General features: G+C 39.5%; 53 protein-coding genes (2 of these 53 running past the window's edge). 19 read left to right on the top strand and 34 right to left on the bottom strand.

Going from position 1 to position 57,671, the window contains the following annotated elements:
- Positions 1-699, top strand: partial view of an ABC1 kinase family protein gene (locus AB3G38_RS05815; protein WP_367867555.1) — the end only. 930 nt of this gene lie to the left of the window's left edge; the window shows 699 of its 1,629 coding nt (coding positions 931-1,629); its start codon lies off the left edge, out of view; the stop codon is at positions 697-699.
- Positions 700-896: 197 nt separating this feature from the next.
- The gene (locus AB3G38_RS05810; protein WP_367867554.1) at positions 897-2,966 is read left to right on the top strand and encodes an ATP-binding protein; all 2,070 of its coding nucleotides are present in this window, start codon (positions 897-899) and stop codon (positions 2,964-2,966) included.
- 15 nt (positions 2,967-2,981) lie between these two features.
- Here AB3G38_RS05810 and AB3G38_RS05805 read toward each other — a convergent pair whose 3' ends face one another.
- The 5 genes from AB3G38_RS05805 to AB3G38_RS05785 form a co-directional block, all read right to left on the bottom strand.
- Positions 2,982-4,337, bottom strand: a complete 1,356-nt coding sequence (locus AB3G38_RS05805) for a DUF6138 family protein (RefSeq protein WP_367867553.1) — start codon at positions 4,335-4,337, stop codon at positions 2,982-2,984.
- A 69-nt stretch (positions 4,338-4,406) separates the two neighbouring features.
- Positions 4,407-5,162 (bottom strand): LytR/AlgR family response regulator transcription factor, encoded by a 756-nt coding sequence (locus AB3G38_RS05800; RefSeq protein ID WP_367867552.1) that lies wholly within the window; start codon positions 5,160-5,162, stop codon positions 4,407-4,409.
- Positions 5,155-6,249, bottom strand: coding sequence for a sensor histidine kinase (locus tag AB3G38_RS05795; protein ID WP_367867551.1), 1,095 nt, complete (start codon positions 6,247-6,249; stop codon positions 5,155-5,157). The genes AB3G38_RS05800 and AB3G38_RS05795 overlap by 8 nt, the downstream gene beginning before the upstream one ends.
- 7 nt (positions 6,250-6,256) lie before the next feature.
- Complete coding sequence (locus AB3G38_RS05790; RefSeq protein ID WP_367867550.1) at positions 6,257-6,904, bottom strand: hypothetical protein; 648 nt, start codon at positions 6,902-6,904, stop codon at positions 6,257-6,259.
- Between the two features lie 37 nt (positions 6,905-6,941).
- Positions 6,942-9,050 (bottom strand): TonB-dependent receptor plug domain-containing protein, encoded by a 2,109-nt coding sequence (locus AB3G38_RS05785; RefSeq protein ID WP_367867549.1) that lies wholly within the window; start codon positions 9,048-9,050, stop codon positions 6,942-6,944.
- 148 nt (positions 9,051-9,198) lie between these two features.
- On the opposite strand from AB3G38_RS05785, the gene AB3G38_RS05780 reads away from it, so the two are divergent.
- A complete protein-coding gene (locus tag AB3G38_RS05780; protein ID WP_367867548.1) occupies positions 9,199-9,621 on the top strand; it encodes an acyl-CoA thioesterase in 423 nt (140 codons plus the stop codon).
- On the opposite strand, the gene arsB is transcribed toward AB3G38_RS05780, so the two are convergent.
- From arsB to AB3G38_RS05755, 5 genes are read right to left on the bottom strand one after another with little or no spacing between them, the layout of a single operon-like run.
- Positions 9,622-10,713: an ACR3 family arsenite efflux transporter gene (gene arsB, locus AB3G38_RS05775; protein WP_367867547.1), complete on the bottom strand. Its 1,092-nt coding sequence runs from the start codon at positions 10,711-10,713 to the stop codon at positions 9,622-9,624.
- 11 nt (positions 10,714-10,724) lie between these two features.
- A complete protein-coding gene (locus AB3G38_RS05770) occupies positions 10,725-11,144 on the bottom strand; it encodes an arsenate reductase ArsC (protein WP_367867546.1) in 420 nt (139 codons plus the stop codon).
- Between the two features lie 12 nt (positions 11,145-11,156).
- The gene (locus AB3G38_RS05765) at positions 11,157-11,693 is read right to left on the bottom strand and encodes a DUF6428 family protein (RefSeq protein WP_367867545.1); all 537 of its coding nucleotides are present in this window, start codon (positions 11,691-11,693) and stop codon (positions 11,157-11,159) included.
- A gap of 37 nt (positions 11,694-11,730) precedes the next feature.
- The gene (locus AB3G38_RS05760) at positions 11,731-12,060 is read right to left on the bottom strand and encodes an ArsR/SmtB family transcription factor (protein ID WP_367867544.1); all 330 of its coding nucleotides are present in this window, start codon (positions 12,058-12,060) and stop codon (positions 11,731-11,733) included.
- Positions 12,061-12,108: 48 nt separating this feature from the next.
- On the bottom strand, positions 12,109-12,579 hold the full coding sequence (locus AB3G38_RS05755; protein WP_367867543.1) for an Lrp/AsnC family transcriptional regulator: 471 nt from the start codon (positions 12,577-12,579) through the stop codon (positions 12,109-12,111).
- A gap of 164 nt (positions 12,580-12,743) precedes the next feature.
- Between AB3G38_RS05755 and AB3G38_RS05750 the strand changes: the two genes are divergently transcribed.
- Both AB3G38_RS05750 and AB3G38_RS05745 read left to right on the top strand, forming a co-directional pair.
- Complete coding sequence (locus AB3G38_RS05750) at positions 12,744-13,886, top strand: histidine decarboxylase (protein ID WP_367867542.1); 1,143 nt, start codon at positions 12,744-12,746, stop codon at positions 13,884-13,886.
- Between the two features lie 225 nt (positions 13,887-14,111).
- The gene (locus tag AB3G38_RS05745; RefSeq protein WP_367867541.1) at positions 14,112-14,693 is read left to right on the top strand and encodes a phosphatase PAP2 family protein; all 582 of its coding nucleotides are present in this window, start codon (positions 14,112-14,114) and stop codon (positions 14,691-14,693) included.
- Here the strand turns inward: AB3G38_RS05745 and AB3G38_RS05740 are convergent, their stop codons facing one another.
- The gene (locus AB3G38_RS05740) at positions 14,694-15,698 is read right to left on the bottom strand and encodes a GNAT family N-acetyltransferase (protein WP_367867540.1); all 1,005 of its coding nucleotides are present in this window, start codon (positions 15,696-15,698) and stop codon (positions 14,694-14,696) included. It abuts the gene before it with no gap.
- 162 nt (positions 15,699-15,860) lie between these two features.
- Positions 15,861-16,757 (bottom strand): DUF4249 domain-containing protein, encoded by an 897-nt coding sequence (locus AB3G38_RS05735; RefSeq protein WP_367867539.1) that lies wholly within the window; start codon positions 16,755-16,757, stop codon positions 15,861-15,863.
- Between the two features lie 348 nt (positions 16,758-17,105).
- Between AB3G38_RS05735 and AB3G38_RS05730 the strand changes: the two genes are divergently transcribed.
- Together AB3G38_RS05730 and AB3G38_RS05725 are read left to right on the top strand one after the other, a co-directional pair.
- On the top strand, positions 17,106-17,642 hold the full coding sequence (locus tag AB3G38_RS05730; protein WP_367867538.1) for a DUF3347 domain-containing protein: 537 nt from the start codon (positions 17,106-17,108) through the stop codon (positions 17,640-17,642).
- A 118-nt stretch (positions 17,643-17,760) separates the two neighbouring features.
- Positions 17,761-19,047: a citrate synthase gene (locus AB3G38_RS05725; RefSeq protein WP_367867537.1), complete on the top strand. Its 1,287-nt coding sequence runs from the start codon at positions 17,761-17,763 to the stop codon at positions 19,045-19,047.
- Positions 19,048-19,158: 111 nt separating this feature from the next.
- On the opposite strand, the gene AB3G38_RS05720 is transcribed toward AB3G38_RS05725, so the two are convergent.
- Both AB3G38_RS05720 and AB3G38_RS05715 read right to left on the bottom strand, forming a co-directional pair.
- On the bottom strand, positions 19,159-20,334 hold the full coding sequence (locus AB3G38_RS05720) for a retropepsin-like aspartic protease (protein ID WP_367867536.1): 1,176 nt from the start codon (positions 20,332-20,334) through the stop codon (positions 19,159-19,161).
- A 32-nt stretch (positions 20,335-20,366) separates the two neighbouring features.
- Entirely contained in the window at positions 20,367-20,885 is a 519-nt protein-coding gene (locus tag AB3G38_RS05715; RefSeq protein ID WP_367867535.1) for a 2OG-Fe(II) oxygenase, read from the bottom strand.
- A gap of 186 nt (positions 20,886-21,071) precedes the next feature.
- Here AB3G38_RS05715 and AB3G38_RS05710 point away from each other — a divergent pair, with 186 nt between their 5' ends.
- Together AB3G38_RS05710 and AB3G38_RS05705 are read left to right on the top strand one after the other, a co-directional pair.
- Positions 21,072-21,470, top strand: a complete 399-nt coding sequence (locus tag AB3G38_RS05710; RefSeq protein WP_367867534.1) for a hypothetical protein — start codon at positions 21,072-21,074, stop codon at positions 21,468-21,470.
- 95 nt (positions 21,471-21,565) lie between these two features.
- Positions 21,566-21,742: a hypothetical protein gene (locus AB3G38_RS05705; RefSeq protein WP_367867533.1), complete on the top strand. Its 177-nt coding sequence runs from the start codon at positions 21,566-21,568 to the stop codon at positions 21,740-21,742.
- Here AB3G38_RS05705 and AB3G38_RS05700 read toward each other — a convergent pair.
- From AB3G38_RS05700 to AB3G38_RS05680, 5 genes are all read right to left on the bottom strand, one after another.
- Positions 21,739-22,683 (bottom strand): ketopantoate reductase family protein, encoded by a 945-nt coding sequence (locus tag AB3G38_RS05700; RefSeq protein ID WP_367867532.1) that lies wholly within the window; start codon positions 22,681-22,683, stop codon positions 21,739-21,741. The genes AB3G38_RS05705 and AB3G38_RS05700 overlap by 4 nt on opposite strands.
- Positions 22,684-22,703: 20 nt before the next feature.
- Entirely contained in the window at positions 22,704-23,969 is a 1,266-nt protein-coding gene (locus tag AB3G38_RS05695) for a NupC/NupG family nucleoside CNT transporter (RefSeq protein WP_367867531.1), read from the bottom strand.
- Positions 23,970-24,036: 67 nt separating this feature from the next.
- The gene (locus tag AB3G38_RS05690) at positions 24,037-24,654 is read right to left on the bottom strand and encodes a bifunctional nuclease domain-containing protein (protein WP_367867530.1); all 618 of its coding nucleotides are present in this window, start codon (positions 24,652-24,654) and stop codon (positions 24,037-24,039) included.
- Positions 24,655-24,701: 47 nt separating this feature from the next.
- Positions 24,702-25,673: an electron transfer flavoprotein subunit alpha/FixB family protein gene (locus AB3G38_RS05685; protein WP_367867529.1), complete on the bottom strand. Its 972-nt coding sequence runs from the start codon at positions 25,671-25,673 to the stop codon at positions 24,702-24,704.
- 44 nt (positions 25,674-25,717) lie between these two features.
- Positions 25,718-26,455, bottom strand: coding sequence for an electron transfer flavoprotein beta subunit/FixA family protein (locus tag AB3G38_RS05680; RefSeq protein ID WP_367867528.1), 738 nt, complete (start codon positions 26,453-26,455; stop codon positions 25,718-25,720).
- Between the two features lie 164 nt (positions 26,456-26,619).
- Here AB3G38_RS05680 and AB3G38_RS05675 point away from each other — a divergent pair, with 164 nt between their 5' ends.
- Positions 26,620-26,919: a tetratricopeptide repeat protein gene (locus AB3G38_RS05675; protein ID WP_367867527.1), complete on the top strand. Its 300-nt coding sequence runs from the start codon at positions 26,620-26,622 to the stop codon at positions 26,917-26,919.
- An 8-nt stretch (positions 26,920-26,927) separates the two neighbouring features.
- Positions 26,928-28,127, top strand: coding sequence for a chromate efflux transporter (chrA, locus tag AB3G38_RS05670; RefSeq protein ID WP_367867526.1), 1,200 nt, complete (start codon positions 26,928-26,930; stop codon positions 28,125-28,127).
- Between the two features lie 41 nt (positions 28,128-28,168).
- On the opposite strand, the gene dnaB is transcribed toward chrA, so the two are convergent.
- The gene (gene dnaB / locus AB3G38_RS05665) at positions 28,169-29,746 is read right to left on the bottom strand and encodes a replicative DNA helicase (protein WP_367867525.1); all 1,578 of its coding nucleotides are present in this window, start codon (positions 29,744-29,746) and stop codon (positions 28,169-28,171) included.
- 265 nt (positions 29,747-30,011) lie between these two features.
- Between dnaB and rlmB the strand changes: the two genes are divergently transcribed.
- The gene (rlmB, locus tag AB3G38_RS05660; RefSeq protein ID WP_367867524.1) at positions 30,012-30,782 is read left to right on the top strand and encodes a 23S rRNA (guanosine(2251)-2'-O)-methyltransferase RlmB; all 771 of its coding nucleotides are present in this window, start codon (positions 30,012-30,014) and stop codon (positions 30,780-30,782) included.
- Between the two features lie 20 nt (positions 30,783-30,802).
- On the opposite strand, the gene AB3G38_RS05655 is transcribed toward rlmB, so the two are convergent.
- Together AB3G38_RS05655 and AB3G38_RS05650 are read right to left on the bottom strand one after the other, a co-directional pair.
- Complete coding sequence (locus AB3G38_RS05655; RefSeq protein WP_367867523.1) at positions 30,803-31,894, bottom strand: mannose-1-phosphate guanylyltransferase; 1,092 nt, start codon at positions 31,892-31,894, stop codon at positions 30,803-30,805.
- Between the two features lie 12 nt (positions 31,895-31,906).
- On the bottom strand, positions 31,907-32,872 hold the full coding sequence (locus tag AB3G38_RS05650) for an SIS domain-containing protein (RefSeq protein WP_367867522.1): 966 nt from the start codon (positions 32,870-32,872) through the stop codon (positions 31,907-31,909).
- A gap of 88 nt (positions 32,873-32,960) precedes the next feature.
- On the opposite strand from AB3G38_RS05650, the gene recQ reads away from it, so the two are divergent.
- Together recQ and kdsA are read left to right on the top strand one after the other, a co-directional pair.
- Positions 32,961-35,150: a DNA helicase RecQ gene (gene recQ / locus AB3G38_RS05645; protein WP_367867521.1), complete on the top strand. Its 2,190-nt coding sequence runs from the start codon at positions 32,961-32,963 to the stop codon at positions 35,148-35,150.
- An 8-nt stretch (positions 35,151-35,158) separates the two neighbouring features.
- Complete coding sequence (kdsA, locus tag AB3G38_RS05640; RefSeq protein WP_367867520.1) at positions 35,159-35,974, top strand: 3-deoxy-8-phosphooctulonate synthase; 816 nt, start codon at positions 35,159-35,161, stop codon at positions 35,972-35,974.
- 58 nt (positions 35,975-36,032) lie between these two features.
- On the opposite strand, the gene AB3G38_RS05635 is transcribed toward kdsA, so the two are convergent.
- On the bottom strand, positions 36,033-37,934 hold the full coding sequence (locus tag AB3G38_RS05635; protein ID WP_367867519.1) for an OmpA family protein: 1,902 nt from the start codon (positions 37,932-37,934) through the stop codon (positions 36,033-36,035).
- Between the two features lie 64 nt (positions 37,935-37,998).
- Positions 37,999-38,622 (bottom strand): 7-carboxy-7-deazaguanine synthase QueE, encoded by a 624-nt coding sequence (locus AB3G38_RS05630; RefSeq protein ID WP_367867518.1) that lies wholly within the window; start codon positions 38,620-38,622, stop codon positions 37,999-38,001.
- Between the two features lie 98 nt (positions 38,623-38,720).
- Between AB3G38_RS05630 and AB3G38_RS05625 the strand changes: the two genes are divergently transcribed.
- Complete coding sequence (locus AB3G38_RS05625) at positions 38,721-39,065, top strand: Rieske (2Fe-2S) protein (protein WP_367867517.1); 345 nt, start codon at positions 38,721-38,723, stop codon at positions 39,063-39,065.
- A 66-nt stretch (positions 39,066-39,131) separates the two neighbouring features.
- Here AB3G38_RS05625 and AB3G38_RS05620 read toward each other — a convergent pair whose 3' ends face one another.
- From AB3G38_RS05620 to AB3G38_RS05595, 6 genes are all read right to left on the bottom strand, one after another.
- Positions 39,132-40,013, bottom strand: a complete 882-nt coding sequence (locus AB3G38_RS05620; protein ID WP_367867516.1) for a bifunctional 5,10-methylenetetrahydrofolate dehydrogenase/5,10-methenyltetrahydrofolate cyclohydrolase — start codon at positions 40,011-40,013, stop codon at positions 39,132-39,134.
- Positions 40,014-40,043: 30 nt separating this feature from the next.
- Positions 40,044-41,831 carry a translation elongation factor 4 gene (lepA, locus tag AB3G38_RS05615; protein WP_111635660.1) on the bottom strand — a complete coding sequence of 596 codons (1,788 nt, stop codon included), beginning with the start codon at positions 41,829-41,831 and terminating at the stop codon, positions 40,044-40,046.
- Positions 41,832-41,861: 30 nt separating this feature from the next.
- Positions 41,862-42,602, bottom strand: coding sequence for a copper homeostasis protein CutC (locus AB3G38_RS05610; protein WP_367867515.1), 741 nt, complete (start codon positions 42,600-42,602; stop codon positions 41,862-41,864).
- 11 nt (positions 42,603-42,613) lie between these two features.
- Positions 42,614-43,645 (bottom strand): N(4)-(beta-N-acetylglucosaminyl)-L-asparaginase, encoded by a 1,032-nt coding sequence (locus AB3G38_RS05605; RefSeq protein ID WP_367867514.1) that lies wholly within the window; start codon positions 43,643-43,645, stop codon positions 42,614-42,616.
- A gap of 123 nt (positions 43,646-43,768) precedes the next feature.
- Positions 43,769-44,575 (bottom strand): nitrilase family protein, encoded by an 807-nt coding sequence (locus tag AB3G38_RS05600; RefSeq protein ID WP_367867513.1) that lies wholly within the window; start codon positions 44,573-44,575, stop codon positions 43,769-43,771.
- Between the two features lie 28 nt (positions 44,576-44,603).
- Complete coding sequence (locus AB3G38_RS05595) at positions 44,604-45,749, bottom strand: methionine aminotransferase (RefSeq protein WP_367867512.1); 1,146 nt, start codon at positions 45,747-45,749, stop codon at positions 44,604-44,606.
- 69 nt (positions 45,750-45,818) lie between these two features.
- On the opposite strand from AB3G38_RS05595, the gene AB3G38_RS05590 reads away from it, so the two are divergent.
- The 4 genes from AB3G38_RS05590 (at position 45,819) to AB3G38_RS05575 (ending at position 48,158) form a co-directional block, all read left to right on the top strand.
- Positions 45,819-46,586: a queuosine precursor transporter gene (locus AB3G38_RS05590; RefSeq protein ID WP_367867511.1), complete on the top strand. Its 768-nt coding sequence runs from the start codon at positions 45,819-45,821 to the stop codon at positions 46,584-46,586.
- A 97-nt stretch (positions 46,587-46,683) separates the two neighbouring features.
- Positions 46,684-46,923 carry a hypothetical protein gene (locus tag AB3G38_RS05585; protein ID WP_367867510.1) on the top strand — a complete coding sequence of 80 codons (240 nt, stop codon included), beginning with the start codon at positions 46,684-46,686 and terminating at the stop codon, positions 46,921-46,923.
- Positions 46,924-47,033: 110 nt separating this feature from the next.
- A complete protein-coding gene (locus AB3G38_RS05580) occupies positions 47,034-47,345 on the top strand; it encodes an RNA-binding protein (protein ID WP_041885026.1) in 312 nt (103 codons plus the stop codon).
- A gap of 108 nt (positions 47,346-47,453) precedes the next feature.
- On the top strand, positions 47,454-48,158 hold the full coding sequence (locus AB3G38_RS05575; protein ID WP_367867509.1) for a lysoplasmalogenase: 705 nt from the start codon (positions 47,454-47,456) through the stop codon (positions 48,156-48,158).
- Here the strand turns inward: AB3G38_RS05575 and pbpC are convergent.
- The 4 genes in view from pbpC to topA are tightly spaced (at most 56 nt apart) and all read right to left on the bottom strand, a layout consistent with a single transcriptional unit that may run on beyond the window.
- Positions 48,155-50,545 carry a penicillin-binding protein 1C gene (gene pbpC / locus AB3G38_RS05570; RefSeq protein WP_367867508.1) on the bottom strand — a complete coding sequence of 797 codons (2,391 nt, stop codon included), beginning with the start codon at positions 50,543-50,545 and terminating at the stop codon, positions 48,155-48,157. The genes AB3G38_RS05575 and pbpC overlap by 4 nt on opposite strands.
- Positions 50,546-50,547: 2 nt before the next feature.
- Positions 50,548-56,127 (bottom strand): MG2 domain-containing protein, encoded by a 5,580-nt coding sequence (locus AB3G38_RS05565; protein ID WP_367867507.1) that lies wholly within the window; start codon positions 56,125-56,127, stop codon positions 50,548-50,550.
- Between the two features lie 56 nt (positions 56,128-56,183).
- Positions 56,184-56,588: a hypothetical protein gene (locus AB3G38_RS05560; protein WP_367867506.1), complete on the bottom strand. Its 405-nt coding sequence runs from the start codon at positions 56,586-56,588 to the stop codon at positions 56,184-56,186.
- 4 nt (positions 56,589-56,592) lie between these two features.
- A protein-coding gene (gene topA, locus AB3G38_RS05555; RefSeq protein WP_367867505.1) for a type I DNA topoisomerase crosses the window boundary here: on the bottom strand, positions 56,593-57,671 show its 3' portion. The gene runs 1,519 nt beyond the window's last position; only the last 1,079 of its 2,598 coding nucleotides appear in the window; its start codon lies beyond the right edge, outside the window; its stop codon occupies positions 56,593-56,595.

The raw sequence follows: 57,671 nt of genomic DNA, 5'->3' as shown, positions 1-57,671 counted from the left end.
GATTTTGTGTCTTATTTTATGGCCCAGGATGCCAGAAGATTAATTGCCACGATGAAAAAAATGGCAATACGCTTTAATGTAGCGGATGAAAGTAAACTGGAAAGAGATATTCATGAGTTTTTTAATTTGCTGGATGGGGTTTCGCTGGAGCAAATGGATATTAAAGAAGTGTTGAGTAAGTTTTCGGCCATTCTGAATAACAATGAGATACTGATGCCTGATCATCTTTACCTGCTGGTTCGCGGGATTGTATTAATTGAAGGTATTGGCAGGGCGCTTGTACCAGATTTAAATATTCTGGATAGTTTACGCCCTTATATTTTAAAAATTGCATTTCGCAGGCTAAGTCCTGAAGAGCTGAAAAAAAGTAGCTTAAAACTCTTAAGAACATTGACGGAAGCTTTGAAAACTATGCCTGATGATGTACAGTCAATCATCAGTAAGCTGAATAGTGGAGATTTAAAAATTGTACAGGAGGTGAAAGATTTACCTGCCATTAAAAAGACCATAGACCGCGGGATGTCCAATCTTGGTTTGAGTGTTTTGATGTCGGGGCTGTTGATCACATCTGCTATCCTGATTCTGGCAGATAAACCTCCCAAATTTAACGGGATGCCGATTTTGGCCATAGCTGGCCTGATCATCAGCCTTATCATGGGCTTGGTTATCCTGGTATCGGTAATTTTTAAAAAGAAATAGGGCAGCTGATTTTCCAGTTGCATTCCTGCAGGTTTATTCCTGATGGTAAAAGATTTCGAAGTCTTTTTCCGAATAGTTTTCAGGTAGTTTTCTGTGATTGATTAATGGTTATGAAATATAGTAATTCAGGAAATCAAAAGAAAAAATCTGATGGCCTGTAAAAACAATATCTTTCGTTTGTTAAAGTAAACTTATCTTTGGCAAGTTATTCAAACCTACGTTTTTTGATGATTCCTTCTCCTTCTAATGAAAAGCTTTTTCAGTCTGTATTTAATTATGCCACATTGCCAATGTTTGTGGTGAATACAGATTTTATCATAATTGCACATAATAAACAGCATAAAATAATAAGTAATACAGTTGATAAGGATATTACAGGTGTGAATGTAGGTGCAGCATTTGAGTCTTTAACACCGGCTGAAGCATTGACTTTACTGCTGGACCATCTGATGTTATCAAAGAATAGCAAAGAAGTTATTCAATTGCCTGCTTTTAGATTTGCAGGTCTTGCGGCTGTAAATGATATTACTGAAAATAGCTGGCGGATAGAAATCATACCGGTTTTAAATCATGCACAAGAGGTAGATTATTTATTAACCATATGGCATACTGATCATACGCATGCAGAGATTTTGCCAGGTACTCAAACTCAGCTTGGTGAGGAACTGGCAGCAACGGGTGAGCAAATTGAGGCTGGTAATGAACAACTTGAGGCTGCTGTTGAAGAAATGGAAGCTATTAATGATGAATTGACGCAGACACAGGAAAAACTAAATGAACTGAGTCAGGAATTGGAGGAAAAGGAGAATCTTGATTCGGATGATCATTCAGATAAAAAACAGGTAGTAGAGAGTCAGCGGGACCGGCTTAAGAGGTTTTTAATGCAGGCTCCTGCGGGGATTTGTGTGCTGGATGGCCCTGAATTTGTTTTTGAACTGATTAATCCATCTTTTCAGGAGCTATTTCCTAACCGTGATCTTCTTGGTAAAACTTTTGTAGCTGCTTTGCCTGAAATTAAAGGGCAGCCGATGTGGGAGATTTTACAGGAAGTCTACGCCACAGGAGAGACTTACCAGGGAAGTGAAATGCGTATTCCGCTTGCCAATGAAGAAACTGGAAATGCGGAAGAACGTTATTTTAATTTTATCTACCAGGCACGCTTTGATTCGACCGGTAAAATAGATGGCATATTGTTATTTGTTTATGAAGTTACGGACATGGTTTTAGTCCGGCTGGAAGTAGAAGAAAACGAACAGCGTTTCCGTTTACTCTTAAATGCAATCCCACAAATTGCCTGGACGAATACTGTTGAGGGAGAAATCAATTTCTACAATAAGCAGTGGTATAGTTATACCGGGATGGATGGCGAGGAAAATCAGCGGATGGCTTTAAGGCAAATGGTGCATCCTGATGATCTTCAAAATCACATGGAGAAGTTTAAAGCTATTCTGGCCAGCGAAGATAGTGGACATTATGAAACACGTTTGAAAGATGAGGACGGAGGGTACAAGTGGTATCTGATCCGGATGCAGCCTATTAAGGATGATGAAGGTGCTGTTTTACTCTGGATCGGAACGGCAACGGATATTAATGACCTTAAAATTTTGCAGCAGCAAAAGGATGATTTTATCAGCATAGCGAGTCATGAATTGAAAACTCCGGTGGCTTCTTTAAAGGCTTCTATGCAGTTACTGGATCGGATGAAACATAATTCTTCTGAAAAGATGCAGAGTCTGATCGGTTTGGCGGGTAAAAGTGTAGATAAGGTTAGTGGGTTAATAGATAATTTGTTAGATTCAAATCGGCTGGCTGAGGGTGGGCTTGCACTGAATAAAACACTATTTAATCTGGCTGAACTGATTAAAAATTGCGCTGTGCATGTATTCATAGCTGATCAGAGTCAGCTTATCATTACCGGCGACAAAGATTTGTCAGTTCATGCAGATCAGGAACGGATAGAACAGGTAATCATCAATATGTTAACGAATGCGGTTAAATATGCCCCGGGTTCAAAAGGGATTACTATCAATATCGAAAAGATAACTGATACGGTTAAGGTATCAGTTACGGATAAGGGGCCTGGGATCCCAGCTGAAAAGCTTCCTTATTTATTTGATCGTTATTATAGGGTTGAAGAGTCCAGACAGCCTGGTTTAGGCTTAGGGCTCTACATTTGTGCGGAGATTATTGCTAAACATGAGGGGAAAATTGGTGCAGATAGTGAAGTAGGAGTGGGTAGTACTTTCTGGTTTATTTTGCCTCTTTAAGCTGCTGGTTGTGAACTAGTGATCAAATTCTGAATGGGTTGTTAGCAGTTCCTGATATAATGGCTGAAGTGCTGCTGGTGATTTTTTGATTATAGCAGGATATTTTTCTTCCGGGCCCCAGATACTATACAATACATAATTCCAAATGTAACCGGGCATTGTTTTGAAATCCTCTTCGTTCCAATCAGTTTTACTTTCTTCACTGATAAAGCTTAGGAAATTCTTTTTGCAGGCTAACAAGAGTTCCAGGTTTTCCGGATTGTTGAATTGTTCAGCAAAAAGCTTAAAAGTTTTATGTTCCTGCATAGATAAGATACAACTGATAAAAACTGGAAAGGATTTTTTGGTAATTCCGAATTTCTCTACAAAAGCTGGTGTGAATTTTTCCTGTATAGTTTGATGTTCCTGATCAACAGTTTGCATGTATTTGATAACCAGGTCAAAATATTCCTCACTTTCCAATCCTAAAGCGAAAACTGCAAAAGTAGAAGGCATTGCGCAAGTTTCATCCCTCATATTAGTATACCAGGCCCATTTTTTCATGGCCAGCAAACTGTATGCTGCAATTAGAGGACGAAGACGCGGATATTGAATACCATTGGCAAAAAGATAATGTACGCCTGGCTTTGGCAATCCTTTGACAGGCAGTATGTTTTTGGTTTTACCAGAGAATTCAATACTATAGCTTTTCGGAAAACCACTTTTTAAAAGATTACAAAGATATTCAAGGATAGTATGGTAGTTTTTCTCATTTTCCTCTTTTATCTTTATTTTAATTGTTGTAAAAACATCATTTGCTATGCAGCTTACCTGCTGATCTTTATACTCTGTAATAGTTTTAGGCAGTTGTCCTGAACCATTTTTTTTAAGTTCTTCTACTTCATCCGATCCTAATTCCTTAACCATGTTAAAGTATTCATTTGCCGCTGAAATTTGAAAGCTTGCCCCATCTCTGATCAGACAAATGGCTACATAACATGTAAATGTTAAATATTCTGGATTTACCGTAGAAATGTCGGTATCCGGTTTTAGTTTATACTCAGTATTATATGCTGATCCACTATTGTAATAGTATACATCACGAATTTTTTCTTTAACCCAATCTCTTAAAATAAGTGTATGTCCAGGAATATCCAATTCGTGATGCGAACTGATCTTTTCGCAAAATTGAATTACATCTTTTGCTATAAAGGGTTGTTTTCTAAGGAAATACTCGACAATAGTATAGTTATGAAGCTGTTCTCCGCCAGGAATAACATATTGCTCTGGCTCGTCTTTAATTATTTTACACGTACCCTGTTGAATTGCATCAATAAATTTCTCAATTAACTCTTCGTTTCCTTCGATTTCTATGTTGTAATTTTCGCTCATCCTTGCCTTGTGATTTTGACAAATATATTAAAATAATTTAGCGGTGATTATTTCAGGAAAAAATAGTTCTTATATGTCAAAAATATCTTTTAAAACGGGACCAAAACTTCTGCTGGAATTGAGTTTAGTGCTTTCAGCATCATTCATGATAAAAAAGAAGGCACCATTAAAACCTCTTTTTATCTCTTTGATTAAATCAGAATTGATAATTGTGCTTCTGTTAATTCTGACAAATTGATCTGGCAGCTTTTCTGCGAGTGCAGTGATCGTAAAATCGGTCAGACTTCTTTTCCCGTCTGCAGTATTTAAAAAAACATACTTTTCTTCTGCATCTATGTACACCAGATCTTGTATCTTAATTAACAGAATTCTATCACCTATTTTAACAGTGAGCGTTTTGACTTCCTTTTTTATCTTCAGCTGTCGCATTAATAAATCCAGAGGAATAGCATAATCGGGCTCTTGTTGTTGTGTTTGCAGTCTCTTAACTGCTTTTGCCAGTCTTTCATCTTCGATAGGCTTTAACAAATAATCGACAGATTCTTCTTCAAAAGCTTTTACAGCATATTGATCGTAGGCAGTCGTGAAAATTACTTTTGGTGGTTTGGTCAGCGCGCTTAATAGCTCAAAGCCATTCAGAACTGGCATTTCTATGTCAAGAAATACCAGGTCCGGATTAAGCTTTTCTATTTGCTGCAAACCCTCGGCGCCATTTGCGGCTTCTCCGATAATATGAATGCAGTCATGGACAGCAAGCAGACGTTTAAGCCTTTTTCTTGCCAGTTCTTCATCGTCAATAATTATAGTGGTCCACTGCTTAGTCATGGGTAAAAGGGATAATAATTTTTATTTGTTTAACAGGTTGATTCAGGATTTGCACTTCGTAATCACTGCCATAAAGCAGGTGTAATTTTTCATAAGTACTCTGCAGACCGTAGCCGGTTTCGAGTGCTTCGGGAAAAGGAATACCATTATCAATCACAGCAATTACAATTTTATCCGTTTTTTCTATTTCAATACGTAACAAGGCGTGGTCAGCTACATTTTTCAGTCCATGTTTCAGTGCATTTTCTACCAGGGGCTGAATCAGAAACCTTGGGATCTTATCCTTTGATAATTCCTCATTAACTGCAATTACAAAGTCAATCCGGTCGCCGAATCTTACTCTTTCAATATCCAGGTAAGTACTCACGATCTCCATTTCTTCCTGAACAGTAACCAGGCTTTCCTGATTTTGATTAATACTATATCTGAACAGTTTGGAAAGCTGAATAGTCATACGTTCAGCTTTGTCCGGATCTTCATGTATTAAGCTGGCAATTGCGTTCAGTGAATTATATAAAAAATGAGGATTGATTTTAGATTGAAGTGTGGCCAGCTCTGCCTCGGTTTTCATTTGGTTCAGCTTTAGCAAATTCATGTTTTTCTCCCTTAGCTTCGCATTCATATTTCTTTTTTGCGAAGTGTAGAATTTAATAACCGTACATACAATGACAACCACAACGATACTGAACCTTGCATCTTCCAGGTGCAAGAAATGATATTTCTCCTGAAAGAGCCATGCTTTGATCAGATATATCATTTCTATAGCGATCAGCATCCCCAGGATACTGGACAGATAATAAACAACCAGGAACAACCATCCTTTTCCACTGCTCAGCTTCATGATTCTCTGAGAAACGAAGATAGTATTGACGATGCAAAACGCAATCACTGTACTAAATAAAACCTGGTAAATAAGGCCTGTTGTGCCAATCCACTGTCCTTTGAATGCACTCATCAGTAAGCAAAGTGCAATACCTACTCCCATTCCTACAGGGAGATTATAAAGGTTTAACCGCAGCCAGCTAATAGAGTTGAAATAGTTCAGACTTTTTTCCTGATATTGGTCCTGGTTGGAGTTATCTGACATTTTCATCTTATTTACATTGGGCTAATAATGCTTTTGCAGCTTCTGCTCCCCAGTTAGGGTTTATTGTATTTGATGGCTTAAATATAGTAAATTTTGCTACTGCTGATTCTAAAATTGATTTAGCTTTAGCTTTTCCACCACCAAAAGCCTCTGGTGTATAAAAGATGTCCTGACCTTTGATTAGGTCGATACGTGGATTTTCAGGATTAAGTACTGCTGCTTTTTCCAGTGACGCGGCAGACTCGCCCATCAGATACATTCTTGTTCTGGGATCAACAGACATTTTCATGAATTGAAGCGCACCTTTTAGTGCATAAATTTCACTGTTATTTGCAGATAACGCATCGGCTTTGTCAATTTCCAGCAGTGCTTTATCCCAGTATTGGTCTTTTAATTCTTTATCGGCTGTCATATATCCTGCATAAAGGTTACAGTAAGCTGCGTAATACGAAGGAAGCCATTCTTTAGTTGCTATCGTAGCAATGCGTTCAAAGTGGTTTTCGGCTTTGAGATAATCTTCAGCCCCTTTAGCAGTTGCAATCAGTTCCAGGCCGGTTTTTGTGGCTTGTAAGAATTTAGGATCAGAATTTTGTGCAAAGCTGCGGAAGCTGATCAGGACAAGGATTAAGGTAATTGATTTCATTAAAGTTTTCATGATGATTTGTTTTTATGTATGAATTTGATTTATTTGTTTATCTGACAAAGGTGTTATCACCTATAGTGATCAAAATACCTATTAAAAAGTCCCTTTTTGCGGCTGGTACAATGGCCTGTCTGTTTGATCCGTTTGCGCTGTACTTGTAGCCATAAACCTGGTTGAATCCCGGAACATTGTTGATATTCAGGTAAAGCACCGAAAACTGTTTTAAGACATGGGTTAAATAACTGACATTCAGACTTAAGCTGTTGAAGTTTTGAGTTTTATCAGCTAAGTAAACCGGGTTGTTAGGGTTAACATATGGTCTGCCGGATGCAAAGGTATAGGTGCCGCCAAACTGAGTATTTAAGGATTCAATAAAGTGTTTGTAAACTACAGATACAGTATGTTTTGCTGCAAAAGAAGGGGTAGCCATCATTGGAAAATCCCTGAAATCTCTTTTGGTATCCAGAAAGGAGTAGGATAGCCAGTAATCTGCGTTTTTGATACTTTTTTTATCTCTCCAGAACAGTTCAAAGCCTTTGGCATAACCGCTGCCCGAATTGTCCGGGTTACCATCCTTGATTTTAGTCAGCCGGTTATAGTCTTTGTAATATCCTTCGATCCTGAAGTTCCGGTTTGGTGTATTGATTTCATATTTAAGTATATAATGATCGGCATGTTCAAAATCTGTGGGTTTGATAATCAGATATTCATCTTCAGGGTTCTGATAAAAGCGGCCATAAGCAAAGGATACCTGTGCGTGTGCACTTGTTTTGAAACTCAAAGATGATCTTGGGGCCAGGTTGTATTTTTGCAGGTAGGAAGAATATTCACCTCTAAGGCCCAGGCGGACAACAATTTTCTGGGTTAAAAAGAGGTCTGTTTCTGCAAATCCTGAACTGATCTGATCATTATATGTTCTGGCGGGGCCATTTAAACTTTCCAGTCTGCCGGTATTGAATGTCTCTGCTCCGAATTTGAAATTGGAAAGTTGTCCGAAGGATTTGGTTACTATTGCTTTGCCTTCGAGCAGATGGTCCTGACGGCTGTAATCGTTAACAGTCAGCAGGCCTGCATCTTTGTCTTTATTGTAAGCGATGCCTGTTTCCAGTTTCCAGCTGTTGCCAAAATATTCTTTGTAAGTAGAGTTAAGATAAATGTTAAAGTTGTTGTTGCTGAAATATTTTGGCACGGCAGGTGTATCGATATTGGCGCTGTAAAGTGAAAGATTCGTGCGGCCATAAGAGGCATAGATTTTAAACATACCTGTTGGAGAAGTTTTTAATTTATACTGAAAATTACCTCCCATACTTTCCGGGGCTTTAACATAATCTTGTTGTTGTTTAATGAGGCTGTAAATAGGGGATAGGTTGTAATAATAGCCACCTATAGTAATTGCGCTATTCTTGAACCTGATATTCTGGTCAACTCCGCCGCCAACTGATAGTATGGAGATACCTGTGGTTGTTTTCTCTGGCAGGTCAGTGCTTTCTAAAACCAGTGCTGAGGATAATGCCTGACCATATTGGGCAGAGTATCCGCCAGCAGAAAAAGAGGTGCCTTTGAATAGGAATGCTGATAAACGGCCTCTGGATGCCTGATCCGGAACGGTTGCGTTAAACGGGCTTTTGACCAGCATTCCATCGAAGTAAGTTTTCGTTTCGGATGCTGAACCACCTCTGACAAATAATCCGCTTTCAGAAAAAGAGGTTTGTGCACCGGGTAAGGTTTGCAGCGCAGCAAATATGTCTGCTCGTGAACCAGCTATGGTAGCGATGTCGAGTGAGCTTAATATAGCGCCCTTTTTTCCATCGCCGGCGATGAAAGAACCAGCACTGATACTCACTGTTTGTAATTGGTTCAGTGCTTCTTTAATGCCCAGGTTAAGCGTTAAGTTTCCATGGTCAAGGTTAACCTGAACAGAATCTTTCTCAAAGTTTAAAGCTGAATATATAAGTGTTGCAGCGCCGGTTGTGGTAGTCGTGAAAGCGAATCTTCCTGTACTGTCGGTAGAGGCGCCGTCATAACTGTTTTTTAAACTGATATTGGCATTGGCCACGGCTATTCCTTTCGTAGTTTTAAGGACACCGGATATTTTAGTCTGTGCTTTGGCCAGGGTAAAAGAAAAAATGAAAAGGAGCGATAATTTAAAAGTTTGCATAGCGTTCTGTATTAATTATAGAACGAATATGGCTGGTAATTGATCGGATACAAGGGGAAAGCTGATGACTGGTCGTATTGGCAGGATGAGTGGTAGTTTTTTTAAAAAAATTATTCAATTCTGCCTGGATTGCACACAAACACATCAAATGGAATATACTAAAACCTATACTGTAAAGGATGAACACATAGATGTTCAGGAAATAATGGATGGCTTATACTATCCTTTTTATATGGAGTACTGCCGCCATGATTATATCAGGGAAATACTTGGATTCGATTTTGAGCAAGAAGCTGGAAAGGGGATATATATGGTATTATCGGGATATAAAATCAGCTTTTTAAGATCGCTTAAAAAGGGAGATAATTTTTCGGTGACTTGTACCTTATATACTGATAAAGCAGGTTTGCCACGTTTGCATTTTAAACAGGCAATTATGCTGAATGGTAAAGTAATGACAAAAGCAACTTTTACAGGGACCTGTATTCCGGCATCCGGGGGCAGGCCCTATTTACCGGCTTCAATCACTGAAAAAATTGCTGATGCACCTGTACTGGAGGAAGAAGTTTAATTAAGGCTTTGCTTCAATTGGTTCAGATGGGGTACGATAGTATTTCTTTCTGAACCAAAAAGCAAGGTTAACCAGGGCAATCAGTGCCGGGACTTCTACCAGCGGGCCAATGACTCCTGTAAAAGCCTGACCTGAATTAATACCAAAGACACCTATGGCAACTGCAATAGCCAGTTCAAAATTATTACCTGTAGCGGTAAAGGCTATGGCAGTGCTTCTTGAATAGTCTGCTCCAAAATACTTACCTGCAAAAAAGCTCAGGGTAAACATGATGGTGAAATAGATGACCAGCGGTATCGCAATCCGGATCACATCAAATGGAATCTGAACAATTAAACTACCTTTAAGACTAAACATGGTGACAATCGTAAAGAGCAGCGCAATTAGTGTAACTGGCGATATCATCGGAATGAATTTGGTCTGAAACCAGTCTTCTCCTTTTAAACGGATCAGGGTATACCTGCTGATCACACCCATTGCAAAGGGGATGCCGAGGTAAATTGCGACACTTTTTGAGATCTCAGCAATCGTGATATTCACTTCCAAACCTTTAAGACCAAAGTAAGGGGGAAGTACCGTGATAAATACATAAGCGAAAACACTGTATAGCAATACCTGGAAAATACTGTTTAAGGCAATGAGGCCTGCTGCATATTCTCTGTTTCCGTCTGCCAGTTCATTCCAGACCACAACCATTGCAATACACCTGGCCAGGCCGATCAAAATCAAGCCGATCATATATTCGGGATAATCCCTTAAAAAGGTAATCGCTAAAAAAAACATGAGCAAAGGGCCAATAACCCAATTCAAAATAAGGGAAATACTTAAGACTTTGGTGTCTTTAAAGACCTCACCCATTTTTTCATATTTAACTTTAGCCAGCGGAGGGTACATCATCAGGATCAGTCCGATAGCCAGCGGTATATTTGTTGTTCCACTGGAAAAGGAATTGATAAAGCCAGCGGAAGAGGGAATGAAATAGCCAATTCCAACCCCTGCGGCCATAGCAAGAAAAATCCACAAGGTTAAATAGCGGTCTAAGAAACCTAGTTTCTTCCTGCCGGTTGCAGGGGCACAATGGTTCGCACTCATTTTTGTAATTTTTATGGATTGATATTTTCTTTAACAAATGTTGAAGCGTAATCTTTAATAAGTTCACGAACTCTTCTGAATTCCTCCATAATCTCCTGGTCAGTTCCTTTGGCTTTTGCAGGATCAGGAAAGTTCTCATGAAATTTCACTGCCTGACCAGGGAAGTAAGGGCAGTTTTCTTTTGCATTATCGCAAACGGTGATCACATAATCAAAATTGATGTCGCTATATTCATCAACATGATTTGAGGTGTGAGCGGATATATCTATTCCAACCTCGCTCATGACCTGAATTGCTTTTGGATTTACACCATGGGTTTCAATCCCGGCACTATAAATTTCGGCCTGATTGCCTGCGAATTGTCTTAGAAAGCCTTCTGCCAATTGACTGCGGCAACTATTGCCGGTGCATAATACTAATACTTTTTTCATATGGATATTGATTTAGCAGCAACCTGAACCTGGTGTACAGTACTGACCTGAATTAGCTGAATTGAACAATTGAATTTTTGGTTTTTCTGTTTCGGGAACTCCGCAGCTTTCACCTCTGCTCATCGCTTTACATTGGGTAAAATCAGGGGTAAGGTTAACGACCAGGTTTTCTCCTTCAATGGTTATATTACCTGGGTACATTTGCCTGGTGTCGAAAGCTGAATTACCGAATTCAATTTTCACTACACCTGAAGGATTTAAGGTAAGTGATTTTTCAACGAGGTTTATGATTGCTAATGCTTTGTGTACTTGCATTGCTCTTTCACTTTCTTTTACTGCTGGTTCCCATAATTGAACAATAATTTCTGTCCAGGAATTCATGACTCCGCCACAGTCTACAGAAACAATAGCAGCCTGCTTAATTTCAGTGATGTGATAAGAAGCATCTACCCGCTGGCCTGTTGCATACTGAAATTGGAGGGTCAGATCCGGATGTTGTTGTAACGTGGCTTTGAAGTCATTCCAGTGAGTTAAGTTTGTTGTATTCATATATTGCAATTTAACGATTGATAAGGGTAAAAAAATGTTAGCAGCAGTTCGGTTCTCCTTTATATGAACCCAGAAAAATACCTAATTGTAATTCTAATTGTTTCCATACGGTAGGGTTGATGCAATAGCATACGCTAACACCTTCAATAGTACCTTGTATAATCCCTGCATTTTTAAGTTCTTTCAAATGTTGAGAAATTGTAGCCTGTGCTAAACCAAGTTCTTCAACCAGATCACCACAAATACAGGTGTTTGATTTCAATATCCTTTGCAGGATAGCTATACGGGCGGGATGCGCCATCGCTTTTAACAGCTGTGACAACTGATTTTGCTCGTCTGTAAATATTTCTGTTTTTGTAAGTCCCATATATTATATTGCAATATTACGATGAGTTATCTTAATCTCCAAATTAATTTATAAATTAAGATAATAGGCTGTTTCGCGTTTGATTTCTTTTAAGACAAAACTGCTGCTCAGGGTAGAGATGTTTGATAAGGAGGAGAGGTGGGTGACAACAAAGGTATGGTAGTCATTCACATCATCTACAACGATCTTTAACAGATAATCCTGACCGCCGGCAATACATAATACTTCCAGCACTTCTTTAAAACAGATAACCGATTCTTCAAAATTCTTCAGTGTCTCTATCGATTGTTCTTTCAGGGTTACTGTACAAAGTACGAGTAAATGTTTACCAAGCCTTTCGCGGTTAACCAGCGCCACATATTTCTCAATATATCCTTCTGTTTTTAATCTTTTAATCCGTTCATGGGTCGGAGAAAGGCTGAGCCCAATCTGCTGCGCTATGTCTTTAGTGCTTAATGAGGAATCTTTCTGAAGAATATTCAGTATACGGGTATCCAGCTTATCTAATTTATCAATCATTGCATTTTACTGAAATGGGATGCAGTAAGGTGCAAATATGATATTTTTTACTGTGATTGTATTTATGAACAGAATTTTTTATTGAATATCATTTAATCAAAGAAAATAATCTGGTCTGTGTATACTTTTGAAGTATTAAATACCATATACAGACAGGCCACGAAATGAAAACACAATTGAACACTCAGGATAATGATCGGCTGAGTACTTATATGAAAATGGCAGAGGAACGCTCAAAATATTTTATTGGGTATCCTATTGCGCAGGACTTTGATTATTCAGAGTTATATCCGTTGCTGAAGCTGCCGTTAAATAATGTGGGCGATCCATGGGTAGAATCTACTTATGATCTGAATTCCCGCTCGCTGGAACTGGAAGTTTTAGAGTTTTTTGCTGAGCTGTTTAATGCACCGGCAAAGAACTGGTGGGGATATGTAACGAATGGCGGCTCGGAAGGAAACCTTTATGGTTTATATGTAGCCAGAGAATTATATCCGAATGGAATTGTTTATTATTCGGAAGCAACTCATTATAGTGTACAGAAGAATATCCAGCTGCTGAATCTGCGTAGTATTGTTATCAGAACCCAGGAAAATGGAGAAATGGATTATGAGGATTTGAATGCAATGGTACAAATGCATCGTGATCAGCCAGTAATTATCCTGGCCAATATCGGTACAACGATGATGGAAGCGAAAGATGATTTAAAGCAGATCCAGCAGATTTTACGTAAACAGGCGATCAAAAATCATTATATCCATTGTGATGCAGCTTTAGCAGGAACCTATAGTGCATTGTTAGATCTTAAACCAGGGTTTGATTTCGAAAATGGTACAGATAGTATGGCAATTAGCGGACACAAATTTATTGGTTCACCTATTCCTTGCGGATTGGTACTGGTTAAAAAGAACTATAAGGACAGAATCGGGAAAGCAATTCCTTATATAGGTACGGTAGATACTACGATTACTGGTAGCCGTAACGGTCACAGCCCTATTTTTATGTGGTATGCGATTAAGAAATTAGGTAAAGAAGGGTTGAAGCAGCGTGCTTTGGAATGCCTGGAAATTGCAGCTTATACCGTTAAAAGTATGAATGCTATTGGTGTTAAAGCGTGGACTAATCCTTCGGCATTAACAGTCGTATTTCCTGCCCCTTCTATTGCATTAAGGCAGAAATGGCAGATTGCAACTGAGGATGGTAATAGCCATGTGATTTGCATGCCCGGCGTTAGTAAGGAGCAGATAGATCACTTTGTTGCTGATTTAAAGGAAGACCTGGTTATCCATGCACCGCTCCTGAGTTAATCACGAATGAACACTAAAAAAGGCAGAATTTTTATAAGTTCTGCCTTTTTGTTATTAAAAAGTTACCTTTTATAAGGTAGGTTTTGCTAAAGAATAGCCTGTCAGGTCATTGATTCTCCATTGTGATTTGTATTTTTGGCATTTCCTGTAATCTTGTATAAATTGATAGACACCGCAACTGTAAGTAGAAAAAGATTTTTGACCTGGTTTTTAATAATCCTGTGTTTGGGGTTCCTGTTTTTATCCTTTCTTGTCGCATTGTTTCCGCTATCGGCTATTGATTTAAAAGTTTCTGCAGCGGTACAATCAACCCAGAGCCCTGAACTGGATAAGCTTATGGAGCTGATTAGCTGGTTTGGTGCTTTTCCTGTTCCAATGTTTATGGGTTTAGCAGTGGCAATGATCTTCTATGTCTTTAAATTTCGCAGAGAAGCACTTTTTGTGATACTTACTTTTATTTCAGGCCTGATCAGTACGGTTATCAAAATACTGGTCAACCGGCCAAGGCCTACTATCAAACTGGTTAGAATAGTAGAAATAGCTAAACAGCAAAGCTTTCCCAGTGGACATACCTTATTTTACACCATATTTTTCGGCTTTCTGCTGTTTTTGATGTGGAATCTTAAACAGATTAACCTGGGTTTAAGGATAGTGGTAGCTTTGCTGTCAGCGTTTTTGATCTTAACGATACCTTTTTCGCGAATATATCTGGGGGCCCATTGGCTTACAGACGTATTAGGTGGGTTTATACTCGGTCTGATCTGTTTATATTTTATTGTAATTCTTTACCTGAAAAAAACACAGTAACTATATACTCCTTTCTAAAATCAGCAGGTGTTTACAACGGATCCCATTTTCAATAATCGGGTGGGGATAATGATCAATAAAGAAGTTGTGATTCATACCCACGAGTTCGAAACCTCCTTTTTGATATAAAGCCAGCTGACCGATACTTGAGTTACCAGTTGCAATCCTGAGTGTTTTAAATCCTTTGGCTATGGAAGCAACAGCAGCCTTTTCCAGCAGGCGTTTACCCAGACCAATACCTTGATACTGAGTTTTAACAGCGATATTCTTGATTTCAATAGTGCTTTTATTTAAAGGCAGCAGTACAAAAGCACCAATGATCTTTTTCCGGTATAAGGCAACAAAAATCTCGTTATTGTGCGTATATGAATTGATAACTTCTATAGACGGGTCGGCAGATAGCAGCAGATCATAAAGTGTCCGGTTGATTTCATTCTTTTCTGTAAATGTCAGTTCCTGATGGATAGACAGGTGCTCAATTTTCTCTCTGACCAGCCGCAATCGTTCTTCAACAGTAATATCACTTTCTAATCTGAGAACCGGAACCTGTAATTTATGGAGCCAATTGGTATGTTGTTCGAAACTTCTGCTTGGAAAGCCAGGCTGGTCATAGCCTGATGCCCATTCAATAAATTCAGCAAACTTTTTTTTCCAGTATTCATCTGTGGTCAGTAAATCTCCATACTGTTCGGTTTCTCTTTTAATTAAGCGTGCTATTCTAACTGCAGGTGGGATCCATAGAAATACAACCAGATCGAAATAATTAAAAAACTGGTCATTCCAGTTTAATATGGAGCCAGAAACAACAATGTTTTCACTTTTCTTAAAATCGCTGATAAATAAGTTGTCGCGCTCTTGTGGATCGCGTTTTAGCTCAAAGGGTATTTCACTTTTGAGCCAGTAATAGTCATCGGTATCAAGGTGGCTAAAGCCCAGTTCAATGGAGAGCCGATGAGCTAAAGTGGTTGTACCAGAGCCTGATGCTCCAAAAATCATGATTTTCATTGAGTAGTTGAATTATAGTAGATTCAACGAAAATATGAAAAGAATCTTTTATTTTTATTATTTGCTAATATTATTAGTATTTTTCAGGTGTTGGTGAATTCAAAAGAAAAGCTGATTATGGCTCTGCTTTCTTTTTCCGGCTACCGGTTGGCTGATCCGGTTTTAAGGGTTAGGTACAGGGAATTCTTTAGAAGATAAACCGCCAACTATGCCTAAGCCATTTTGTATATTACTATGGATAATTACTTTTTCTGCAAAAGGGTCTTCTTCGCTATTATCTGCTTTAGATATACTCTTTAAATATTTATAACTGGTTTCAGTAAGCACGGTGACTTCTATATAGTTATTTTTTGATGCTGGATGGTCATCTGTACTGAAAGCATAAAATATAGTTTCTCCGGCTGGTTGAGCTTTTTCAACAAACCACGCTTTTTTGCTGGAGTTCACGCTTCCAAAAATATCAGAGGTATTGACCGGTCGGATATAAAATGGCATCTTTTTGATTGTTTTGCCTGAGTTACGGTCTTCATATAAGATCCTGAAGCGGTAATATTGCTTTTTTTTACTGGTATTCTTCAGCAGGAAATTGAATTTTAATTGATACTGATCGCTATTGGATTCGATAACAGCCTGATTGTTGATTTCTATCGTGCTGATGTCCGGAATAATATCACTGCCCTCTACCAGGTCAAAACCAGGTGCGGCAGCTGTTACTTTATACTTCTTATCTTTAAGTACTCCAATAGTGCTTATAAAATATTTTTTGCCATCTATGGTCTGAGACTTCAATGACTCTTTAAAAACATCATTTTCGTATAATTTGGTTTCTACATTTTCAGGATCTTTAAAAGATTGGCCATCCGCTAACCCGCCGGATAGGGTAAAGCGTGCCTTTACCGGGGTATTTTCATTCATCCATACATTCAGTACAGGACGATCTGCAGCTGAGAGTAAGTCGACAGTTAGTCTTTTCTGGCACGAAGTCAATAAAACAACGGTGAATAAAAAAGAGGAGAGTATTGTTAATCTGGTAAAGTCTCTGAAATTGGGTGCGCTCATGTGTAATTTAATTTCACAGCTAAAACGCACTGGCCTGGTGATACCCCTATACTTAAAAAATATTGTTGCAAAACATTGTAGCAATATGTAATTATTATGCGTTTTACTTCTTGATAACTATTTTTTAACTATTAATCTTATTCACTATAAAATGAAGATATGTTTTCAATTATTAAAATTTATACTGCTGTGTTGCAGGGGTAAACTCAGATCTTAACTAATCTTTTTATAATTTCGTACAGGCTAACTTCTCAACTAATTGCAATATTTATGAAAAGCAGTTCATTTATCTTGTGGTTTTTTAAGTATTTAAAATTAAAATAGTATTTTGAGCAAAAAACGAAATTGATGAAGAAATATATTGGAATAGCAGTTTTATCAACTTTGATGGCCTGTACTGGCGCTGTGAAAAATAAAACTGCTGTAACAGACAGCACAACTACTGCCAGTGAGGCAGCAGAAGTGAATGATGTTAAGCTTGCCGATCCCAAATCGGAAAGCATATATAAAGGCTATATCAGCCTGAAAAATTCGCTGGTTGCCGGTAATGCAGCAGCTGCACACCAGACTGCTCTGGACCTGGCTGCTTCACTTAAAGCTTATGAAGGTTGCGAAAATACAGCTTTGATTGCAGAAAAAATTGCAGGTACTGAGGATATTAAGGTGCAGCGTAAAGAATTTACTGCACTGAGTTCTGATGTAATCGCACTCTTTAAACATGCTGATATTACGCAAGGATCTATTTATGTACAACATTGCCCGATGGCCAATAATGGTGATGGGGGAGATTGGTTGTCTTCAGAGAAAAAGATCAGCAATCCATATTATGGAAAAGAAATGCTGACTTGCGGCGCAGTGCTGGAAGTGATTAAAGCAAAGAAATAAGCTCAATTCTTACTTAATGATGACCCGCGGTTAACAATTATTTAACAGCTTTGTTATCATTGTATATAAGCTATTTCAGTAGAATAGTTAAATTTGTTATTTATAAATTAGAAGATATATGTCAGATATTGCAGAAATTAAGATCGATGGTAAAGTATATGAATTTCCCATTGTAACTGGTACCGAGGGTGAAAAGTCAATTGATATTTCAAAATTAAGGGATTTAACAGGGCACATTACCCTGGACTTAGGCTACAAAAACACAGGATCTACAAAAAGTGCAATTACCTTTTTAGATGGTGAAAAAGGTGTCTTGAAATACAGAGGTTATTCAATTGAAGAGCTGGCAGAGAAATCTACTTTCCTTGAAGTCGCTTTTTTACTGATCTACGGAGATCTGCCAACAGCTAAAGCACTGGAAGATTTTCAATCTCAAATCACCAAGCATACGCTGATCCATGAGGATATGAAAAAATTCCTGGATGGCTATCCTTCGAAATCTCACCCAATGGCTCAGTTAGCTTCATTGGTATGTTCATTGTCCACATTCTACCCTGAATCGCTGAATGCTAATTCTTCGCCAGAAACAATGAACCTTACGATGATCAAATTGCTGGCTAAGTTCCCGACAATTGTATCATTTATTTATAAAAAATCTCTGGGTCATCCACTGATCTATCCAAAAAATAAATATGATTATGTAAGTAACTACCTGAACATGACTTTCGGTCAGCGTACAGAAGAGGTTGAAATTGACCCGGTAGTAGTGAAAGCAATGAATACTTTATTGATTTTACATGCTGATCATGAGCAAAACTGCTCTGCATCTACAGTGAGAATGGTAGGATCTTCAGATTGTAATTTATATGCTTCAGTTTCTGCTGGTATTGACGCTTTATGGGGCCCGCTTCATGGTGGTGCTAACCAGGCTGTAATTGAAATGCTGGAATTGATCAAAGAAGATGGTGGGGATACGGAAAAATGGATCAATAAAGCAAAAGATAAAAATGATCCTTTCCGTATGATGGGATTTGGACACAGAGTATATAAAAACTTTGATCCACGTGCTAAAATTATCAAAAAAGCATGTGATGATATCCTGGAGAAATTAGGTATCAATGATCCTGTGCTTGAAATCGCTAAAAAACTGGAAGAAGCAGCTTTAAGTGATCCTTACTTTGTAGAGCGTAAATTATACCCTAATGTTGATTTTTACTCAGGTATTATCTATAGAGCTTTAGGTTTCCCTACAGATATGTTCACTGTATTGTTCGCACTTGGCCGTTTACCAGGATGGATTGCACAATGGAAAGAAATGCATGAAAATAAAGAGCCTATTGGCCGTCCGCGCCAAATTTATGTTGGGCATACCAACAGAGATTTTGTTGAAATAGAAAAACGATAATATTTACATGCTAAGCTGAAAAATACCTTAAGTTTCAGCTAGGTATATTGAAAAAATCCCCGTTAAATAATTTTAACGGGGATTTTTTATATTTAGCCGGGCAACCGCAATTTAATAGTGCAGTTTACTGATCTGTATTTTTTGCAGGTTCCCCTGATCGTCCTTTATGGTGATAATAGCTGTTTCTTTGCCTGCTAATATATGCGGACGGTTCAGCATATCACATAGGGTAACATCGGCGTAATCTACATTATCAATGGCCACGATACGCTGGCCGGGTTTTACTTCATTTTTATATTTGTCCCAAACTACACCAACCGCAAGCCGGTCATTAATTACAGTAGGTACAAATGGCCATTGTTTCTCTCTGACTTCATTGTCTTTTTTAGTGCTGTTAAAGTAGAATTTACTGTGAATAAAATCCAGTGTCACCACTCCGTATAGTAAAATCTTTGATCCTATAGCTGAACTGCCACTTTTATTGGTTTCCATAATGGTGTTGTTAAACAATCCATTACCTATTTTTATCTGGGGAAACCTCAATAAATATTTTTCGGCACTTTGCTGCAATCCCAGTCCGCCTATGGTATTGGCTCCATAACCTTTGGCCAGGATTTCATAAGCTCCGGAATCAGGTAGCTGGCTCAACAGCTCTTCAGAGATGCGAAGAAATTCATTATCACCTGTATCGAATCCCAGATCGATTGTAGTGTTATCTTTTAGCTGAATCTTAATAATTGGATTACTTTGATAACTTGTATTGGTAATCATCGGGGAGCTATAGCTATCATTCAGTTTTAATTTTTCCAGCTGATCGGTCAAAATAATAACCTGCTTTTTTCCATCGATACTCACAATGGAATTGCGGAGAATATTACTTCCTATAACTCCGTCTATACCCCAGCACCTGTAAAAGTCGGGGAATAGCGTAATTGCAGGGATGTGATCAAACCTGATTTTACCTATTTTGATTTGCGGGATCTGCACGACTCCCATCGTATCGGTAACGCCGTTGACATCTGAAAGTGTGTCTTCGTCCAGAAATTTCGCTTTCAGCTGCGTAACCAGTTCCGGACTAATCGCAACGGGGGCGCCGGTATCAAATAAGAATTTATGCTTTTTGCCATGCAGTTCTACCTGAATGAACATTTTGCCGTTTATCGTTTGATAGGGAATCTCTTCATAATAGTTTTTAGCAGAAGTTCCTCCCTGGTTATAGGTGAATTCTTGTGCATTGGCCCGGATGCAAATTGCCAGGAGTAAACAAAGGTTGAAAATGAGTTTCATTACGTCGTATTAACGCAGCAATTTAAACGTTTTTAATTAATTTTCAACCAGCCGGTTATACTTAGTCTTTGTTTATGTGTGATTAAAACTTCATGTACAAGTTCACTGCTTTTGAAGAAAACACTTTTACCATTATCAGGTGATATTTTTTGCAAACTATCCGAATGATGAATACAAAGTTCTCCGCCATCATTTTCCTGCCAGTTTGCATTTAAATAAATGATCATTGAATATTGTCTGCTATCATTGTTCTTGAACTGATCAAGATGTTTTTTATAAAAACTTCCTTCTTCATACAATGTATAATGAAATTCATAACCAGTAATACCGGTATAACAAGTGCTGTTGAGATAACTGACAAAGCTATCCATCAAATCGAAAAAGCTGTTTTCGTGAATATTGCCGTGCTTCCTGTCCAGCCAGTAGATCTTGTCACTTCTAACCAGCTGATCATGAGAAACTATAGTTTCATTTCCCGTTCCTGCAGATAGCAGTAATTTATCCTGGTAAAGACTATGCAGGTTTTCTTTGAGTTGAGAGGCTAAAGCCACGCTTAAAAAATTTTCTGTGATGCCTACCTTATTGTCTATAAAACTGTCGATTAGCGTATTGAAGGTGTTTTGCAAGGAGCGGGTGGGAAAATATATGGCAAATCACCATCATGTTGGTGAAGGTAGGTTTAATTAATCAATAAAATGCTAATTTTGCAACCCTAACGAGCATCTCAATTTTAAGCAATGAATTTATTAGACGCAAGAGTATTATGGAGTTATGATGATGAACTGGAATCAAAAACAGGGATTAACAACATTGCTGCCCAGTTTACAGGTGTTCCTCCGGTACATGATCATACCGGGGTTTTAGTTTTAACAGAACAGGGGTTATGGGTTAAGGGTGATGATCAGGATATAGATTTGAAGATCTCACTAGGGGATATAGAAGAAGTTTATATAGGTTTTGATGAAAGTTATCAGCGTAATTTTGTTAAAAATCTGGGTTTGTTATGCCAGCCGCTTAGAATTGTAACCAATGATGGGATTTCTAAAAAGACAATCTACCTGATTTTGGATCATAACTATTTTGGTTGTGCAAAGAACCTGACCTTGTTTGATTTGTTACAGGAAATGTTAACTTAAAAGGAAGAGATTCAAAAGGAAATCTTTTCCTTTTGAATCTCAGCACCGCTCAGGTGACAAAAAATATTTAAATTTGCAATTCTTCAAAAATAACTATGGCAGATTTCTTTAAAAAGAATGGAATAAAGATTATTTCAATTTTATTACTTATTCTTATCCTTGGTGATGCATGGCTTTTATTAACTAAAGGCTTTTCATCTACAGTGCTTTCTGGTTTAATAGGTTGCTCACTTACTTTATTCGGCCTGAATTATTTCAAAAATAAAGGCTAAACCAGCATGCCGTTTTTGATTTCATTATAAATGTCAGTGGTTTCCGGAACAGGAATGCCCAGCTCTTTTCCATAGGCTATAATCGCTCCGGCAAATAGTTCAAGTTCCGTGTTTTCTTTTCCGGATTGTACATCCAGCTGTAAAGAAGTCGGTGTTTGGAAAGGGAAGGAGGCTGCTTTCTGAAAAGTCTGTTCAATAATGTTTTCAGGAAGAGCTATCTCTTTTTTGACTGCGATTGCTTGTATTTCCTGCATTACTGCTAATGCTCTCTGGTGTAATTCTTCCTCCTCGTTAACTTGTCCAATTGATTTGTTGTACCTGGCAGAAACCAATCCAAAACTTGCAATGAAAAAGTATTTGGACCAGATAGCCGGGAATGAATCTTCTTTGTAGTCGATATCGACCGAAGCTTTCTTAAACAAGTCAACGATACTTTTAGGATCGAATTCGGGATGTTCCGGGTCTTTTCCTACAGTGATTTTACCAGGATTTCCTTTGTGTTCGACAACTCCTTTTTCTTTGATATGTGAAGCTACATAAACACAGGAAGGCAGTACAATTCCACCAGTGATTATTTTCCGTATTCTTTCATAAATATCCACACCATTCATTAAAGGCAGGATAACAGTATCGCTTTTGATTTTATCCTTTAATTGATTACAGATATTCTCCAGATCATATTCTTTGACACAGATAACAAATACATCGGTATGACCTAGTTCAGCTACAGTTTTTAAAATTTGATGTGGTCTGGCAATAGGATCTTCATGCGCTGGAGAAAGCAGGGTAAGACCATTTTCTTTAACAATTTCGTAGGTTTTTTCGCGGGCAATAAAAGTAACATTGATTGCGCTGTCTGCAGCATATTTCTGAGCTAGTTTAAAACCGAAATAACCACCAACACCACCTAAGCCGATTATAGCAAATTCTGTTGTTTTCATTTTCTGTTAAATCAATAAGATTACATTAATACACCTGCAATAGAAGCAGAAAGGTAAGAAGCTAATGTTCCGCACATTAACGCTTTTAAGCCTAGTTTAGCTAAGTCTGCACGACGTTCTGGTGCAAGCTCTCCAATTCCACCAATCTGCATACCAACGCTGCTGAAATTAGCAAAACCGCAAATAGCGATACTGATGATCAATACACCTTTTTCGGTAACAATCGGAACTGCTTTAGTAGTCAGGTTTTTGAAAGCAAGGAATTCATTCACGGTTAATTTTTGACCAAGCAGGGTAGCTGCATTACTTACATCTACATCAGGAATACCCATTGACCAGGCAAATGGATAGAATAATCTGCCAAAAATCCAGTCCAGTGATAAATTAAAGTTTGGATTGAAAAGATGGCCGATGTGAACTAAAGTATAATCTACTAAAGCGATTAAGGCAATAAAGCCGATTAACATCGCAATTACGTTCATTGCAATCTTAAAACCTTCTCCTGCACCATGCGAAATCGCATCAATCAGGTTCGTATATTCACTTTTAACCTCAAGTTTTACTTTACCCATAGTTTGTGAAACTTCTGTTTCCGGGAAAACTATTTTGGAAATAATCAAAGCTCCGGGAGCTGCCATCAAACTGGCCATTATTAGTTTCGGGGCAAGGTTCATTCCTGCCTGAGCACCCATATTTGCATAAACAATCAGGATACCACCGGCAATACAGGCTAAACTACCGCTCATGGAGGCCAGCAATTCACTTTTTGTCATTCCTTTAAGATAAGGTTTGATCATGACCTGAGCTTCAACCTGGCCAACAAAGGCACTGGCTACGTTACTTAAAGCTTCAGCGCCACTCACACGCATAATAAAGTTCATTCCTTTGGCAATCACAGAAACAATACGCTGCATAATACCGAAATGATAAAATATAGCTACCAGCACACAAACCAGGATGATTGTGGCGGTTACATTAAAAGCAAAAATGAAACTTTCAGGGGCGGCATAGGCATGTGTTTTACCATCAAAACCGATCACGGCAACACCACCATAAACAAAATCAACACCTACTTTAGCAAATTGCTCGATTTTCTGCATTCCTTTTCCAAGAAATTCAAAGAAGTGCTGAACAGGAGCAACTCTAAGCACAAGAACTGCGATGACTATCTGAAGCGTGAGGCCACTTGCTACAAGTCTAAAATTAATCTTCTTCTTGTTGTTAGAACAAAGATAAGCCAGGCCCAGTATAAAAATGACGCCAATTACTCCGTGAAAACGCTCCATAAAAAATATTCAAATAAAAAAATTTGGGTAGAAAAAATAAAGATGTGTATAAACTTGCAAATAATAACTATTGGGATGAATTTCTTTTGTTGAGTTCATCTCTGATACGGGCCGCTTTTTCATAGGCTTCCTCAGCAATAGCTTCCTGAAGTTTTTGATTAAGTTCCTCAACGCTAAGGTTTCCAAAGCCAGTTCCGGGAATTGAAGTATCAATATCTTCCTGTCCATGTTCCTTATTCAAATTATCCATGTTCTCGAGAAAAACAAAGTCGTTGCCTTCAATAACGATACCTGCGGAGGATAAAATAAATTCGTAAGTGTAAATTGAGGAATTGAAACGAACAGCCAGTGCAATCGCATCCGATGTTCTGGCGTCAATTTCTTCTGTTCTTTCACCGTCTGTACAGATCAGCTTCGCAAAGAAGACACCATCCACCAGGTTGTAGATCAGAATTTCTTTAATTTCAATTTTATAAGTCTGCGCAAATGTTTTGAACAGATCATGCGTCAATGGCCTGCTTGGGGTCATTTTTTCAATCTCAATTGCAATAGCCTGAGCTTCGAATGCACCTATGATGATAGGCAAACGTCTTCTGCCGTTTACTTCTCCAAGTACCAGTGCGTAGGCTCCGGATTGGGTTTGGCTATAGGATAAACCAACAATATCTAGTTTTACTTTTTTCATATTTATGAATATCCGGCGGAAACTTTCATCTCCGCCTGATATTGATATTAAGCTTGATGTGCTTTTAGAGCCTCAATTAATTTAGGAACAACCTCAAAGGCATCTCCAACGATTCCATAATCAGCAACTTTAAAGAAAGGAGCTTCCGGATCTTTATTGATGACTACAATTACTTTAGATGAACTTACTCCGGCTAAATGCTGGATAGCTCCTGATATACCTATAGCAATATACAAATTAGGACTGATTGCAATACCTGTCTGACCAACGTGTTCTGAGTGTGGTCTCCAGTCTGCATCCGAAACTGGTTTAGAGCAAGCTGTAGCTGCACCTAACAATCCAGCCAGTTCTTCGATCATACCCCAGTTTTCTGGTCCTTTAAGACCTCTTCCTGCAGAAACTACCAGTTCAGCGTCAGGCAGAGAAACTTTATCTGTAGCCCTTACAATTTCTTTAACAATTGCTGCAAGATCAGTAGTCTGAACAGCAGGAGAGAAAGCCTCGATTGTTGCAGTAACCGGTGATTCTTTAACGCCGAAAGCATTTGGATTCAATGCGATTACTTTGTTTGCTGAAATCAGCTCAGTCACGGCAAATGCTTTTCCGGAGAAAGCACCTTTTTTAACTAAAAATTTTCCGCCATCTACTTGTGGAAGCTCTACAGCACCATCAACTAAACCTGCTTTTAATTTAACAGCTACACGTGGTGCAAGGCCTTTTCCTGAAAATGAGTTGGAAAGTACGATCACTTCAGCACCTTCTTTCTGAGCAGCTTCTGCAATTACAGCGGCATAGGCCTGGTTTACGAAATTCTTTAACTCTGCGCTCGCCACGTTTAATACTTTGGCTGCACCATATTTACCTAATTCTTGTAATTCGCTATCTGCAACGTTACCAATAGATACTGCGGTAAGGCTAGTCCCTGTTTTATCTGCAATGGCTTTTGCATAAGAAACCGCTTCAAAAACGGATTTCTTAAATTTACCATCGACTTGTTCTACATATACTAAAACTGACATATTTTTTCGCTTGGATTTTTATAATTAATTTTTTAAAACAGACCTTAGATTACTTTAGCTTCGGTATGCAGCAGGCTGATCAGGTTAGCTGCTTCTTCTGCCGGAATCAATTTAACGGTTCCGCGGGCAGGAGGAGTTTCAAACTGTACTACTTTAATTACTTCTTCGATTGGCTGAGCAGCAACGACCACTAATGGTTTTGATCTTGCTGACATAATACCTCTCATGGTTGGGATGGTTGGAACCGCTACGCCTTCGGCACAGCTGGCTACAAATTTACCAGTTACGGTCACTACTTCTTTACCACCTTCAATTTCTCTTTCCAGAGTTGCAGTAGTTCCGTCATAGTCTAATTTTTTAATAATAGAGATGGATGGGATATCTAAAAAGCCACCTACCATTGCAGCTACCTGCGCGCCGTTATAATCAATTGATTCACGACCGGTAAGGATCATATCAAAATTACCTTCTTTAGCATATTCAGCGATTTGAAAAGCTGTGAAATAAGCATCACGCGGAGCTGCATCAATTCTGACAGCATCATCAGCACCAATGGCCAATGCTTTTCTGATTGTTGGTTCAGTAGCACTTTCTCCAACATTAATTACTGTTACTGTTCCTTTACCACCAGCACAAAGTTCAATCGCTCTTGATAACGCAATTTCATCATAAGGGTTCACGATAAACGTAACTCCCGCAGTATTGAATTGGGTATTATCATTAGTAAAAGTTATTTTTGTCGTTGTGTCGGGCACGTTACTGATACAAACTAATATTTTCATATGAATAAGTTGTTTTTTAAATTGATGAAGCCATTATCTGACTGTTATTGGTTTTTATCAGTGTCTAAATATAACGATTTCAAAAAAATGTCTTTTTGCAAATCTAATTAAAAAAGCAGGGATTTAAAATGCAAAGTACCCGATTAAACAAGTTATTATCTTTTTTGGCAACAGAACCTAATGATCCATTTATCTTATACGCACTGGCAACAGAGTATAACTCGTTAAATGATACTGAACAAGCCTTTTATTATTATCATAAATTAGTAGAAGATCATCCGTCCTATGTTGGAACTTATTATCATTTAGGTAAATTATATCAAAAACAGGAGCAGACCGGTAAGGCGGTTGAAATTTATCAGCTCGGCATGAAAAGAGCGAGAGAAAAGGGTGATGGACATGCTTTCTCAGAGTTGCAGGGGGCTTATAACATGGCAGCAGGTTTGGATTATGAGGACGATTAATGAAAGGAATGGAAAAACGACAGCTCCTGTTTGTTAAAGATGTCTTTCTTTTCACATTTACAGCATTTGGTGGTGCTCAGGCACATATCTCTCTTTTGCTAAAGTATTTTGTGAAGCAAACTCATTACATTTCTGAAGAAGATTTGCTGGAACTGAATGCACTGGCACAGATCTTACCCGGGCCGGCTTCTACACAAACACTGGTTGGGATTGCGCATAAGGTTGGCGGGCTAAAGCTGGCGCTGATTACTTTCCTGATCTGGATTATTCCATCGGCAGCAATCATGACTTTTGCAGCCATTAGTTTTGCACAGCTTGATCATAAAGTAAAGTTTATATTGATCTTAAAGTATATTCAGCCTATTGCTTTAGGGATTGTTGCCTTCGGGGCATATACGCTTTCCCGAAAAGTACTGGTCACACAAACGGCTGTTTTCTTAGCGGTTTCTGCTGTTATTGTGACTTTAGTATTAAGAAATGCCTATGTTTTTCCGCTGGCTATCCTGGTTGGCGGAATGATTTCTTCTGCTTTGGAGACTCCAAAAGAGGAAAGTGAAATCAGGGTAAAGTTATTTGCGAATATTAACCCGAAAAAACTAGCTTATTTTTTCGGCGTATTGTTGTTCCTGGCTGCCCTGGGTGCAATTATTAACAGGACTTCTCCTTTTAGTTTGCCGATCAGACTGTTTGAAAACTTTTACCGTAACGGGATCTTTATTTTTGGTGGCGGGCAGGTATTAGTTCCGCTGATGTTTACGGAATTTGTACAAATGAAGCATTACCTGGGTTCTTCTGAGTTCTTATCTGGTTTTGCTTTGCAACAAGCTTTACCGGGGCCAACTTTTTCTTTTACGAGTTACCTTGGGGCGATTAGTATGAAGAATTTTGGTTATAGTATTTATGGACAGGTAATGGGCGGAATAGTAGGTGTTCTGGGCATTAACCTTCCGGGATTAATCCTGGTCCTGTTCATTGTTCCGTTCTGGGAAGATCTGAAGAAAATCACCAGGATCAGACATTCTTTGTCCGGCATCAATGCGGTGAGTGCCGGCTTTATTATCGCCGCATTTGTATTACTGGTAAAACCTGTTGGCTTTGATGTATTATCGATTGTAATCATTGCGGTTACTTTTCTGATCCTGAACTTTACCAGGATCAGCCCTCCGCTGATTGTATTGGCAGGAATATTACTGGGCTACTTGATGTAGCCCGGTAATATTTATTTATATTTTAGAATGGTGGCCTTATTTTAGAATGGGGCGTCGTCGTCATTGAAATCATCCATACGGGATGGCTTGATAATCACATTACCCGAAGGACGGTCAAAATCAGCTGAAGGCAGCATTCCGGCAGCCGGACTGTCCATAGAGAATGAGTTCGGTGGCATAAAGTCTTCTTCAAGATCGGTAAACTTCACATACTTACCGATAAATCTTAACGGCACAATACCGGTTTCACCATTTCTGTGTTTTGCGATAATAACTTCACCAACACCAGCCTGAGATCTTCCGCTTTCATCTTCCGTAATTCCATAATATTCAGGACGATAAAGGAAGAGTACCATATCTGCATCCTGCTCAATAGAGCCGGATTCCCTCAAATCGGATAACAGTGGGCGTTTACCATTTACTCCCGGCCTGGTTTCCACCGCACGGCTTAACTGCGAGAGGGCAAGAACCGGAACGTTCAATTCTTTAGCTACCGATTTCAGGGCTCTGGATATACTACCAATTTCCTGTTCACGGTTACCACCACCACTTTGACCTTCTCCTTTACCATGCATCAACTGTAAATAATCGATGATGATCATCTGGATATCGTATTGTGATTTTAATCGTCTGCATTTTGCTCTGAATTCAAAAATGTTCAGGGCAGGGGTGTCATCAATTAACAGCGGGGCTTCTGTCAGCGTACCTATCTTACTGTGTAACTGCTGCCATTCCCATTCTGCTAAGTTTCCTTTACGGATTTTTTCCTGTTCAATCTCTGTTTCTCCGGATATTAAACGATTCACTAACTGTACAGAAGACATCTCCAGGGAGAATACGACTACAGGACGTTTAAATTCAACAGCTGCATTCCTGGCACAGGTTAGTACGAAAGCGGTTTTTCCCATCGCCGGACGTGCAGCGATGATGACCAGATCTGAAGGCTGCCAGCCGCCGGTAATCCGGTCAAGTGCTGTAAAACCAGATGGGACACCTGTTAACCCGTCAGACTTTGTTCTTAATTCTTCAAGCGTAGCCAGAGATTGTTTAATAATCTCATCCATTTTCTGAGTATCTCTGCGCAGGTTATTCTGAGCGATATCAAAAAGACCTTTCTCTGCGTTGTCCAGCAGGTCGAATATATCTGTTGTATCCTCGTAAGCGTTTTGAATAATCTCGGATGAAATCCTGATCAGTTCACGCTGAATGTATTTTTGTGAAATAATACGGGCGTGGTATTCAATATTTGCTGCTGAAGCAACACGGTTAGTCAGGTTAGTGATATAATATGCTCCACCAACCATTTCCAGCGTACCCAATGTTCTGAGTTCGGAGGTCACGGTTAAAATATCTACAGGTTTAGATTTCTGAAATAAAATAGCGATGGCTTCAAATATCTTTTTATGTGCTTCTGCGTAAAAAACATCAGGTTTCAGAATATCGATAACAGTAGAAAGCGCATCTTTTTCAAGCATCAGTGCACCGAGCACCGCCTCTTCTAAATCTATCGCTTGCGGGGGTATTTTACCCATATTACTCATGGGGGTACCGACTCTGTTTTTTCTGGAAGAGGTAAAGTTCTGCCTGTCCTGACCTTGTGTTCCGTTATCCGTATTCATAGCCCCAAAAATAGCGAAAAATTTACTCCTGTAAAGATTTCTTTATGAACATTCTAACACCTGGATATCATAGTTTTTTGCGCAACTAATAAAAATTCTGCTATTTACTAACAGAATCTTGTTGATAAGGAGCTGTGTATCAGAGCAGAAAACCTGCATGATTTTCAGGCAAGCTTCATGACTGCTGGAAGCAATAGCTAACCGATGAAAATTCAATTCCTCAGTTCTCATTATTTCAGCTATTTTTGCAGGTAAAATAGAATTAATGGAAAACTTTAGAAGGTCACCCAGGCCTAAAGAAAATAACGAGTTTGTTTTTGGTATACGTGCTGTAATAGAAGCAATTAAAGCTGGAAAAGATATAGAAAGCATTTACATGCAACGCGGTCTTACAGGAGAAATCATTCCTGAACTAAAAGGCTTGCTGAGAGATACTGATATTCCTGTACACAATGTTCCTGTAGAAAAGTTAAACAGAATGACGCAAAAGAACCACCAGGGTGTGGTTGCTGTAATTTCTGCGATTACTTTTCAGAAAATAGAAGATATCATTCCATTGATTTATGAAAAGGGAGAAGTTCCTTTAATCCTGATCCTGGATGGAATTACTGACGTAAGAAATATGGGTGCTATTGCCAGAACGGCTGCTTGTACTGGTGTACATGCGATTGTTGTACCGGCAAAAAATTCTGCGCAGATCAATGCAGATGCAATTAAAACTTCAGCAGGTGCATTATTTACCATTCCTGTTTGCCGTCAGCAAAATTTACACAAAACCGCTTTGTTCCTGCAGGAATGCGGCTTGCAGATTGTTGCCTGTACTGAAAAAACAAATGATTTAATTTATGCGCCGGATTATACCGCACCTACTGCCATTGTAATGGGAGCGGAGGATGAAGGAATATCAAATGATATTATGCGGATGGCTAACCATTTAGCGAAGATCCCTATGTTTGGAGAGATCGGTTCACTAAATGTTTCGGTTTCTACCGGTGTTATCCTGTATGAAGCGATCAGACAGCGCGGTAATAGTTAAGAACCTGTTATTTACAGGTTCTAGATAAATTTCTGTCCAAAATTAGACTTTACATCTGCTACGATTTGTTTCACGCTCTGTTCTTCAGATCTGGGACAAATCAACAGTGTATTGTTGGATTCCACTACAATATAGTCATGTAAGCCCTGAAGGATAACCAGTTTGTCCTCAGGTACATTGACCATGCAGTTCGAGGAGTTGAACATCATCACCTGCTCAGAAGGGATAACTGCATTACCTACATAATCTTTTTCTGCCATATCGTAAATAGAAGCCCAGGTGCCAAGGTCTGACCATCCGAAATCGGCAGGCAGGACATAAACATTATCGGCTTTTTCCATAATTGCGAAGTCTATCGAAATATTGGTGCATTGTAAATAGGCATTGCCAATAAATGCTTTTTCTTCTGGTGTATTGTACAAAGAAGCACCCAGGTGGAAAATATCATACATATCCGGTAAATGTTTGCTGAAGGCATCATTGATGGCTTTTGCAGACCAGATGAAAATACCCGCGTTCCATAAAAAATCACCGCTTTGTATAAATGATTTAGCCAGTTCCAGATTGGGCTTCTCTGTGAATATTTTTACTTTGTTGAATTGTGGATCTGTAGGTAAGGTGGTTTCTACATATTGTATGTATCCATAACCAGTGTCAGGGCGGCTTGGCTTGATCCCTAAAGTGATCAGGCAGTTGTTTTCCTTTGCAGCCTTTAAAGATTGCTCTATAGCGGCTATAAATGCGTCCAGATTGGAGATTGTATGGTCAGACGGGGCTACAACAATAGTCGCATCGGGATTGATTTCGGCAATCTTCATAGAACCATAAGCAATACAAGGAGCGGTATTTCTCATGATAGGTTCAGCGAGAATCTGATTATCCGGAAGATCCGGTAATTGTGATTTTACCTTATCCATATAAATTTCATTGGTGACAATGAAAATATTTTCTGGCGGACATATCTTTAAAAAACGGTCATATGTACTTTGAATAAGTGTTTTTCCTACACCAAAAAAATCAATAAACTGTTTCGGATGTTCGATTCTGCTTACAGGCCAAAAACGGCTGCCAACGCCACCGGCCATAATTAGGGCGTAATTATCTTTGTTCATATTAGGATTAAACTATAATAAACCTTCATGAAGAAGGTCGTGCAAATGTACAATACCAAAGTAACCATTGGTATCGGTAATTAATAATTGTGTAATATTAGATTGCCTGATCAGCTCGAATGCGGTTACTGCTAAAGTATCTTTATCTATCATTTTAGGATTGCTGTTCATAATGTCTTTTGCTGTCAGGTCTGTCAGGTCTGAATATTTTTCAAGCATTCTTCTGATATCACCATCTGTAATGATACCAATTATTTGGCTACCATCAACAACAACGACTGCCCCTAAACGGTTTTTACTAATTGCAATTATAACATCTTTTACAGCAGCATCAGCCAGAATACTTGGTTTAGCATTGCGTTCTGCCAGATCAGAAACTTTAAGATACAACTTTTTTCCTAAAGATCCGCCAGGATGAAAGCGGGCAAAATCCTGTGCACTGAATTCTCTGGCTAAAAGCAAACTTACTGCGAGCGCATCTCCCATAGCCAGCTGTGCGGTAGTACTGGTGGTAGGGGCGAGATTATTTGGACAAGCTTCCTTTGCTACGGTCGTATTGAGAATCAGATCTGCATGCCTGGCAAGCTCAGATTCGAGTTGTCCGACCATCCCGATCAGCAAAGCTCCGCACTGTTTTAGCAAAGGGGCAAGGACCTTGATTTCGGGCGTATTTCCACTCTTGGAAATGCAGATTACGATGTCTGTTTTCTGTATCATTCCAAGGTCTCCATGCACTGCATCTGAAGCATGCATATAGCTTGATGGAGTGCCTGTAGAATTCAATGTAGCAACAATTTTCTGCGCAATAATGGCGCTTTTGCCGATTCCTGTAACAATTACACGGCCGTTTCCGGCGATAATTCGCTCTACAATCGTTGCAAAATCGTCGTTTATATGTTTTACCAGCCCAAGTATAGCCTGCGCTTCCGCTTGTAAAGTGTTGATCCCCGCTGTGATAATAGATTTTTTACTTTTCAAAGAGAATTATTTAGTATATTGATGCTTTAATTGGTGCAAAATTATGTTATTTTGAATCAAAAATAGCACTGAATATTTTATACACAAAATGGATGTGAAAAAGTCGTTGTTTGACAACTTACAAACCTTTTTTGGTTTCGATAATTTTAAGGGGGATCAGGAATCAATTATTACCAATGTTCTTGAGCGGAAAAATACGTTTGTAATTATGCCAACGGGTGGGGGGAAATCTATCTGTTATCAATTACCAGCTTTAATGTCAGAAGGTACTGCCATCGTGATCTCACCGCTTATTGCGCTGATGAAAAATCAGGTGGATCAGCTGAGAGCTTTTGGCGGAAGTGACAGTATTGCGCACTTCCTGAATTCGTCTTTAAATAAATCGGAAATTGCCCAGGTAAAAAGCGATTTGCTGAGTGGTCAGACTAAATTATTATACGTAGCACCAGAATCATTGTCCAAGCCGGATAATATTGAATTTCTGAAGCTTATTACGATCTCTTTTGTTGCGGTTGATGAAGCTCATTGTATTTCAGAATGGGGACATGATTTTCGTCCGGAGTACCGGAGAATCCGCCAGGTGATCAGCGGCCTGGGACCAGACATCCCGATTATTGCATTAACTGCAACGGCAACACCTAAAGTGCAGCAGGATATTATTAAAAACCTGCAGATGGCTGATGCTACCTTATTTAAATCCTCGTTTAACAGGCCCAACTTATTTTATGAAATACGTCCTAAAAGGGATGTCATCAAAGAAATCATCAGGTACATTAAATACAATACAGGTAAATCCGGTATCATTTACTGTCTGAGCAGAAAAAAGGTGGAAGAAGTTGCTGAAGCATTAAATCTGAATGGGATCAAGGCTTTGCCTTACCATGCCGGATTAGAGCCTAAAGTCAGAGCAGATACACAAGACAAATTCCTGATGGAAGATGTGGAGGTTATTGTCGCTACCATAGCCTTCGGGATGGGTATTGACAAGCCTGATGTGCGTTTTGTTATTCACCACGATATTCCTAAGAGTATGGAAGGCTATTATCAGGAAACCGGAAGAGCCGGACGTGATGGCGGAGAAGGTGTTTGTATTGCTTTTTATGTACAAAAGGATGTAGATAAACTGGCTAAATTCATGAAAGATAAGCCGGTGGCCGAACGTGAAATTGGTACGCAGATTTTAAAAGAAGTTATTGATTACGCTGAATCAGGCGTATGCCGCAGAAAACAGATTTTGCACTATTTTGGAGAGAACTTCAATGAGACAGGCTGTAACTGTATGTGTGATAACTGTAAAAAGCCTAAAACATATTTTGAAGCAGAAGAGCACTTAAAGGTTGCACTGACGCTGATTAAAAATATAGGGGAGAAGTTTGATGATGCACATATCCTATGCGTTTTATTAGGGATGGAAACCGCACAGACTATCGCTTATGAGCATAGCAAATTGCAGGAGTTTGGACTGGGTAAAGTAGAAGGTGAAAATCTTTGGAAATCTTTAATCAGGCAGGCGGTACTGAATAACTTCTTATCAAAAGATATTGATAACTATGGTTTATTAAGGCTGACCAATTCGGGAAATGATTTTATCAAAAACCCTTATAGTCTTAAATTCATTCTGAATGTGCCTATTGAAAGTTCAGCAGATGATGATGAAGATGATGTAAAACATGGTAGCGGAACACTGGATACGCAATTGCTTTTATTGCTGAAAGATCTGAGAAAGAAGATCGCGAAACAGAAAAATGTTCCTCCTTTCGTCGTTTTCCAGGATCCTTCACTGGAAGAAATGTGTACCCATTATCCGATTGCAATGGATGAGCTGAAACAGATTTCGGGTGTTGGAAATGGTAAAGCCATGAAATTTGGTACGCCTTTTCTTGAACTGATCAAAAAATATGTGACAGACAATGATATTGAGCGCCCTATAGATTTAATTATTAAAACACAGGCAAATAAATCACAATTAAAGGTTTCCATTATACAAAATGTAGACAGACAGATCGGACTGGAAGATATTGCAAAATCTAAAGGAATCACTTATAGTGAAATCCTGAAAGAGATTGAAGCCATTGTAAACTCCGGAACGAAGCTGAACCTGAACTATTTTGTAGATGAAATGCTGGATGATGATCGTCAGGACGAAGTATTTGATTATTTCCGCGCGGCTGACAATGATTCAATTGATGAAGCTTTGAAAGATTTGGGAGAGACGGATTATACGCGTGAAGAGATACAATTAATGAGAATCAAGTTCATGTCAGAACTTGGAAATTAAGCTACAGCATGGTCAATTTTGAATTAGATAAATTAAAACATACGACTTCCGGTAATTTCTTTTTGATGGCCGGCCCCTGTGCAATTGAAGGGGAAGAAATCGCAATGAGAATTGCGGAAAGAATTGTAACCCTAACTGATCGGTTAGAAATCCCTTTTATTTTTAAAGGTTCTTACAGAAAAGCAAACCGCTCTAAAGGTGATTCTTTTACAGGTATTGGTGATGAGAAAGCATTGAAGATCTTAGAAAAGGTTGGAAAGACTTTTGGTGTGCCAACGGTAACTGATATTCACGAAAGTGCTGAGGCTGCAATGGCCGCTGCTTATGTAGATGTATTACAGATCCCTGCATTTTTATGCAGACAAACGGATCTGCTGATTGCTGCTGCACAAACAGGGAAAGTTGTCAATGTAAAGAAAGGTCAGTTCCTTTCTGCGGGCTCCATGAGATTTGCAGTAGAGAAGATTTATGAGGCTGGCAATAAAAGGGTTATATTGACCGATAGAGGAAATACTTTCGGTTATCAGGACTTAATTGTTGACTATCGTGGTTTACCGGAAATGCAGTCTTTTGGTGTTCCTGTAGTGATGGATGTTACGCATTCTTTACAGCAGCCCAATCAAAGTTCTGGTGTAACGGGGGGGAAACCTGAGTTAATTGAGACTATTGCGAAGGCAGCAATTGCTGTTGGAGCTGATGGGTTGTTCATTGAGACACATCCTGATCCGGCTCATGCAAAATCTGATGGTGCGAATATGCTTCATCTGGATTTATTAGAGCAGTTATTAGTGAAGTTAATTAAAATTAGAAAAGCGGTAGTTTAGTATTACTGTATTTAAATAGAGGAGAGGCTGTTCATTTAATCAATGAGCAGCCTCTTTTTTATATACTGGTAATAATGAATGACGTTCTGCGATTTTGCTGACGACCAGCGGGGGTATCATTTGATGAAATTGGTTTAGTAGCACCAAATCCTTTGAATGTCAGGCGCTGTGGATTTACTTTATTTGTAATCAGATAATCGTAAACTGCTTTGGAGCGCTGTACAGATAAGGCCTGATTTGCTTCTGCATTCCCTTCATTGTCAGTGTGTCCCTGGATCTCAATCTTTACAGAAGTATTAGCCTGCAGCAATTGCAAAAGATTTGTTAATTCTGTAATTGATGGTGGAAGCAGCTCCGATTTATTGGTGTCGAAAAATATATTCTTTAAAACCACATTTGCACCGGGTTTAAGTTTTTCAAGATAAATTTCCAATACATAAGGCTGACCGGGTTTTGCCTGATTCAGTTCAAAATTTTCAGAATAAAACAGGTAGCCATCAGCTATTGCGTTAAAAGCATAAGTACTGCCGAGCGGCATAACAGCCAGGAATTCACCATTGTCTTTCGAGGTAAAGTCATTGAATTTAGTCTCTTTTGTTTTCAGATTTACCACTTGTACTTTGGCTTCCAGAAAACCACGGGTCTCTTTATCTCTGACAATACCTTTAACATAAGTAATGGGTAGTGGTTTGGCGGCTTCTGGTAATTTAAATCTGTAAATATCCATATCTCCCAGACCGTCCCTTATTATGGAAGAGAAATATCCCTCAGTTCCATCCGGGCTGACCATTAATCCACTCTCTTCATTAAAGGTATTGATAGGATAGCCAATGTTTACAGGCTTACCCCATTTTCCATCTGCTTGTGCACGGCTGTAAAAAATATCCATGCTTCCCATACCCGGCCATCCATTGGAAGAGAAGTATAAGGTTTTTCCATCAGGATGTATAAATGGTGTATTTTCGTCATAAATCGTATTGATATCCGGCCCAAGGTTTACGGGTTTACTCCATTCTCCTTCACCATTTAAAGTGGTTTTCCAAATATCATATCCACCGATCCCTCCGGGGCGGTTACTTACAAAATAAAGTGTATTTCCATCAGGAGTTACTGCGGGCTGAGAATCCCAGGAGGAGGAATTGACTACAGACCCCAGGTTAAAAGGGGTGTCCCACTGGTTTCCGTTTTTATGGCTCACATACAAATCGCAACTTCCAAATCCATCCGGGCGGTTGCAGCCAGTAAAAAACAGGTACATTCCATCTGGAGAAATAGATTGGGCACCTTCATTGAATCTCGTATTAATTTTATCACTTAGCGGAATTGCCGTTTTCCATTCTTTATTCACTTTACGGGAGATGTAAAAATCTTCATTTCCGTCTGCTGTACGGCTAAAAATTAATGTTGAGCCATCTGCGGTCAGTGCAGGTAAATATTCTCTGTCTTTGGTATTTATTGCGGGGCCTAAATTTATGGGGATATATTTTTCAGGTTTCTGAATGGCAACCGCGGCAAAATTACAATCCCGGATATACTTTTCTGCTTTTAGTACCATTTCCTGATCTTTGCCTTTATAGGTAGTTTTGAATAACGAAAAGTGTTTCCCCGCATCAGCGTATTGTCCGCTATTCAGTTCTGCTTCCCCCAAAGAATAATAAACTCTCGCCGCTAACGGGACTGTTTGAATTTCAATCGCTTTTAAATAATTAGACCTGGCCTTTTCAAAAGACTTTCTCAGTTTGTAAATATCAGCCAGTTGAACAAAAGCAAATTGAAAAGAAGGATCTGCTGCAACTGCATCTTCTAAAAACTGAGCCGCACCACTATAATCTTTGGCTAATAGTGACTTTTGTGCGTATTCGAAATTCTGCTGTGCTTTTTTTACAGCAGACTCCTGTGCCCGGACAAAAGTACTGCTGATCAATAACAGATAAAAAAATACTATAGTAATCTTCCTCATGTTTTTTCTATTAAAACGGGCATGGAGAGCCGTATAAACTTAATAAAAAAAAGGAATAATCTGTCTAAGGAATGTTTAAGTATTTATGTGTTTGTAAGGAGATTTCCCATTTAGGATTAGCCATCACATAATCTATAATCATTGGCGTAATTTCTTTTGATTTAGACCATTCCGGCTGAAGATAAAGTTTGCAGGAAGGAGATACAGTTTCTGCATATTTCTCAGCCCATTCAAAATCACTCTTATTGAAAACAATCACTTTCAATTCATTGGCGAAAGGAGTAATGTCCGGACGCGGTGCTTTGAACTTTTTTGGAGATAAACAGATCCAGTCCCAGCTGCCTGACAATGGATAAGCTCCTGAAGTCTCAATAAAAGTAAGGATGTTCTTTTCCTGAAGTTTTTTTGTCAGGTAATCCATGTTATAGATCAATGGTTCACCTCCTGTGATTACTACTGCTTTACCAGGAAATGTATCTGCTTTTTCAGCAATAGCATCAGCTGAAGTTAAGGGGTGAAGTTCAGCATCCCAGCTTTCTTTCACATCACACCAGTGACAACCCACATCGCAACCTCCAAGACGAATAAAATAGGCAGCTTTGCCTGTGTTAAAACCTTCACCCTGAATTGTGTAAAACTCTTCCATTAATGGAAGCAATGTGCCGTCTGCTGGAATATTATGTGCCATATATCAATTGGCAAAGTTAAATAAATATGGCTGTAAAATAGGAATATATGTATATTGACCGCATTTAAATGACTAATCTATGAATAAGTGCCGTAACAATGGCTGATTTACGCTGGTATAAAATTGAGGAAGAAATTCCAGCTGGAGATTTCATCCGGCAGATTAGTGTGGCGGGTAAAAAATTGTGTTTGCTCAGACATCAGAACGAAATTCACCTGGTGCAAAACTCTTGTCCGCATGCCGGTGGTATTCTGAGTGGCGGATGGTGTGAACATGGAAAATTGATCTGCCCGATCCATCGGTATGCTTATGATTTGTCAACCGGAAGAGGAGCAGAGGGACAAGGGGATTACATAGATTTATACCCCGTAAAAGAAGAACCCGATGGTTTATATGCCGGGTTTAAACAAAGCCTGTTCAGCCGGTTTTTTGGCAAAAAATAAGTTTAAAAGAAAACGGCCTGTATTTCTACAAGCCGTTTTGATCAATAATAACGTTAGTATTCCCGCTTAAGAATAGATTTCTTTTTTAGCTGAAGCCAATGTGTTTTTAAGCAAGCCAACAATAGTCATCAAACCAACTCCACCCGGAACAGGTGTAATCCATGAAGCTAAAGGCGCTACGTTCTCAAAATCAACATCACCATATAATTTATAGCCAGACCTGGTCGTCTCAGAAGTTTCTCTGTTAATACCTACATCAATAATGATCGCACCAGGTTTAACCATATCTGCAGTCACAAAATTCTTTTTACCGATAGCAGCAATAATAATATCTGCCTGCAAAGCAATCTCTTTCAGATTTGTAGTTTTGCTATGCGTAAGTGTCACGGTACAATTTCCCGGATTTGCATTCCGGGCCATTAAAATACTCATCGGACTACCTACAATATTGCTTCGTCCTACAACTACACAATGTTTTCCCGCGGTATCAATTCCGTAAGCTTTTAGTAAAAGTAAAATTCCATAAGGAGTAGCAGGAATGAAACAAGGCAGATTACGCATCATACGGCCTAAATTTACCGGGTGAAACCCATCTACATCTTTACGATGATCTATTGCTTCAGTAACTTTCTCCGGATCAATGTGTTTTGGAAGCGGAAGCTGAACAATCAGTCCATCTACGCCTGCATCACTATTGATCTCCTGAATTTTTTGAAGTAACTCTTTTTCAGTTACCTCTGTATCATATCTGATCAGCGAAGATTGAAAGCCTACTTTTTCGCAGTTTTTCATCTTGCTGGCCACATAAGTCTCACTTCCGCCATCATTACCAACCAATATGGCTAGTAAATGAGGTTTACGTCCGCTTTGTGCTAAAAAATCAGCCGCTTCTGCTGCTATTTCTAATTTAATCTTCTCTGATGCGAATTTTCCGTCCAGTAACTGCATATCAAGCGTTATGTTTTGTATGTTAAACGATTAATCTAATTTAAGTACAGCCATAAATGCAGTTTGTGGAATTTCCACATTACCTACCTGGCGCATACGTTTTTTACCTTTTTTCTGTTTCTCCAACAGTTTACGCTTACGTGAAATATCACCACCGTAACATTTAGCAGTTACATCTTTACGTAAAGCTTTTACCGTTTCTCTGGCGATAATTTTAGCACCAATAGAAGCCTGGATAATAATTTCGAACTGCTGACGCGGAATTAATTCTCTCAGTTTCTCACAGATTCTTTTTCCAAAATCGTAAGAATTACTGCGGTGAATTAACGAAGATAAAGCATCAACCGGTTCTGCATTTAAAAGAATATCCAATCTAACCAGATCAGACTTACGGTAACCGATCTGATGATAATCAAAAGAAGCGTATCCCTTGGAGATAGTTTTCAAACGATCATAAAAATCAAATACAATTTCTCCCATAGGAATCTCAAAAACAAGTTCCACACGGTCTGAAGTCAGGTAAGACTGATTGACGATAATTCCTCTTTTCTGAATACAAAGAGACATTACCGGGCCAACAAACTCAGATTTGGTAATGATATTTGCTTTGATATAAGGTTCTTCTACATACTCCATTTTACTTGGATCAGGAAGATCCGATGGATTATTGACAATGATCAGCTCACCTTTGGTAGTCATCGCCTGATAAGACACGTTGGGAACAGTAGTAATTACTGTCATGTCAAATTCACGCTCTAAACGCTCCTGGATGATCTCCATGTGTAACATGCCCAGGAATCCGCAACGGAAACCAAAGCCTAATGCTGCTGAAGATTCAGGTTCAAATACGATAGAAGCATCATTCAGCTGCAATTTATGCATGGCTTCCCTTAAGTCTTCAAACTCATCCGTGTCTACCGGGTAAATACCGGCAAATACCATTGGCTTAACCTCTTCAAAACCTTTGATCGGTTCAGAACTTGGTCTGTCTTTATGGGTAATTGTATCACCTACTTTTACCTCTCTGGCTTCTTTAATACCAGAAATGATATAACCCACATCACCAGTTTTGATGACATCTTTAGGAGATTGTTTTAATTTTAAAGTACCTACTTCCTCTGCAATATATTCCTTGCCGGTAGCTACAAATTTCACTTTGTCTTTTTTACGGATTTCTCCGTTTAATACTTTGAAATAAGCTACAATACCACGGAATGAATCAAATACGGAGTCAAAGATCAATGCTTGTAATTCACCTTCAGGATTTCCCTTAGGTGCAGGTACACGTTCAACGATCGCACGAAGTATATCGTGAACACCCTGACCTGTTTTTCCCGAAGCAGGGATGATCTCTTCTCTTTTGCAGCCAATCAGCTCAATAATCTGATCTTTTACCTCTTCTGGCATGGCGCCTGGCAAGTCCATTTTATTTAAAATAGGGATGATTTCTAAATCATGCTCCAATGCTAAATAAAGGTTGGAAATCGTTTGGGCCTGAATTCCCTGTGAAGCATCTACGATCAATAATGCACCCTCGCAGGCAGCAATTGAGCGGGAAACCTCATAAGAGAAATCCACATGTCCGGGAGTGTCGATTAAGTTTAATATATAAGGTTGTCCATCCTGGATATAGTCCATTTGGATAGCATGACTTTTAATGGTAATACCGCGTTCACGCTCCAAATCCATGTCATCCAGTAACTGAGCCTGCGACTCTCTCTGGGTGATGGTATTCGTGTATTCAAGTAAACGGTCGGCCAGGGTACTTTTACCGTGGTCAATGTGTGCAATTATGCAAAAATTACGTATGTGCTTCATCAGTGCCGCAAATATAGAATATTAGCTTGATTATTCCGCACTGTTTGCCAGTTCCAGTAATTTTTTGACCAGTTCTGCGTCTGTAAAAGAAGAACTATATTCATCTGCATCATTTCCCATACTTAATTCGCTGTTCCTGAATAACATTTTACTTGCCTGGTTTTTTCTGGCTGAAGCATGAAATTCTTTTGCCCCGGTTTTAAAAATCAGTTGTTTAATATTTGAACTGCTGACACCAGCACCAGGCATAATCGTAATTCTGCCGGCTGCCTGTTTGATCAGCCCGGCTAATTTCTCCGAACCATCCAGTGCTGTTGCTTTACCTCCCGAAGTCAGCACACGGATCACGCCGAGTGAAATCAGATCTTCTAAAGCTTCTTCCATATCAATAACCATATCAAATGCCCGGTGGAAAGAAACCTGCATCGGCTTTGCGAGTTCAATCAGCTCCGCACAACGTACTTTATCTATCTTGCCTTCTGCAGTCAGGATACCAGTGACGATACCCTCACATTGCAGCGTTTTACATATTTTTATATCCTCCTTCATAAGTTCAAACTCCAGATCTGAATACAGGAAGTCGCCTCCGCGTGGTCTGATGATCGGAAAAACTTCAATAGTCAGGAGTTGTCTGGCCAGTTTAATTTCAGCGTAGCTGGGCGTAGTTCCACCTTCAGTCAGGCTTGCACATAATTCTACCCGTTTTGCGCCTCCAAGTTGTGCCTCCAATGCAGAGCTTACAGAGTTGGCGCAAACTTCCATTTCAATCATAGCAGTCAATTTTAATAGTAACTTTTTCCAGGAATTAACAGGTCTTTCTTTGCTGTGTTACAAACCGCATAGCTGAATCCCTTTTGAATTGCATAGGCCCCATATTGTCCCTTTTTATTCAAGGCCAGGAAACCTACCTGGATTTCTTTAGCTTTTGCCGGTTTCTTTTTAATGATGCGCATTACTGCTTCTTTACAAGCCTCTTCTGGTGGATAACCCTGACGCATTAATTCCACGACAAGAAAACTGCCTACATTACGGATCACTTCTTCACCAACACCGGTCGAAGTCGCTCCGCCAACTTCATTGTCTACATACAGACCTGCACCAATAATAGGGCTGTCACCTACCCGTCCATGCAATTTAAAAGCCATTCCACTCGTGGTACAAGCGCCCGATAAATTACCATTCGCATCAAGCGCGAGCATTCCTATAGTATCATGGTTGTATTGATTTCCTGGTAACCTGGTTGGGGATGCTTTATCGTATAATTTATTTTCAATATTCATGATCGGCTCATACTTTGCAGTTTTAAGCCATTCCTTCCATGCTTTTTCACTTTCTGGTGTGAGCAGGTTTATTTTCTGGAAGCCATTTTCCAGTGCAAATTGTAAAGCTCCATCACCTGCAAGCATTACATGCGGCGTTTTTTCCATCACCAGCCTTGCAACAGCAATAGGGTGCATAATATGTTCAAGGGCAGCTACTGAACCGCAATTACCCAAATCGTCCATAATACAGGCATCTAAGGTTACTTTTCCATCCCTGTCTGGTAAGCCGCCATAACCTACACTCTGGTTTTTGGGATCTGCTTCCGGAACTTGTACGCCTTTTTCTACAGCGTCAACTGCGCGGCCACCAGTTGATAATACTTCCCAGGCGGCATGGTTAGCGGCAATCCCAAAATCCCAGGTAGAAATGACAATTGGTTTTCCGGCAACAACAGGAGCAGAAGGAAGAATGTTAGCCATTCCGCTTTTATCAATGGCCATAAGCGAGGCTGATAATGCGGAACATTTAATGAATTTTCTACGGTCAAACATAAAAACGGTTTAGGTTATTGAGTTACAAGATTACATTAAAAATGTTATTTGTAAAAGGTCTGTAAACAGAAAAATCCGGCCTGAGCCGGATTTAAATAAGAGATTATGCAGAAGGTACTCCTTTTAATTCATCAATTTAAACTGATCAGCATCTTTCAGAAAAGGAAAGTCTCTGCGTATTTTTATCAGATCGTCGTAATTGATACTAAAAGTATAAAGATCTTCATCTTCTGGCTTATAATATACCGTATTTCCAAAAGCGTCAATACACATAGAATGGCCGCTATGGTAAACTTCTTTTCCATCATGGCCTACGCGGTTAACAGCTACCACATAACTCTGGTTTTCTATCGCCCTTGCCGGGATCAGTGCTTTCCAGTGTGGAATACGCTTATCCGGCCAGCTTGCCACAATCAGCAATACATCGTAAGACGGATCATTATTCCTTAACCAGACAGGGAATCTGAGATCATAACATACAGCAAGCCTGATTTTCCAGCCTTTTAATTCTACAACAATCTTGTCCTGCCCTGAAGTATACGTTTGATCTTCTTCGCCCATACCAAACAGATGTCTTTTATCGTAATGCTGATATTCGCCTGTTGGCAGCATCCAGATCATTCTGTTAAAGTAATTGTTATTTTCTTTGATAATGAGACTTCCTGTGACTACACAGTCATATCTGGCTGCTGAATCTGCCATCCAGGTCATTGTTTTACCATCCATTTCTTCGGCAAGCTCTTTAGCATTCATGCTAAAACCTGTGTTGAACATTTCTGGTAATACGATAAGATCTGTTTTTTCCTTTACGCCTGAAGACAAACGCAGGGATATATTCTGCAAGTTTTTATCTATATTTTCCCAGAATAAATAAGCTTGAAAAATGGTGATTTTTAGATTATTTATTTTGAGATAGTTTGGGTTCTCCATAGCTTGATCAAGTAATAGGCTGGTGAAATTATAGTTTCATTAATCTTTCAACGGATTTTTCGAGTGTATCTTGCCTTTTAGCAAAACAAAAGCGCAGTACCTGATGATCCGTGTTCCGGATATAAAATGCGGAAACGGGGATAGATGCCACACCAAAATCTGTAATTAACCTTTTTGCTAAAACAGTATCTTCCTCGTCACTAAAATGACCATAACTCACGCATTGAAAGTAGGAACCTTTACAAGGTAGTAATTTAAACTTGGTTTGCTCCAGCAATGAACGGAATAAATCACGCTTTTCCTGGAAAAAGCCAGCTAATCCAAGGTAAACAGCCGGATCTTTCAGGTAATTGGCAATTCCAACCTGCATCGGAGTATTTACGCTGAAAACATTAAACTGATGTATTTTCCTGAATTCTTTCATTAATTGTTCAGACGCTATACAATAGCCAGCTTTCCAGCCTGTGGTGTGTAATAGCTTACCAAAAGAGGCCACAATAAAAGTCCGGTCACGTAACTCTGCATAGGCAGCCAGGGAATTATGTTTTACGCCATCATAAACCAGGTGCTCATAAACCTCATCACTCAGTACCAGTACATCAGTACCTTTGGTCAGCTTAATCAGCGCTTCAATATCTTTAGCTGTTAACACCGTACCTGTTGGATTGTGCGGGCTATTGAGAATGATCATTTTTGTGCTGGCAGTAAATAGTTTTTTAACCATTTCCCAATCGATCGTATAGTCGGGAGGTACCATCTCATAAGATTTGACCAGGCCACCCAGCATTTTTATAGTAGGTGCATAACAGTCATAAGCAGGTTCAAAAATAATAACCTCATCACCCGGCTGTATACAGGCAGTTAAAACGGTGAAAATTGCTTGTGTACCACCAGCGGTAATGGTAACCTCGGTGTCAGGGTGGTAGTTTGATCCATACTTAAGGTTTACTTTACCGGCAACCAGTTCTCTTAAAGATTGAATACCAGCCATCGGTGCATACTGGTTATGTCCGCTTCTCATCGCATCGGCCACCAGTTCAATTAATTCAGGATCACAATCGTAATCAGGGAATCCCTGAGAAAGGTTAATGGCGTTGTGTTCAGCCGCTAACTGGGACATCACTGAAAAAATACTATTGGATGTTCCCGGAAGTTTCGAGTATGTAGCTATCATGTAATAGCAAAATTATAAAATAAATTAAGAGCCCGTTTAAAATTCAGCTATATTTATGATTTTAGCGTTATGACTTTTAAAACAAAAGAGAGCAGGTTATTACTCATATTAGGAAGTTTTTTTGTAGCTAATACTATTCTATCTGAATTTATTGGGGTTAAAATATTTAGTGTGGAAGCTACCCTGGGAATCAAACACTTTAATATCAATTTATTAGGTGTTCCGAACTTATCATTTCATATGTCTGCCGGGGTACTTACCTGGCCGCTGATCTTTATCATGACTGATATTATCAATGAATATTTCGGGATGAAGCAAGTACGTTTTCTTTCGATACTGACTGCTGTGCTGATTGGTTATGCTTTTTTTATTGTCTGGGGCGCAATGAATCTCAGCTCTTCAGATTTCTGGGTAAATCAGCAGATTAACGGACAGCCTGTAAATATGGATAATGCCTTTGCTGGTATATTCGGGCAGGGAATGTGGATTATTATGGGGTCTATCGTTGCCTTTCTGGTTGGCCAGTTTGCAGATGTGGTGATCTTTCATAAGATTAAAAAAATAACTGGGGAGCGTGCATTATGGCTCAGGTCTACGGGCTCTACACTGGTATCTCAACTGATAGATAGTTTTGTAGTCATATTTATTGCTTTTTATTTAAATCCTCAATATCACTGGAGCTGGCAAATGGTAGCAGCGATAGGATTAGTGAATTATACTTATAAATTTTTGGTTGCCATTCTGATGACACCTATACTTTACCTGGTTCATCATATTATTGATAATTACCTGGGGAAAGACCTGGCAAATAAACTGATCAAGATGGCAGGGAGGTAGGATAGAGGCTGTTCCTTAAGTTTTTTAAAACATTGCTGATAAATTTGCTGTTGTTTTGTTAATATCAGTATTATGAATGATAGCTTAATGATAACAGATGAAAACGGTAACTTTTTCTTTCGATCATCCGGTAGCCGTAAAAGTGTTTTTCAATTGCGTTTCGGACCCCCAGCTTAAAAAAGACATCAGATTTTTACGCAGTGATGAGTGGGGATTGCTGCATATTCCTATTGATGATATTCCTGAAGGGACATGGAAACTAATGCTGGAATGGAATTATGAAGGCAGGGACTTTTGCATGGAGAGAACAATTGAATCGACCGGCGCTGTTTTATAGCTGCGTTTACGGACTTTAAACAATTAAATAATTATTTTATCGATTACTTACAATCTAATTGCAAATAAAAGGTATGGTTTTTGTACCTTTGAGGAAATTTTTAGACATTAATGAAGATATTTATTACAGGCCTTCCGTTAGAAGTAGGGGAAGATGAATTAACAGCCGTATTTGGTGATTTCGGTCAGGTAAAATCACTTAGAATTATCAAAGATCGTGAAACTGGTCAGAGTCGTGGTTTTGGTTTCGTAGAGATGCCAGTAGACGAAGAGGCTAAAGAAGCGATCAAGAGAATGAACGGTGGTGATTACAATGGTAACCGTATTAAAGTTGCTGAAGCACAGGAAAAACCTAATACTGGCGGTGCTGGTGGTGGTGGTGGTTTCAAACGCAACAACAACAACAGAGAAAGAAGCTATTAATTAGCTTTTTTCTATTGGATCGATTTTTCTATCATCACATAGAGAACCAGGCTTTAGTAAAATAATTCCTGGTTCTTATTCCGGGTGATTAATACAATTATCCTGAATATGGGGTTGATAAAAAAATACCTGCTATTTAACCTGACTTATGCACTGCTATTTATATTGGTGCTGGTTTCCGGATACAAGCAATTCGCGCTTTTAAATTACGGTTTGATACCTTTTATTACATTGGTATTAATCGTGTTTTTCTGCTTAACTACACATTTAAGCGGACGTTTCCATCAAAGGTTATTTACAGGTTTGGTTTTTGCCCTTACCGGCAGTACTTTGTTTCTGCTGAGGGGCTATAATCCGTCCTGGTTTTCTTATGGGCTGGTAGCCTTCCTGATTTGCCATCTGTTTTATATTGGTGCTTTTTACCTTGATTTCCGCTCTGCTCAGGAGCTGGATAAAAAGGGGGCAAGGATCGCCATATTCAGTAGTGCCATCACTTTTACTGCTTTTTATTTCTATCTCAGACCACATTTGGGTACCTTAAGGTTACCGGTACTCGCCTGTATTTTTATTGTTGCCTTATTAATCATGATGGCAGCCTTTAGAAATCAGCGCGTAAATCAAGTCAGCTTTAAGCTGATTCTTACCGGTGTCCTGTTTTTTATTACGGCTGATGCACTCTTAGCACATACTTACTTTATCAGTCCTTTTGAATTTTCTGATCTGCTGATGAGTATAATTTATATGATTGCTCAGTACCTGATCGTCATAGGAGGGGCAGAACGAAAATTAATCCGTCCTTTAACAGCTGATTAGTATTTTTCCCGATCCAGTATGGTAAACTGCTGAACAAATCTTTCTCCCTGATCATCCACCAGTGTTAGCGTATGTTTGCCCGGAGCCGGGCTCAGGCTCAGCTGATGTGTGTGTGCAGTTGTTGCTACATATTCATTATCTATATGCCAGTAAATCTGAGCAGCAGCATTTTTATGTGTTGCGGTAAAAACAACTTTTCCTCTTTTACCATCAAACTCTAACGGAATATAAATTGCCGCATTATTCTTTGGATAAATCATATCCATCACATAATTATTACCGGTATTGCCACATCCTTCCATAAATGGAGGCAAAGGTTTATAGTCGCTATGCTTGATCTTATAATAATATTCCATTGCCGGTGGCAGAATGAACCAGGGCTGGTGGACCATATTTGCCGGACTTACACATTGATCTGTGACTCTGAAAGTGGAGCTATGGTCAAGATGTATGATCTTGTGGTAGGGGCAAACTATTGTTTTTTCTCCTGCAAAAGGAACGAGCTCATTCACCCGGTCAGGACAATATTCACTGGCTTTATAGCCGCTCTGACGACAAATTGTCAGTTGTTTTAATTTGTTTTTTGGTGTTTCGAACCATTTACCTTTAGGCAGCTGCCTGAAAATATCAAATAATACTGGTGCAGCAACGTCAATTCCAGTCAATCCGGGCCTGCCTTCACCATCTGCATTTCCTACCCAGACACAAACTACATAATCAGGAGTAAGGCCAATTGCCCAGGCATCTCTGAACCCAAAACTTGTCCCGGTTTTCCAGGCTAAACGTTGTGCAGAGGAAAATTGCTCCCAGAGTCCTTCGTCACCAGGACGCATCAATTCTTCCATCGCGTTAAATGTGTTCCAGATAGATCCATTGTCAAGAAATGAGTTACGCTGGAGTTCGTTCTCTTCTGGTTTTTCTATGTTTTTTTGCTGTACATAAACCGGGGCATCATAATCATGCGGGTTATAATATCCTTTATAATCATTATAATGGTTGAGTGATCTGGCCATGCCCATATAAGTTTTGGCAAGATCCCATAGCGTGACTTCACTGCCACCAAGAATTAAGGATAAACCATAGTGGTCTGCGGGTTGATTAAGCGTAGAAAATCCCAGTTTTTTTAATTGATCATAAAAGCGGGGATATTTATAAGTCTGTAATAAACGAACAGCGGGAATGTTCAATGAGCGGCTCAATGCACGATCGGCAGCAATTGCTCCATCATAACCTAGATCATAATTTTGCGGAGAATAGTTACCGATTTGGGTAGGAATATCAGGAATTAAAGTTTTAGGAAGGATCAACCCGTCATTTAACATACTGGCATATAACAGGGGTTTTAAGGTACTGCCGGGACTGCGCGGAGCCTTGATCATATCTACATGACTTTCCAATGCGGCATTTTCCGGCTGATAAATATTCCCCGCATAAGCCATCACTGTCCCGTTTTTTACATTCAGCACCAGCGCAGCAATATTATCAATATCATTTGCCCGATAGCGGTTGTTATATCTTTTTAATAAAGAATTGATCTTTAATTGCAAAGATTCATCTAAAGTTGACCTTATGCGCGTGGCAGAGATATTCAATCTGGCTCTTTCGGTTTTAAATCTATTCAGCAAATGGGGCGCGTCTTGTGGTAGTGGCCTTGGTTTACCGGGTACGGGCTCCAGCTTGGACAAATTAGCTGTAGCCAGATCTATGATTTTTAATTTAGCGAGCGCATCAAGCAGATTATTTCTCTTGGTAATCAGCCGGGTAATATTGCGGCCCGGATGTACCAGTCTAGGACTATTGGGTAAAACAGCTAATGTAGCCATTTCTCCCCAGGAAAGTGATTGAGGGCTTCTGCCGAAATAGCGCCAGGCTGCTGCTTCCAGGCCAACTACATTACTGCCAAATGGTGCGTTAGCAGCGTATAATTTGAGGATTTCTTGTTTAGAGCTTCTAACTTCCAGGCGGATCGCCAGTAAGATTTCAAATAACTTTTGAGCAACCGTACGGTCTTGTCTGCGGCTAAGCCGGATCGTTTGCATGGTCAGTGTACTGCCGCCACTTACAATTCCCCTGGCACGGAAGTTTTGTTTCATCGCCCTTGCCATCGCCAGAATGTCTATTCCGGGATGTTTGTAAAACCGCTTGTCTTCAAATGCGATAATACATTTTGCAAATTTGTCAGGTATAGTGTCAGCAGCAGGAAAGCGCCATTGCCCATCTGCGGCAATGGCGGCGCTCAATAATTCTCCATTGGAAGCTTCCACGACATAAGAAGTGGGAGAGACAAATAGTCTGGCAGGCAGGCAGAGTAAAAACCAGCACAATAACAGGAATACTACACCATCGCCAATCAGCAGTTTTGAAACCGGCTTTAATTTTATGCTCATTTTTATTTAATCACCTGCACCCATTTTCCATCTTGTGTTGCACTGATCGTGTTGTTGTACATCGCCTCACACTGCACTGCTGATAAATAGTATTTACCAATATAAGAGGCGTTTAACAACACCTTATAAGTTACCGTTTCATTTTCTCTCAGGTTGAAATAAGTGAATACGCGATCATCCCTGATATCCCTGTAAGTATAAGGAGAAGAAGAAATAATACTTTCATTATCATTTACCCTGGTGTTGATAATTTCCCAGCCAGAAGGGAATATTTGTGTCAGCGCCATTTGTTCATACAGCCCCATTTTACCAGGATTTTTTACGACTACTTCTGCGTAGAAATCCAATCCTTGTTTTAAGACCGAAGGATCAATTGGTTTCCCGTTCAGTAATTTGTAACTGACCGACATATCCAGAATCTCTGCATTGTTAGGTTTGAAGTTATTCTGACCAGCGGCAGGTTGTCCATCCAATATTAAACGGGCAAAAAGTACAGTTTGCCCATGATTGGTAACCACTGCTGTTTTTCCTTTAAAGCTGATCGGTAAACTGCTTAAATACTGGTTTGCATGGAATGTCCCTTTTTTGCCATCCAGCTGATAGCTATAGTTCAATTTGGCAGCTGCTGAATTTTGTCCGCAGAATTTGGCTATGGCTAATAAGCTATAAGCCGTAGTTTGTGTACTGTACCAGTCATTCGTACCTAATTTAGCTGCCAGGGTTTGTAATACCTGTGCCGCTTTCCCTCTTTGTCCCATCAGCGTTAAAGTTTCCAGGATCATGGCTTCATCACGACTGTCAGAACCATAGGTTCCACCCAATTGTACATAAGGTTTAATAGTTACCTCAAGTCCTTTGATCAGTGCATTAGCCGCAGACGCTTGCCCTGCAAGCTGATAAGCAGCTGCAAGCCTCCACTTCGCACTAACTGACAAATATTCAAAAGCACGTAACCTGTTCATGGCTGCCATTTCTGGTTTACGTGCCAATGCCAGCACATACAGGCGATAGGCCTGGGAAAGATCTCCGCCATAAAAATTATTACTATTAGGTACCCAGCTTCCTGCTTTGCCTTTCAGGTAACGTAAAACTTCGTCCAGCATGCCCACAGGGATATTATAACCACTGTTTTGTGCTTCTACCAGGAAGTGCCCGGCATAGTTTGTTCCCCATTCATCAGCAGCAGGTTCACCCGGCCAGTAAGCCAGGCCGCCTTCTGTAGTCTGGAAGGAACGCAGCCTGTTAATTCCAGCTTTGATATTTTTATCCGTTTGTGCTTTCTGCTGTTCAGTAAGCGGAGTTAATTTATTCAAAAATAATTGCGGAAATACAGCCGAAGTTGTTTGTTCTACGCAACCGTGAGGATACTGCATCAGGTAACTTAGCCTCTTTTTAAGGTTTACCGGAGGAATAGCTGATAATTCTACACTTCCGGAATTACTGCCTGCAATACCTAAAGGCAGATAATTTGCTGTCCAGCTTTGTCCGGGTTGTATAATAGCAGAAACTACATTGGTAACATATGGATTTGGATTTCTGATATCCAGTTCCAGGTCATATACTGCTTTCTCAGCCCCGCTTTGTGCCACAATTTTCACTTTGGCAATTCCGGTCATTTGCGGTACGGTAACTTCAAAATAAGCCATTTGTTCGCCCGGTTGTGCGTAGGTTAATTGTCTTGTTTTAGCACCTGCCACCTGTAAGTTTTGCGTTTGCAACTGTACATTTACGCTTTTAAGATTCTTTTCGGTTGCAAATACGGTTACTGGCAAAGTGAAACTTTCCCCTGGTCCGATCACCCTTGGCAAGGTCGCCAATACCATGAGTGGTTTTTTCACCTGCACAGATTTCTCTGCAAAGCCGTAAGCACCATCCTGTCCGGCAACAACCATCGCCCTTACTGCGCCAATATATTGCGGTAACTTAAATTTGTGTGTCTGACTGCCTCCTTTGCCTAAAGCAAATGGGCCTAAGTATTTAACCACAGCCGTAAAGCGATTTGCTTTTGCAGGATTCAGGTTACGATTAGCACTGCCATCACCTCCAATACTCAGGATACGTTCCAGATTACCGCCCCATGCACCTAATACATAGTCAAAAAGATCCCATGTTTTAACGCCCAAACCTTCACGTGCATAAAATACAGCATGCGGATCCGGAGTTTTGAACCTTGTTAAGTCCAGTAACCCCTCATCTACCAGGGCGATGGTATAAGTCATTGCTTTTCCGTTCTGTTCAGAAACGGTAATCGTATTTTCAGTTTCCGGTTTAATCTTATCAGCCATTTTAATGACCGGCTTTAATATGGTTTCCGGATCCTCGATAATTAACGGAATAGCACCGTACATCCGGATTGGAAGATCATTGACTGTTTGTGCATGCGGCTGTAACAGCGTAATGTTCGCAAACACGTTTGGCGCCATATTTTTCTCTGCCTTAAACTTGAACTGCGTCTGTCCTTTTTTAGTATCCGTCCAATAGGTTTTTAAAACCCGGCTTCCGTTTTCAATAGAAATTAAGGCCCTTCCATTTTCACCAGTAGGGATGGTTAAGACCACGTCTTCACCCACTTTGAATTTAGTTTTATTCGCCGTAAACGAAAGCATGGATGCTTCGGTAGGATTCGCCGATTGTTCACGTTGTGCCCATCCCGGCCAATCCACATAAACAGCTTTACCAGTTACGTGACCTCCATTCAAATCGCGTACTAAAACCAGGTAACGTCCCCATTCAGGTTCATTAATGTGTAAGGTCCAGTTTCCTTTTCCATTTTGTAAGGTTACATTTTCTTTCTGGATCAGTTTATTGTATTCATTCTGAGTAAAGTTAGCAAAGGAGTTTTGAGTATCCTGTTCCCACCACCAGCGCCATTGTACTTTGTATAACTCTACCTGGACATTTTTAGAACCACCGATCAGTTTACCATCACGGTTTACATTCACGATACTAAAGTTATGATCCTTACCGGTCACCAGCATTCCGCTTAATTTTTCTCCTTCTGGTGCTTTAATTCCATAATAATTGGTAAATACGTGGTAGGGGATAGAGAAATTATCAATACTGAAATTTCCACCTGCTTCAAATACTTTGGTGGTGAAATTGGCTTTCAATACGCCGGGAGCGGTGGCGTTATCGTTCAGATTTGTATTGACAGCAGCCATTCCGTTTTCATTCAGTCTGCCTTCAAATATCGTTTTGACCTGGGAGACGAAATTTACGGTTGGATTATCAAAGTTATAACCCCCAAACCCAGGGAACGTAGTTTCCATGGTATTCAAATTCACATCTACTTTAGCTTTCAGGTTTTTACCAACTGCGCCAAACAGCCAGTTGGCAGAAAGGGCAGCAGTTGCTGCTGCTCCTGTGCCTAAATATTTACGGTTACCAATGTCAAAACCAATTTTCAGACGATTAGGCATAACGGTCTCGATCTTGATTGTTTTTTGAAAGGAAGCACCGCCAGCTTTTACTTTGGCTACCCAGTTTCCAGTGGGCGCAGTACTTTCAGTTGCTGTACGGAAAGCATAAAATCCATTTAAAGATGCACCGCTGATTGCCTTTCTGACCAGTTGGCCCTGTGGATTATACAGTTCAAAAGTAACCGGATAAGCTGCTGGAAGTTTCTTTAGTTTATCTTCCAGAATGAAAGACAAGAAGAGTGAATCTCCTGGTCTCCAGACACCACGTTCTCCATAGATCAATCCTTTTAAACCATTTTGTACCACATCACCACCAACGTCAAAACGACTCAGCGGAAGTGAATTTCCATCATCAAGCTTCAAATATCCGCGTTCATCTCCATTTTTGGCAACCAGCAGGAAAGGTTTTCTTTTCAAATCAAAAGAAGCCATTCCATCACCGTCAGTTTTCACCGTATGAATAACCTGACGCTGATAATCCAGTAATTCAAGCGTAACCCCGCTTAATCCTTTCGTGGTCAAAAGGTCGGTCGCAACAATCAGCATGCTGTTGTCATTTCCTCTTTTAGCCACCAATCCTATATTGGAGACTAATAAATTCCGGCTTGCAAATTTGTCACTCGTATAATAAGACGGCGTACAAGGATTGTCTTTATCACTCCAGTTATAGCCCGGACTGTAATAATTATTGTAGGTGCGCCAAAAGTCATCATCTTCATCTATCTTTTCACCATAATACTCATATTCATTATCTTCCTGATCTTCTTTAACAGCGGTACCCTCTGTGCAATTCAGAATGTTATAGGCTTGCCGGAAACTGAAAGTTACCCTGTACATTGCGCCGGGTTCTGCCTTCAGAATTTTATCCAGGTCCAATACAAACCTGTTCTTTTTATGAAGATTAAGGGTTTTATCTTCATCCAGACGTATCTTCTTTTGCAGTAAAGGTTTACCCACACGTCTGAGTTCATTGGCTTCTTTATAATTATTGTTCTGGAAGAACTGCGGGATATTATTCTCATAAACTTTAACAATCGTTACATCTACAGCTTTCAGGTTAACAGCCTCAAAAGGAAGTACCAATTTACCTGAGTTGGGAAGAATGGTTCCGCTGCCGGCAATAGTTACCGAAGGAAGTTTATTCTCAAATACAATATTGGCTGTCGTACTTGCATTCAGTACGCGCTCATTGCTATTGACAACCCCTTTATTGACGGTTAAGGTATAATTTCCCAGGAGTGGTTCCGGAGTGTAAATTTTAACCTGACTACCATCAATGGTATACCTTAAATCTGATCCCGTTCCCAAAGTGATCAGACCTGTCAGATCCTGTCCGATACCTACCGGTTCAGAAAACTGTACCAATGCATAATCTTCAAGATTCTGTATAGCTTTTGTGGCAAGCACTTTGAATATACCATTTGCCGGAACAGCTAAATTCTCTTCGCCTTTGTTTTTAGCGTCTATCGCATCACCAGACCATTTAAGGACCAGTTTTTCTTCTTTTGATGTTTTTTTGATACTATCAATCAGAAAAGTGGAAGAGTTTTTCTGAGGATTATGCTGCCATTTTATCTTTAAATGCTGGTCTGATTCAAGCTCCAGACATTTTTCCAGTTGTTTAGGATCTTCTTCATCAGCTGTGCTGATTTCTCCGGTCAGCTTCATATAGGCTAAGGAAGTGTTGTTCTGAGAAATCAAACCATTCTGGCTGAGTACTAACCCGGGTTTAATGACACTGAATTCGAAATCGAACTCTTCAAGATCTTTCTCCGTTTCGGTTACCTGGCCAAGATCAAAAGTTGCCGTATATGTTTTTCCGGATTCTAATTTTTCATCCGGCCTGAATTCTACGGTCTGCGCATCTATCCAGTAAGTTTTACCTTTTACAGCAGGGGAGAAGCTGAACAAATTACGCTCGTCCGGTTTACCCAGTTCACCCATTGTTTTCACCTGGCTCGCCAGCTGAATTCTGATAAAACTCTTTTTAGAGATTGTACCAGAAGTATAGCCCTCAATGTATTTCGCATAAGCCTGCTGCATTTCTGCCGGTTTATGTTTTCTGAAAATAAAAAAAGCAGCTATTCCGATCAGAATAACTGCAATTGAACCAATTATGATTGGTTTTTTATTTTTGAAGAAGGCGTTGTTCTCAGTGTTCATATTTTCCTTTCAATGGATATCTCCGGGAAAATACGAAAAATTATTGAACTGGAAATTTATTTGATCATCACGCCTGGTTTATTCATCAGGGGGATTTTGGTCAGATTATCATCTACTATACTTTCTGGTAAAAAGATAAACTTCTTATCATAAATAGTACCATCAATATAATAACTCAGCCAATATTCATTGGTCAGTCCGAAAACTTCTGTATCTATCGCTTCTACTCCTTTAAAGGAATTAGCGGGTACGTCACCTAAAAAGTGGCGCAATATAGAAGTCTTTACGAGTCTGCCATCCTTTTCGCCATATCCTTTGGAGCTGATCAGTACATTATCAATCTGTACATTTTTCAGATTGACCAGGTAAACGGTCCAGTTTTTTACTTCCGGCGTTTCACTGATCAATACGACTGCCATAGCGAGGTCTTCCACAATATTTTCCGGCAGATCTTTCTTCATATTTTTATTTCTTTTTAACTGGGGCTTTTTTCTTTGCAGGAGCTTTGGCCGCTGCACTTTTTGTACCGGCAACTTTAGTACCAGCTGCTTTCTTTTTCGTTGCTTTTGGCTCAAAAGCATTCGGGACCTGCTCCACAATCAGCTTTTTAACCTCTTCCAGAGAAAGTACAGCCAGTTCTTCAGGTGTATACTTTTCGTTAGTGGCCGGGTTCTTACCCAATTTGAGCATGTCTTTTCCGAAACGGATGAAAGGTCCCCATCTGCCGTTTTCGATTGCAATTTTATCAGCAGTCCATTGCTGGATAAATCTGTTTGCCTCTTTCTCTACCTTTTTACCAATCAGTTCTTTGATATCATTATCAGATAATTCATCAAAGTTATAAGCTTTAGGTACATTGATAAACAAGTCATTCCATTTGATAAATGGCCCGAAACGTCCGGTACCTTTAGTCACCGGTAATCCTTCGTAATGCGCTACAGGAGCATCAGCAGTAATTTTTTCTTCGATAATTACGATTGCACGGCTCTGATCAACAGTTAGCGGATCTTCGTTTTTAGGGATAGAAATATAAGTTTCGCCCCATTTTACGTAAGGTCCGAAACGGCCAACACCTACGGCAACTTCTTTATCTTTATAATTTTCCAGCTGGAAAGGTAACCTGAACTGCTCTAAAGCATCTTCAAGGGTTACTGTACCCACCGACTGAGATTTCATCAGGCTCGCATATTTTGGTTTCTCTTCGTCATCGTTCTGACCGATTTGTACCAGAGGACCAAACTTTCCAACCTTTGCGTAAACATTTTTACCACTTACCGGGTCAACGCCTAGTAAACGCTCACCATTTGCCCTGTCGGCAGTTTCAGTAGTTACTTCAACTTCCTTATGAAAAGGAGTATAAAAAGCATGAAGCATTTTTGTCCAGTTCTGTAAGCCCTGGGCAATCTCATCAAATTCCTTTTCCACTTTAGCGGTAAAGTTAAAATCAACAATACCTTTAAAATGCTCTACCAAGAAGTCATTGACAACTTCGCCTATATCAGTAGGGAATAATTTAGATTTTTCCGCACCGGTAATTTCAGTTT

This window comes from Pedobacter sp. WC2423, assembly GCF_040822065.1.
In the GTDB taxonomy this organism is placed as follows: Bacteria; Bacteroidota; Bacteroidia; order Sphingobacteriales; family Sphingobacteriaceae; genus Pedobacter.
Note: the sequence above shows the minus strand (reverse complement) of the source record. Positions and strands in the feature narration are given on the sequence as shown.

Bases quoted from the DNA above. Each gene is read 5' to 3' on its own strand.
- AB3G38_RS05780 (WP_367867548.1), top strand. From the start codon at position 9,199: ATGGAATATACTAAAACCTATACTGTAAAGGATGAACACATAGATGTT.
- AB3G38_RS05680 (WP_367867528.1), bottom strand. From the start codon at position 26,455: ATGAAAATATTAGTTTGTATCAGTAACGTGCCCGACACAACGACAAAA.
- AB3G38_RS05595 (WP_367867512.1), bottom strand. From the start codon at position 45,749: ATGATAGCTACATACTCGAAACTTCCGGGAACATCCAATAGTATTTTT.
- AB3G38_RS05755 (WP_367867543.1), bottom strand. From the start codon at position 12,579: ATGATTGATAAATTAGATAAGCTGGATACCCGTATACTGAATATTCTT.
- AB3G38_RS05630 (WP_367867518.1), bottom strand. From the start codon at position 38,622: ATGGCACATAATATTCCAGCAGACGGCACATTGCTTCCATTAATGGAA.
- arsB (WP_367867547.1), bottom strand. From the start codon at position 10,713: ATGAGTGCGAACCATTGTGCCCCTGCAACCGGCAGGAAGAAACTAGGT.
- AB3G38_RS05765 (WP_367867545.1), bottom strand. From the start codon at position 11,693: ATGAATACAACAAACTTAACTCACTGGAATGACTTCAAAGCCACGTTA.
- AB3G38_RS05590 (WP_367867511.1), top strand. From the start codon at position 45,819: ATGACTTTTAAAACAAAAGAGAGCAGGTTATTACTCATATTAGGAAGT.
- AB3G38_RS05735 (WP_367867539.1), bottom strand. From the start codon at position 16,757: ATGAGCGCACCCAATTTCAGAGACTTTACCAGATTAACAATACTCTCC.
- AB3G38_RS05690 (WP_367867530.1), bottom strand. From the start codon at position 24,654: ATGAAAAAAGTAAAACTAGATATTGTTGGTTTATCCTATAGCCAAACC.
- AB3G38_RS05565 (WP_367867507.1), bottom strand. From the start codon at position 56,127: ATGAACACTGAGAACAACGCCTTCTTCAAAAATAAAAAACCAATCATA.
- AB3G38_RS05795 (WP_367867551.1), bottom strand. From the start codon at position 6,249: ATGTCAGATAACTCCAACCAGGACCAATATCAGGAAAAAAGTCTGAAC.
- AB3G38_RS05730 (WP_367867538.1), top strand. From the start codon at position 17,106: ATGAAGAAATATATTGGAATAGCAGTTTTATCAACTTTGATGGCCTGT.
- AB3G38_RS05770 (WP_367867546.1), bottom strand. From the start codon at position 11,144: ATGAAAAAAGTATTAGTATTATGCACCGGCAATAGTTGCCGCAGTCAA.
- AB3G38_RS05740 (WP_367867540.1), bottom strand. From the start codon at position 15,698: ATGAAAATCATGATTTTTGGAGCATCAGGCTCTGGTACAACCACTTTA.
- AB3G38_RS05635 (WP_367867519.1), bottom strand. From the start codon at position 37,934: ATGAGGAAGATTACTATAGTATTTTTTTATCTGTTATTGATCAGCAGT.
- AB3G38_RS05695 (WP_367867531.1), bottom strand. From the start codon at position 23,969: ATGGAGCGTTTTCACGGAGTAATTGGCGTCATTTTTATACTGGGCCTG.
- AB3G38_RS05575 (WP_367867509.1), top strand. From the start codon at position 47,454: ATGGGGTTGATAAAAAAATACCTGCTATTTAACCTGACTTATGCACTG.
- AB3G38_RS05805 (WP_367867553.1), bottom strand. From the start codon at position 4,337: ATGAGCGAAAATTACAACATAGAAATCGAAGGAAACGAAGAGTTAATT.
- AB3G38_RS05710 (WP_367867534.1), top strand. From the start codon at position 21,072: ATGAATTTATTAGACGCAAGAGTATTATGGAGTTATGATGATGAACTG.
- AB3G38_RS05605 (WP_367867514.1), bottom strand. From the start codon at position 43,645: ATGTTTGACCGTAGAAAATTCATTAAATGTTCCGCATTATCAGCCTCG.
- AB3G38_RS05600 (WP_367867513.1), bottom strand. From the start codon at position 44,575: ATGGAGAACCCAAACTATCTCAAAATAAATAATCTAAAAATCACCATT.
- AB3G38_RS05760 (WP_367867544.1), bottom strand. From the start codon at position 12,060: ATGGGACTTACAAAAACAGAAATATTTACAGACGAGCAAAATCAGTTG.
- pbpC (WP_367867508.1), bottom strand. From the start codon at position 50,545: ATGAGCATAAAATTAAAGCCGGTTTCAAAACTGCTGATTGGCGATGGT.
- AB3G38_RS05685 (WP_367867529.1), bottom strand. From the start codon at position 25,673: ATGTCAGTTTTAGTATATGTAGAACAAGTCGATGGTAAATTTAAGAAA.
- AB3G38_RS05720 (WP_367867536.1), bottom strand. From the start codon at position 20,334: ATGAAACTCATTTTCAACCTTTGTTTACTCCTGGCAATTTGCATCCGG.
- rlmB (WP_367867524.1), top strand. From the start codon at position 30,012: ATGGAAAACTTTAGAAGGTCACCCAGGCCTAAAGAAAATAACGAGTTT.
- lepA (WP_111635660.1), bottom strand. From the start codon at position 41,831: ATGAAGCACATACGTAATTTTTGCATAATTGCACACATTGACCACGGT.
- AB3G38_RS05580 (WP_041885026.1), top strand. From the start codon at position 47,034: ATGAAGATATTTATTACAGGCCTTCCGTTAGAAGTAGGGGAAGATGAA.
- AB3G38_RS05610 (WP_367867515.1), bottom strand. From the start codon at position 42,602: ATGATTGAAATGGAAGTTTGCGCCAACTCTGTAAGCTCTGCATTGGAG.
- AB3G38_RS05655 (WP_367867523.1), bottom strand. From the start codon at position 31,894: ATGAACAAAGATAATTACGCCCTAATTATGGCCGGTGGCGTTGGCAGC.
- AB3G38_RS05585 (WP_367867510.1), top strand. From the start codon at position 46,684: ATGAAAACGGTAACTTTTTCTTTCGATCATCCGGTAGCCGTAAAAGTG.
- AB3G38_RS05560 (WP_367867506.1), bottom strand. From the start codon at position 56,588: ATGAAGAAAGATCTGCCGGAAAATATTGTGGAAGACCTCGCTATGGCA.
- AB3G38_RS05620 (WP_367867516.1), bottom strand. From the start codon at position 40,013: ATGCAGTTACTGGACGGAAAATTCGCATCAGAGAAGATTAAATTAGAA.
- kdsA (WP_367867520.1), top strand. From the start codon at position 35,159: ATGGTCAATTTTGAATTAGATAAATTAAAACATACGACTTCCGGTAAT.
- chrA (WP_367867526.1), top strand. From the start codon at position 26,928: ATGGAAAAACGACAGCTCCTGTTTGTTAAAGATGTCTTTCTTTTCACA.
- AB3G38_RS05705 (WP_367867533.1), top strand. From the start codon at position 21,566: ATGGCAGATTTCTTTAAAAAGAATGGAATAAAGATTATTTCAATTTTA.
- dnaB (WP_367867525.1), bottom strand. From the start codon at position 29,746: ATGAATACGGATAACGGAACACAAGGTCAGGACAGGCAGAACTTTACC.
- AB3G38_RS05700 (WP_367867532.1), bottom strand. From the start codon at position 22,683: ATGAAAACAACAGAATTTGCTATAATCGGCTTAGGTGGTGTTGGTGGT.
- AB3G38_RS05800 (WP_367867552.1), bottom strand. From the start codon at position 5,162: ATGACTAAGCAGTGGACCACTATAATTATTGACGATGAAGAACTGGCA.
- AB3G38_RS05790 (WP_367867550.1), bottom strand. From the start codon at position 6,904: ATGAAAACTTTAATGAAATCAATTACCTTAATCCTTGTCCTGATCAGC.
- AB3G38_RS05785 (WP_367867549.1), bottom strand. From the start codon at position 9,050: ATGCAAACTTTTAAATTATCGCTCCTTTTCATTTTTTCTTTTACCCTG.
- recQ (WP_367867521.1), top strand. From the start codon at position 32,961: ATGGATGTGAAAAAGTCGTTGTTTGACAACTTACAAACCTTTTTTGGT.
- AB3G38_RS05625 (WP_367867517.1), top strand. From the start codon at position 38,721: ATGGCTGATTTACGCTGGTATAAAATTGAGGAAGAAATTCCAGCTGGA.
- AB3G38_RS05725 (WP_367867537.1), top strand. From the start codon at position 17,761: ATGTCAGATATTGCAGAAATTAAGATCGATGGTAAAGTATATGAATTT.
- AB3G38_RS05750 (WP_367867542.1), top strand. From the start codon at position 12,744: ATGAAAACACAATTGAACACTCAGGATAATGATCGGCTGAGTACTTAT.